Source organism: Rhizobium sp. SRDI969 (assembly GCF_025152725.1).
Lineage (GTDB): Bacteria > Pseudomonadota > Alphaproteobacteria > Rhizobiales > Rhizobiaceae > Rhizobium > Rhizobium leguminosarum_I.
This window is the reverse complement of record NZ_CP104035.1, coordinates 169025-225899: the sequence shown is the minus strand read 5'-3', so window position 1 is coordinate 225899 and position 56875 is coordinate 169025. Positions and strand designations below refer to the sequence as shown.

Sequence of the window (56875 nt, the reverse complement as noted above, 5' to 3'; positions counted from 1 at the left end):
AAGCGCGGTTTCCGGCATCAGGCGTTCCATGAAGAAGCGGGCGGTGACCAGCTTGTTCTTCAGGTAATCCTCGCGGGCGGCATCGCCGGATGCAAGGCCGTCCTCGGCGGCTTTGGCCATCTTTGCCCACATATAGCCGAGAATGACGAGGCCGAAGAGGTGCATGTAGTCGGTCGAGCCGGCACCGGCATTGTCGGGCTTGGCCATGGCGTTCTGCATGAACCACATGGTCGCGCCCTGGACGTCGTTCAAGCCCTTCTTCAGATGCTTGGTGAAGAAGGAGAGCTTTTCGTTGCTGCGGTTCTCCTCGCAGAAATCACCGATCTCCTTGAAGAGGGCCATGGCGGCGCGGCCGCCGTTCAGCGCCAGCTTGCGGCCGACGAGATCGAGCGCCTGAATGCCGTTGGCGCCTTCATAGATCATGGCGATGCGGGCGTCGCGCACATACTGGCTCATGCCGTGTTCTTCGATATAGCCGTGGCCGCCGAAGACCTGCTGAGCCATGACGGCATGATCGAAGCCCTTGTCGGTCATCACGCCCTTGAGGATCGGGGTGACGAGGCTAAGAATATCGTCGGCCGTCTGGCGCTCCTTGTCGTCGCTAGCGCGGTGGGCGATATCGGACTTCAGCGCGGTCCAGAGCAGGAAGGCGCGGCCGGCCTCGTTGAAGGCGCGGATGGTCATCAGCGTGCGGCGAATATCCGGATGGACGATGATCGGATCGGCCTTCTTGTCCGGCGCCTTGGGGCCGGACAGCGAACGGCCCTGGATGCGGTCGCGGGCATAGCTGGCGGCGTTCTGATAGGCGATCTCGGAAATGGCGATGCCCTGCAGGCCGACCATGAGGCGGGCCTCGTTCATCATCACGAACATGGCGTTGAGGCCGCGGTTTTCGGCGCCGATCAGGAAGCCCGTCGCCTCGTCGTAATTCATGACGCAGGTGGCGTTGGCGTGGATGCCCATCTTGTGCTCGATGGCACCGCAGGAGACGGCGTTGCGGGTGCCCGGTGCGCCGTCCTTGCCGACGAGGAATTTCGGGACGATGAAGAGCGAGATGCCCTTGGTGCCCTCGGGCGCACCCTCGATGCGGGCCAGCACCAGATGGATGATATTGTCGGTCAGGTCGTGCTCGCCGGCGGAGATGAAGATCTTCTGGCCTGATATTTTGTAGCTGCCGTCAGCCTGCGGCACCGCCTTGGTGCGCAGCATGCCGAGATCGGTGCCGCAATGCGGCTCGGTCAGGTTCATGGTGCCGGACCAGGTACCGTCCACCATCTTCGGCAGATAGGTGGCCTTCTGTTCGTCGGAACCGTGGACGAGGAGTGCCGCGATCGCGCCCTGCGTCAGGCCTGGATACATCATCAGCGACATGTTGGCGGCCGACGTATATTCGCCGACGGCGGTATGCAGCGTATAGGGAAGCCCCTGGCCGCCGAATTCCTCCGGCACCGCAAGGCCGATCCAGCCGCCTTCGCGATAGGCTTTATAGGCTTCCTTGAAACCCTTCGGCGTCGAGACGCTGGCATCGTCGTGGCGCGTGCAGCCTTCCTGGTCGCCGGAATAATTCAGTGGAAAGAGAGCTTCCTCGGCAACCCTTCCGGCCTCGCCGAGGATCGCTTCGATCATATCGGGGGTCGCGTCGGCAAAACCCGGCAGATTGTTGTAGCGTTCGAGACCCAGCACGTCGTTCAGGACGAAGAGCGTATCGTTCACCGGGGCCTTGTAGACTGGCATCTCTCAAATTCCTCCCATTCGACTGACCGGATTGCTCCAGCCTCGGGCACTGTCTTACAAAATATTGACGTTTGCGTAAACGTCAAATTTTGCAACCTTGGCCGTCTTTTCATGAAAAAATTCGAACGCGCGAATCCGTTGGGCGATGAAAGTGCGACGCGTAATGCATCACGCGTGGGAAGGAACAGACGCCATCTCATCTTCCTTGTCCATCGCAGAACGGCGTATAAACGGAAGCGTCGTTCAAGCCGCAATCGGGAAATGTTTGAGGAGGGCCGCATGATCAGTTTCGAGGCGATAAGGCAGCGTGCGGAGGAGCGAAAGGGCGGGGCCGCCGCGTTGCAGGCCTTGCTGGAGAATCACCGACCGGATCACGAGCGGCTGCGCGCCATGCCCGACGATCGCATCCTGGCAGACATGACCCGGCGCATCTTCTACAGCGGTTTCGTCCAGAAGGTGATCGACAGCAAGTGGCCAGGTTTCGAGTCAGCGTTTTCCGGTTTTGATCCGGCGATGCTGAATATCGCGCCCGACGACTATTGGCATGCCCTCACTTCGGATGAGCGGATCATCCGCAACGGCGCCAAGATCATGTCGGTTCGGGCCAATGCCGCCTTCATCAGGGAATTGGCAAAGGAATATGGCAGCGCCGGCGTCTTCTTCGCCGACTGGCCTGGGGATGACCAGATCGGCCTTCTCGACCTGCTGAGCAAACGCGGCAACCGGCTCGGCGGCATGACCGGACAATATTTCCTGCGCGGCATCGGCCGCGACAGCTTCATCGCCACGATCGACGTGCTCGCCTGCCTCCGATCGGCCGGCGTACCGCTCTCCTCCTCCGGCACGACCAAGAAGGACCAGCAGTTGATCCAGCAGGCCTTCAATGACTGGGCGGAGGAAACGGGCCTTTCCTTCATCCATCTCTCGCGCATCAGCGCCTATTCGATCGATTCAGCGCACTGAAATTCCGGTCGCGTGGTGGCGCCGGCCGTTCGGACTTCCTACGTCTTTGCCACGATCCATCGAGGAAGACATTATGACCGACTTTCCCTATGAGAGCGCACTGATCGTCGGCGCGGGCTCCGGCATCAGCGCATCGCTTGCCCGGCAATTGTCGGCGCAGGGCGTCAAGGTCGGGCTTGCCGCCCGCAATATCGAGAAACTGCAGGGGCTGATCGAGGAGACCGGCGCCAGCGCCTTTACAACGGATGTCTCGCAACCGGCGAGCGTCGCAGCACTCTTCGAAGCGGCTGCCGCTGCGATCGGCGGGCCTGACGTGGTGATCTTCAATGCCAGCGCCCGTCAGCGCGGCCCGCTTGCCGAACTCGATCCCGCCGATGTCGAGAAGGCGATTGCGACCACCGCTTTCGGCGGTTTCCTTGTGGTGCAGCAGGCGGCGCGGCGGATGATCCCGCGCGGCCGCGGCGCCATCCTGATCACCGGCGCGTCGGCAAGCGTGAAGGGCTTTGCGCAATCGGCACCCTTTGCGATGGGCAAGTTCGCGCTGCGTGGCCTTGCCCAGAGTGCCGCCCGCGAACTCGGGCCGATGGGCATCCATGTCGCCCATTTCGTCATCGACGGCGCGGTGCGGTCGCAGACCCGGCCGGACCGGGTGGAGAAGCCGGATGGCACGCTCTCGCCGGATGCGATCGCCCAGACCTATATCGACGTGCTTCGCCAGCACCGCAGCGCATGGTCGCTGGAGGTGGAAGTCCGGCCCTGGACGGAGAGCTTCTAGGTCTCACGCCCTGGCCGCGGCCTGCCGCCGCAGGGGAAGCAACTTTCGCGACACTCTCAGACGGGTTAGGCTTTGCCGTCAAGGCTAGAACAGGATGATTTTAGGCCTGTTCGGCCTAACATCTGAATCCTGTTCTCAATTAAAGAGTTAGAGCATGATGTCGTCCGAAAACCGCTCACACTTTTCGGCATCATGCTCTAGCTGGGAGGATACCGATGCCACGTCTGGACCATGTCACCATCGAGACCCGCGATGCGCCCGGGATGATCGGCTTCCTGGAGACCGTGCTCGGCGTCAGCGAGGGCTATCGGCCGCCCTTCGCCTCGCCCGGCCACTGGCTCTATCTGGACGAACGCCCGGTCATCCATCTCAACCTGACATCGCGCAGCACCGATTTTCCGCCCGGCATCTTCAACCATGTCGCCTTCAGCCTCTATGAATTCGGGCCGGCGCTGGAACGCATCAAGGCGGGCGGCTATCGCCACGAATATTACGATATTCCCGACACAGAACTCGGCCAGATCTTCGTCTACGGCCCTGAAGGCGTGAAGATCGAGCTGCAATATCCGCGTCCGGCGTGATCGCGCGAGCGGCGATTTGATCTGACGAATTGAACGGCAGTTGCCGTCAGAAACGGCGTTTTGAACACAAACGTTAAAAAATTCCCATCGGCATTAACGGCTTGTTTACCACGTTTCGTGAAAGGTGCGGATTGAGCAGTAGCGATCCGCATTCCTTTTCCCAGTCTCGCGTTCCCTTAGGATGCCGCTACATCGTTCAGCTTGAGGAAAGTCTAATTGACTATCGTCTTATGAATGGTGCGCTCCGGTCCGCGTAAAGAGGCGGGCAGCAGACGGAAAAGCCAAAGATCGAGCTCTGACGAGAGGTCGAGCAGTCGAAGCGAGCAAGAACATGAACGGATCGCGATTAAATCCTTCCCGACAGTCCGACAGGACCTCGCTCGATGCGCTGAACCGCACGATCGAAGGGCTGGAGGCGCGCATCGAAGGGCTGATGGGCAGCGGGCGCGAGCAGCGGCCGCGCACGGCAACGGCCGAGCGCGATCCTTATGCCGGCTCCCATGCTCCCCGGCCCGCAAAGGTCCCGCCCGAGCCGCGGCCCGATCCGCTCGCCGAAATCCGTCAACGCCAGCGCGCGCTCGAAGCCAGCCGCGAACGGCCCTACGCACGCCAACAGGCCCCGCAGCTTCGCGAACCTGTGCCGCGCGCCGCCGCTCCAGCGCCGGCGCCGGCCTTGCGCGCCGGCGACGATACGATGACGGAGATTGCCCAGGCCCTCGTCAACCTGCGGCAGGACCTGAAGCGCGACATTTCCGAGGGCGTCACCCGTGAGATGAACGCGCTGCGCGCCGAGCTGCGCGAGATCAAGACAAATGCTGGCGACGGCCGTTTCGCCGACGACATGCGCGCCGACATGGGCCGCCTTGCCCAGAGCATCACGCAGCTGACCGGCCGCTCCGCCGCGCCGGAGGCCACAGGCCTTCGCGAGGATTTTGAAGAGCTGCGCTCGCTGATCGACGGGCTGGCGCGCGAGGATTCGCTGCGCCATATGGAAAACCGCTGGGACGGTTTCGAAAACCGGCTTGCGGCGCTCGATACCGAAGGGCTGCAGGAAGAGCTCGTTTCGCTTGCCTATCGGCTCGACGACATCAAGCGCCATATCGGCGGCATGGGCGAAAGCCCCGCGGTTCGGGCGCTGGAAGACAAGCTCATCTCGATCGCCACGGCGATGGAGCATTTCGGCAACATGATCCAGCCGCACGACCGGGTAATGTCCGAACAGTTCGCCGCCATGGACATGCGGCTCGACGAGATCAGCCGGGCGATCGCGGCAAGCGGGCGCACGGCCACCACGAATGATCCGGGCCTGATGCAGCGGCTGGAAAACCGGCTGGAGGCGCTGGCCGATCAGATCGAACTGATGAGCCATGATGTGGCCAGCCGCGTGAACCCGGCCGATGAGCTGGCGATGCGGCTGGAGGCGCTGACGGGACGCGTCGAGGAGATGACGAAGGCGGAAGCGACGTCGCGGCTCGATGAACGGCTGGAACATCTTTCCTATCTGCTGGAGCGCACGCAGGAGACGGCGCCGCAGGCCGACCTCACCGGCACGCTTTCCGACATTTCCCGCAAGATCGACGCGCTTGAGAATGGCGCCGTCAACGACGTGCTGGCGCAGCGGCTCGACCATCTCGCCCGGCGCATCGACGAGATGGCCTATCAGCAGCAGGCGCCGGCCGCTGTGGCCGACGACAGCGCCTTCCTGCGTCTCGAAGGACGGCTGAGCGACATTGCCGCCCGGCTCGAAGAGAGCACATCGGCAGCGCCGACCGATCCGCACGCGCTGAAGAACCTCGAAGACCAGATTGCCAATCTGTCGGCGCTGATGAGCGCGCCGCGCGAAAGCGCCGTAATACCCCCCGAACTCGACCAGCGCATGGGCGCGATCGAAGACTATATGGCGACGAGCGACGAATATATCATCGAGGCGGCACGCCAGGCGGCAGAGGCCGTCGTCGAAGCCTATTCGCGCCATGGCGGTCCACAGGGTGTCATGCCCGCCGCCGACATGTCGGCGCTGACGGCGCTGGCCGAGGATCTGCGCCACCTCGAGGATCTCAGCCGTGACAGCGAGGAACGCACGCACAAGACTTTCCAGGCGCTGCACGAGACGCTGGTGCATATCGCCGACCGCCTCGACGGCATGGAGGATCGCGGCCGGCCGCTCGCCCAGATGCCGGTTGCCGACGTCGATTTCGATGTCGATCCCTATGCGCTGATGGTGGCCGAAGCCGAGATGAACAGGATGCCGGCCGCTGCCCCGACAGCGACGGCTTCCCCTGTTATCCGCACGGCCGAGGTCGCAGCCGAAGCTGCCGCCCCGGCACAAGCCGCCGCCATGAGCGGAACGAGCGCGATCGCCATCGAAGCCGCGAGCCGGACCGCGGAGGTTGCGACAGCGACACGGACACAGACCCCGGCGAAGGCCAGCCTGCTCGCCAGTCTCGGCAAGCGGCTGCTGCCCGGCAAGAAAGCCGAGAGCCGGGCGACCGAACGTCCGATGATCGATCCCGCGCCGTCGATCGATCCCACCGACGTGGTGCCGACGGATGCGGCAAACGAACTGCTCGAGCCGGGCTCGGGCGCACCTGACGTGAAGAAGATTCTTGAACGGGTTCGCGCCAGCCAGAGCGCGGCGCGCGGCAAACCTGCCGGCGAAACCGATCGCGCCGATTATATTGCTGCTGCGCGCCGGGCGGCGCAGGCGGCCGCGATGGAAGTGGACGCCAATCCGAAGCAGGCGGCCGTCAAGGCCGAGAAGAAGGGCGCGACTGCCGACAAAGCCGGCAAGGCTTCTGACAAAACGGGCAAGACCAGTGCCTTTTCGCGCTACCGGCGGCCGATCTTGCTGGCGGTCGGCGCCGTGCTGCTCGCCATCATGGCCTTTCCGCTTGCCCGAACGCTGACGAGCGGCGAGCGCGCGCCGCAGCCGCCAGCGGAAGTCTCGGCGCTGACGGGTGCTGCGGAAAACCCGGCGCCGGCCTTGCCCGAAGCGACACCTGCCCAGCCGGATGCCGCCGCTCTCGAAACGACCGCTCCGGCAGCAACTGTACCGCCCGTCGCCGAACCGGCGCAGCCGGAGGCAACCCCGCCGGTCGGCGGCGACCATCTGACCGATATGACGCCGCTTGACGGCGAAGGGGCGGCGATGCTTGCCGCTCCCGGTCCGTCCGGCGCGGCACAGGAGACATCGAGCTTCGTTCCCGCACCCGCGCCGCAGGCGACTATTACCATTCCCGACACCGTCCAGCCGAAATCGCTTGCCGATGCGGCGAGCGGCGGCGATGCGCTGGCGCTGTTCGAGATCGGCGCGCGTTATTCCGACGGCCGCAACGGCATGACAGCCGATCAGAAGCAGGCGGCGAACTGGTACCAGCTTGCGGCCGACAAGGGCTTTGCGCCTGCGCAATACCGGCTCGGCAGCATGTACGAGAAGGGCAACGGCGTCGAACGCGACATCGCCAAGGCGAAGGGCTTCTACGAGCAGGCGGCAAACCAGGGCAATGCCAGCGCCATGCACAATCTCGCCGTCCTCTACGCCTCCGGCGCGCTGGGCCAGCAGGACTATACCACGGCCGCCTCGTGGTTCACCAAGGCTGCGAACCTCGGCATCACCGACAGCCAGTTCAACCTGGCGATCCTCTGCGCTAGGGGCAACGGGGTTCCGGCTGATCTCGAAGAGTCGTACAAATGGTTTGCGATCGCCGCCAAGGCCGGCGACAAGGATGCGGCGCAGAAGCGCGACGAAGTCGCCAAAGCCATGAAGCCCGACCAGCTCGAACGGGCGCGCGCCAAGGCCGATCTCTGGAAGCCGGAGCCGGTCGACCACCGTACGAACGCCATCGACATTCCCGACGAATGGGCCGGCACTGGCGCGAAGACGGCGACCGTCGACATGAAGAAGGCCGTCCGCAACATCCAGGCGATCCTCAACAATAACGGCTTCGACGCCGGAGTGCCGGACGGCGAAATGGGTGCGAAGACCGTGACCGCGATCAAAAACTTCCAGAAGTCCGTCGGCCAGGAGCCGGACGGAAAGGTGACCGACGCGACCGTGAAGGCGCTGCTCGAACGCAACAAGCAGGGCAGCAAGGCGATCTGAGGCGCGTCGTCATCTTCGTCCGGGAGATCGCCGACAGCGGCCCCTTGTATCTGCATGTTAGATTTTATGTGCGATGGAAGCGATTGAGCCTCTGGCTGGGTGGCCACCCAGCCAGAGGCGTGACGAAGTCGCCCGTTTCCCCCTCCGGTTACAACCGTGGATGAGCCTGGGATCTTCGTCATCGTCACGTACGACCGAATAGTCGCTTGGCTTCAACCGCACGCACAAGGCAGGTTACCGTGAACAGAGTTATATGTGGAGTGGATGTTTCGAAGGACTGGCTGGATGCGTTTATCCGCCCGTCCGGGGTTTTTGAGCGTTTCAGCAACGATGCGGCCGGCATCGGCGCGCTGGCTGCGCTCTGCCGGGAGCAGGGTGTCGAGCTCGTCGTCATGGAGGCGTCGGGCGGCTACGAGCGTTCGGCCTTCCTGCTGTTGTGGGAGTTGGGGATCGCCTGCGCGCTTGCCAATCCGCGCCATGTGCGCCGCTTTGCCGAGGCCATGGGCTTTCTGGAAAAGACCGACCGGATCGATGCGGCGATGATCGCCGATTATGCCGAGGCCAGGCGGCTGTCTGCCCTGCCGCCGCCGAAAGCCGCGCAGCTGCGGCTGTCGGCGCTGATGACGCGGCTGTCTCAGGTCACCAGCGATCTGACCGTCCAGAGGCAGCGCCGCAGTGCTGCCCGCGATCAGCAGAGTGTGGCAAGCCTCGACGAAGTGATCGCGCTTCTGGTGCGCCAGAGCCAGAGCCGCACCCTTGAGGGCGAGATTGCCTCGATGATCGACGACGATCCGCTCTGGGCCTGCCTCAACCAAGCCTTTCGCTCGATCAAGGGGGTGGCGGACCGTACCGTTGCCCGGCTGATGGCCGAATTGCCCGAAATCGGCCGAATCTCCAACAAGGCGATCGTCAAACTGGCCGGCCTGGCGCCGATTGCCAACGATAGCGGCAAACGCAGCGGACCCCGGCCGGTGCGCCGCGGGCGCTCCGGACCGCGTGGCATCCTGTTCCTGGTCGCCGCCACCGCGGCCAGGTACGATCCGCATTTGGCTGCCTTCAGGCAAAGGTTGCAGAGCGCTGGCAAGCCAAAAATGGTTATCCGCATTGCGCTCGCCCGAAAACTGCTGGTCATTCTCAATGCAAAAGCACGGGATGCGCGAAGAGAATTCGAATGCGCAACTTGACAACCCAGATAGTCGCTCATCCGCCTGCCGGCACCTTCTCCCCGCTCGCGGGGCGAAGGGGGATCGCCGCAACCTCTCCGTTCCTCGCTCCTTCTCGTAGGGCACGTCCCCCCGCCCCGTTTACGGGGAGAGGGTTAGGGTGAGGGGCAGTCGTCGGCGCGAACTGAACGAGTCGGCCGATTTTGTCGGCAATCCGGCCTGGCGGCACTATGCCGCAAGGCTTTTTCCAATTTTGCCGCAGCCTGTCACAAAACCTGAAAAAAGCCGGATTATGCCCGGACATATCGATCCGCGCATCCGGCGAATCCTGTGCCACCGATCTCTCCGTCAATCTCTATGGCTAATCACGGGGCCGATCGAAAGCCTCTGGCAATGATTTCACAGTATGGTGCGCATTCGAACGGGGACGTGACAAGAAACCGCCCGGCAGGAGCGGTCATCATTCGGGGTCGGCTGTGACAATCTATCTGCCCATCGCAGAATTGTCGGTGAACATTTTCATCATTCTCGGCATGGGGGCGGCCGTCGGATTCCTGTCTGGAATGTTCGGCGTCGGCGGCGGCTTTCTGATCACGCCGCTATTGATCTTCTACAACATCCCGCCCGTCGTCGCGGTCGCGACCGGCGCCAACCAGGTTGTGGCGTCGTCGATATCGGGCGCGATCACGCATTTCCGGCGCGGCTCGCTCGACGTCAAGCTCGGCACGGTGCTGCTGGTCGGCGGTCTTACCGGTGCGACGGTCGGCATCTGGATCTTCTCGCTGCTGCGCGCCATCGGCCAGCTCGATCTCATCATCTCACTGATGTATGTCGTCTTCCTCGGCACCGTCGGCGGACTGATGCTGCTCGAAAGCATCAACGCCATGCGGCGGGCAGCGCGCAACGAGCCGCCCGCACCGCGCAAGCCCGGCCACCAGCACTGGGTGCACAAGCTGCCGCTGAAGGTGCGTTTCAAGAAATCGAAAATCTATCTCAGCGTCATTCCGATCGTCGCGCTCGGCTTTGCGATCGGCATCCTTACCTCGATCATGGGTGTCGGCGGCGGCTTCATCATGGTGCCGGCGATGATCTACCTGCTGCGCATCCCGACCAATGTCGTCGTCGGCACCTCGCTGTTCCAGATCATCTTCGTGACCGCCTATACGACGATCGTGCAGGCGGCGACGAACTTCTCCGTCGACATCGTGCTCGCCTTCATCCTGATGGTGGCGGGTGTCATCGGCGCGCAATATGGCGTGCGCGTCGGCCAGAAGCTGCGCGGCGAGCAGCTGCGCGCCCTGCTCGGCCTGCTGGTGCTCGCCGTCGGCCTGCGTCTGGCGATCGCGCTGGTGGTGGCGCCGGCCGACGTCTATTCGGTGGTGATGGGAGCGGGCAACTGATGCGCTTGGCTGTTTTCGTCATCGCGTTGCTTTGCCTGCTGCCGGCCTCTGCCGGAGCGCAATGGCTGCCAGGGCAGGCAACGGAGGCGGTGCGTGAAGGGTTGGAAATCGGCACGTCGACCAGTGAAATCGCCATCACCTCGGATTTCCACGGTGCGGATCTGACCATTTTCGGGGCGCTCTCGAACACCGACCAGTTGCTGCTCGCCGTCGGCCAATATGACGTGGTCGTGGTGCTGGAGGGGCCGCGCGAGGATGCGACGGTTCGCAAGAAGGAACGCGTCTTCGGCATCTGGGTGAACACTCGCTCGATGACCTTCGAAGCGGTGCCGCATTCCTATTCGATGTCGAGTTCACGGATGATCGACGACATCGTGACGCCGCTCGACCTGACCGACCAGGAGATCGGCATCGATCACATTCCGCTGACTCCGGTCGGCTTCGTCGGCGACGGCAGCAATCTCGGCGAGTTCCGTGACGCCTTCCGGCGGCTGCAGCAGGGCGGCGGGCTCTACGACCGCAACCCAAGCGGCGTGCGGTTCGTTTCCTCCAACCTCTTCAAGGCGAGCCTGCGCCTGCCGGCAAACATTCCGAACGGCGTGCACAGCGTGCGCGCCTATCTGTTCAAGAGCGGTCTTTTCGTCGCCGAGAAGTCGCTGCCGCTGCGGGTCATCAAGACCGGCATCGAGCAGACGATCACCGATGCGGCGCATGATCAGCCGATCCTCTACGGCTGCGCGGCCGTGGCTCTAGCCGTGATCACTGGCTGGGGTGCCAGCCTGATCTTCCGCAAGGACTGATCTGCCGCCAAGGTGCGACGCTCCATTTCCTCTCGATTTCTTCTATCGATTTGGGCCTGGCGTCGAGCCCGCTGTACTGGAGCTGCTGCGCGGATGTTTTGGCGGCAGCTCATCCATGCCTCAAAAAACCGCTTGCAATATGCTATCAGTTTATCTAGCTTCTAACCAGTTGCTATACGCAATCGGTTTAACCTTGGTTGGCAATTCAGAAGGAGGAAGGAAATGAGAAAGCTTGTTGTCTGGAACCTGATGACGCTCGATGGTTATTTCGAAGGCACGAAGCCGTGGGATATCGACTTCCACAATCTCGCCTGGGGGCCTGAATTGCAGCGCTATGCCGAACAGTTCGGCAGGGAAGGCGACCTGCTGGTCTTCGGCCGCAAGACCTATGAGGGCATGGCCTCCTACTGGCCGACAGCCGAGGGCGAAGGTGAGATCAAAGCCTATATGAACGGCATCGCCAAGATCGCCGTGTCGCGGACGATCACCGAGCCCGCTTGGAACAATGCCCGCGTCGTCAGCGATCCGATCCCCGAATTGACGCGGCTGAAGCAGGAGGACGGCAAGACGATCTTCATCTTCGGCAGCGCCGAGCTTGCCGACAGCCTGCTGAAAGCGGGGCTTATCGACGAAATCAGGATCTGCCTGGTGCCGGTCATCCTCGGCGGCGGCAATCCGCTTTTCAAACGGGCAGAGGGCCAGGTGCCGCTGAAGCTCCTCGAATCCTCGACGACGGAAGGCGGCGCGGTGATCCTGCGCTACGAGCCCGTCAAGGCTTAGCTGGCTGGACTAGTGATGAACCGGCGGTCGTTTGTGATGGCTGCCCCTCACCCTAACCTGCCGGGGTCGAGCCACTCGTCTCGACCCGTCCTTCGGACCCCCGTAAAAAAACGGGGAGAGGGGACGTGCCCTGCGAGAGGCTAGCGGGGAACGGAGAGGGTGCGGCATATCCCCTTCGCCCCGTTTACGGGGAGAAGGTGCCGGCAGGCGGATGAGCGACTATCTGGGTTGTCAAGTTGCGCATTCGAATTCTCTTCGCGCATCCCGTGCTTTTGCATTGAGAATGACCAGCAGTTTTCGGGCGAGCGCAATGCGGATAACCATTTTTGGCTTGCCAGCGCTCTGCAACCTTTGCCTGAAGGCAGCCAAATGCGGATCGTACCTGGCCGCGGTGGCGGCGACCAGGAACAGGATGCCACGCGGTCCGGAGCGCCCGCCGCGCACCGGCCGGGGTCCGCTGCGTTTGCCGCTATCGTTGGCAATCGGCGCCAGGCCGGCCAGTTTGACGATCGCCTTGTTGGAGATTCGGCCGATTTCGGGCAGTTCGGCCATCAGCCGGGCAACGGTACGGTCCGCCACCCCCTTGATCGAGCGAAAGGCTTGGTTGAGGCAGGCCCAGAGCGGATCGTCGTCGATCATCGAGGCAATCTCGCCCTCAAGGGTGCGGCTCTGGCGCACCAGAAGCGCGATCACTTCGTCGAGGCTTGCCACACTCTGCTGATCGCGGGCAGCACTGCGGCGCTGCCTCTGGACGGTCAGATCGCTGGTGACCTGAGACAGCCGCGTCATCAGCGCCGACAGCCGCAGCTGCGCGGCTTTCGGCGGCGGCAGGGCAGACAGCCGCCTGGCCTCGGCATAATGGGCGATCATCGCCGCATCGATCCGGTCGGTCTTTTCCAGAAAGCCCATGGCCTCGGCAAAGCGGCGCACATGGCGCGGATTGGCAAGCGCGCAGGCGATCCCCAACTCCCACAACAGCAGGAAGGCCGAACGCTCGTAGCCGCCCGACGCCTCCATGACGACGAGCTCGACACCCTGCTCCCGGCAGAGCGCAGCCAGCGCGCCGATGCCGGCCGCATCGTTGCTGAAACGCTCAAAAACCCCGGACGGGCGGATAAACGCATCCAGCCAGTCCTTCGAAACATCCACTCCACATATAACTCTGTTCACGGTAACCTGCCTTGTGCGTGCGGTTGAAGCCAAGCGACTATTCGGTCGTACGTGACGATGACGAAGATCCCAGGCTCATCCACGGTTGTAACCGGAGGGGGAAACGGGCGACTTCGTCACGCCTCTGGCTGGGTGGCCACCCAGCCAGAGGCTCAATCGCTTCCATCGCACATAAAATCTAACATGCAGATACAAGGGGCTGGTGCCGGCTAGAAGGAAGTTCGCATTCGACTAAAAACCGGTTTTTAACATTTACGAGTTAGTAATCTCTCGGAAACGAGAGGTTTTGTCATGCGTACTCGTATCGTTCTGACGGCCGTGGGTCTCGCGCTGCTTGCCGGCTGCGCGACGGCGCCGAAGCAGACGAGGAACATCTGTGCCGTCTTCGACGAGCGCGACGGGCTCTTCTCCAGCTGGCAGAGCGCCGCCGAACGAACGGAGAAAAAGTACGGCGTGCCGGTGCCGATCCTGATGGCGACGATGTATACCGAATCCGGCTTCCAGCCCTATGCGCGGCCGCCGCGCACCAAGCTGTTCGGCTTCATTCCCTGGACCCGGCCGTCGACGGCCTACGGCTATTCGCAGGCGCTCGACGGGACCTGGGATCACTATCAGTCGCAGACCGGGAACTGGACGGCGCGGCGGGCGAACTTCGCCGACGCGATCGATTTCATCGGTTGGTATCATTACCAGAACAGCGTGGAGACCGGCATTCCGCTGAACGATGCCTATAATCTCTATCTCGCCTATTATTCCGGGCCGACGGGATACAAACGCGGCGACTGGCGCTCGAACGGGCAATTGCAGCAGACAGCGCAGAAGTTTGCGCGGATGGCCGGGACGTATCAGCGGCAACTGCAGGAGTGTGATTGAGTTTAGGTGGTGCCGTGCCAGCCCCCTCTGCCCTGCCGGGCATCTCCCCCACAGGTGGGGAGATTGGCTGGGCACACGGGCTTCCCCAAACAACGAACGTCCAGCACGGCGAAACGGTAGATGGGCAGGAAGTTCAAGCCACTAGTGATCTCCCCACCTGTGGGGGAGATGCCCGGCAGGGCAGAGGGGGCTGAAGCCCGCCGACCTGGAATATAAGGCGCTACCCCCTCAAATTCCCATACCGCACCGAATAAATCCGATCTCGCCCCAACAGATGCGCCACCAGCGAAGCCTTGTCGAACAGGCCCTTCATCGCCTGGTGCCCGAGATCCAGACCGCCGCTCATGACGCCGAAGGCCGGCATCAGCAGGCGGGCGCCGTCGGTGGCAAAGCAGGGGCGGCGGACGGATTTTTCGCGGCGGCGGACAGTCGCCGACGGGTGCAGGTGGCCGGCGATTTCGCCGCTCTGCAAGCCGTTCTTCGGCTCGTGCCGAAAGGTCAGGCCGGCATAATGCATCTCGTCGGCAGATGTGCCCGGCAGATCGACGATGCCATCCGGATCATGGTTGCCATTGATCCAGATCCATTCGCGACCGCGCGCCATCTCGACGATCAGGGCGCGAAAATTCTCCGGCAGGTGCTTGGAACCGATGCGGTCGTGGAAATTATCGCCGAGCGAGATGACGAGCTTCGGATCATAACGCGATATGACGGCGGCAAGGACGGTCAGCGTCGCCAGCGTATCGTAAGGCGGCAGCATCATGCCGCGGCGCGCAAAGGCTGCGCCCTTTTCCAGATGCAGGTCGGAGACGACGAGCAGGCCGGTATCCGGCAGATAGAGGGCGCCGAGCGGATCGCAGAAGGCGGCAATGCCATGGACCGATGTCTCGATGCCCGGCATCACGGTCAGTCCTGATATGTCGCGCGCCAGCGCCAGGCGGTTCATCACGGTCGTCATTCCCAAATCGTCGTCAGGCCTAAATCATCGGACCCTAATTCTCACCAGATCCAATTCTCGTTAAGCGAGTGCTTCGGCGATCAGATCGTCCGCCGCTTCGGCGAGCAACGTGTCATGGGCCTCGCCCGGCACCGCCTCGCGTCCGATTTCCAGCATCACCGGCACGGCGAGTGGGGAAATATGGTCGAGGGCGCGGTGGGTGATGTGGCCCCTGATTCGTCTCAGCATATCGCCAAGACGGCCAATGTCCAAAAGTCCCGTCGCCGCATCCTGTCGCGTCGCCTGCAGGAGGATGTGATCCGGCTCGTGGCTGCGCAGCACGTCGTAGATCAGATCGGCGGAGACGGTGATCTGGCGGCCGCTCTTTTCCTTGCCCGGATGGCGGCGCTCGATCAAGCCTGCAATCACGGCGCAATTGCGGAAGGTGCGCTTCAACAGGAAGGATTCGTCCAGCCAGGCTTCGAGATCGTCTCCGAGCATGTCCTCGTCGAAAAGGTCGGAGAGATTGAGCCGGCCATTGCCGATCATCAGCCCCATATCCTCGAGGCCCCAGATGGCTAGGGAATAGTCGGTGGCGACGAAACCGAGCGGCTTGGCGCCGATCCGCTCCAGCCTGCGGGTCAGCAGCATGCCGAGCGTCTGGTGGGCGAGACGGCCTTCGAAGGGATAGGCGACCATATAGCCGCGGCTGCCGCGCGGGAAGGTTTCGATCAGAAACTCGTCGCGCTTCGGCAGCATCGACTTGTCGTTCTGCAGCGACAACCAGTCGCGCACCTGATCCGGCAGGCGGCGCCAGCGATCGGGATCGGCGATCATCGCCCGCACCTGCTCGGCGAGATAAGTCGATAGCGGAAACTTGCCGCCATTATAGGAGGGGATCTTCGGATCGAGCGAGAAGGCCTGCGACGCCAAGCATTCGTTTTCGCGGATGCCTTCGAAGCGCAGCACCTTGCCGGAAAAGAGGAAAGTATCGCCGGGCGACAATTGCTCGAGGAAATATTCCTCGACCTTCCCCAACGTGGCGCCGCCGCGGCCGATCCTGCCGCCCTCACCGCGCTTGACCATGCGGATATTCAGCATCGGGCTTTCGACGATGGTGCCGAGGTTGAGGCGATATTGCTGGGCGACCGCCGGATTGGAGACGCGCCAGCGGCCCTCCGCGGTCTTGCGGATGCGGGCATAACGCTCGTAGGTCCGGAGCGCATAACCGCCGGTCGCGACGAAATCGACGATGCGCTCGAAGGTCTCCCAGCTCAGATCGGCATAGGGAGAGGCGCTGATGATTTCATCGTAAAGTTCCAGCATGTCGAAGGGTTCGGCGCAGGCCATGCCGAGCACATGCTGGGCGAGCACGTCGAGCGCGCCGCGGCCGACCGGCGGGGTGTCCTGCGCGCCGATATAATTGGCGTCGAGAGCTGCCTGGCATTCCATGACCTCGAAGCGGTTGGCCGGCACCAGGATCGCCTTCGACGGCTCGTCCATGCGGTGGTTGGCACGACCGATGCGCTGGGCAAGACGCGAGGCGCCCTTCGGCGCGCCGACATGGATGACGAGATCGACATCGCCCCAGTCGATGCCGAGATCGAGGGTGGAGGTGGCAACGACGGCGCGCAGCCGGTTTTCGGCCATCGCCGCCTCGACCTTGCGGCGCTGGCCGACATCGAGGGAGCCGTGATGAAGGGCGATCGGCAGGTTGTCGTCATTGATCGTCCAGAGTGCCTGGAAAAGCATTTCGGCCTGGCTGCGGGTGTTGACGAAGAGCAGCGTCGTGCGATGTTCGACAAGCTTGTTGTAGACATCCGGAATTGCATATCGGGCGGAATGGCCGGCCCAGGGAATGTGCTCTTCGGTCGACAGGATCGAGATATCGGGTTTGGCGCCGCCTTCGACGACGACGAGCCCGGCATGATGCTCCCGGCCCTCTTCCTGGCCGACCAGCCATTTCTGCAGATCCATGGGCTCGGCGACGGTGGCCGACAGGCCGATCGTCTGGAGACCGGGGGCAAGCCGGCGCAGGCGGGCAAGGCCGAGCGAAAGCATATGGCCGCGCTTGGAGGTAACGAGCGAATGCAGCTCGTCGAGGACGACATATTTCAGGTCTTTGAAGAAGCGCTCGGCTTCCCGGTTTGCCAGAAGCAGGGCGACCTGTTCCGGCGTGGTCAGCAGAATATCCGGCGGGTTGAGCTTCTGGCGCTGGCGCTTGGCATTCGGCGTGTCGCCGGTGCGGTTTTCTATCGTGACCGGCAGGCCCATCTCCTCGACCGGCTTCATCAGATTGCGCTCGATATCGATGGCAAGCGCCTTCAGCGGTGAGACATAGAGGGTGTGGATGCCGGTGAAGGCGGAGCCGGGCGGGATCTTGCCGCGACGGGTGAGATCGGTGAGCGAGGGCAGGAAACCGGCAAGCGTCTTGCCGGCGCCAGTCGGCGCAATCAGCAGCGTGCTTTCGCCGGCCTCGGCGCGGGCAAGCAGTTCCAGCTGATGGGCGCGTGGCCGCCAGCCCTTTTCCGCAAACCAGCGGGTAAAGGCAGCGGGAAGCAGGGCACGGGCTTCGGAATCGATCTGGTCCACGCCTGGAAGGTAGTGAAATGCGGGGGAAAAAGAAGAGCGATTGACAAAAGCAATAATCATGGATATTTTTTATCCATGAATTGAGGAGGCCACTTGATGAAGATGGGCGACGGGGTCGAGCAGGCCATTCACAGCGTTGCGATGCTTTCCGGGCTCTCCGAAGGCGGCGTGCTTTCGGCGGCCGCTCTGGCGGAATTCCACGGCGTTTCGACGAGCTACCTGCTGAAGCATCTGCAGGCGCTGTCGGGCGCCGGCATCCTCGATACCGTACCGGGGCCGAAGGGCGGATATCGGCTGGCAAAGGCGGCGAAGGAAATTTCGCTGCTCGACATCGTGATCGCGGTCGAAGGGCCGGCGCCCGCCTTCCGCTGCGCCGAAATCCGCCAGCGCGGACCGAACCCGGTCTCCGATCGCTTCTTTGCCAAGCCCTGTAACATCAGCGCGGCGATGCTGAGAGCCGAACGGCTCTATCGGGCCGAACTTGCCAAGACGAGCATTGCGGATCTCGGCATCGAACTGAACGCTCTCGACGACGGATCGATCGCAGCTAGAGGCTGCGCTTTCCTTGAAATCCATGAACGCAAGACGGCTCGCTGAGCCACCAACAAAGGAGAAACACCATGCAACCACGTTTCAACTTCGCCAAAGCCGCTCCCGATGCCTACAAGGCGGTCGCCGCGCTCGAGCAATATGTCCAGTCCTCCGGGCTGGAGCGCCGCTTCATCCACCTGATCAAGCTGCGCGCCTCGCAGATCAATGGCTGTGCCTATTGCGTCGACATGCATGTGAAGGAAGCCCGCCTTGATGGGCTCTCCGAACAATGGATCAACCTGATGTGCGTCTGGCGGGAATCGCCGGTCTATGACGCCCGCGAACGGGCGCTGCTCGGCTGGGTTGACGCAGTGACCAATATCGCCAAAACAGGCGCGCCTGATGCCGACTACGAGACGCTGAAGGCGCATTTTTCCGAAGAGGAAATGACAAAGATTACGGTGGCGATCGGCGCCATCAACATCTGGAACCGGCTTGCCGTCGGCTTCCGCTCACAGCATCCGATTGATGCGGTAACGAAGGCCGCCTGATCGATATCAGCTTACAGGGAATTCATCCTGGCAACCGACCCGAAAATCTCGGGTCGGTCGAATATCGGATCACTCGTGATCCCGAGTGACGCGTACGGCAACGGCGTCAAACCGATTGCCCGAGAGGTCCATGCTGTTGAATATGTCTCGGACGACTTTCGCAATTTCTTCTGCGGAAGCGCCCTTGGCGCGTTCTTCCTGCATACGGCGTCTCACAAGCTTTTCCAAATCTGACATAGTTCACCTCATCAAATCCGGCGCGAGCAGAGTTTGGCGCCGAGACCGATCACAGGCAAGTTACGTTTTGTTTAGAATGGCTTACCGATTTGTAACGTTAGAGCATGTCGCGCAAAAGTGTGCGGCGGTTTTGCGACAACGACATGCTAAAACTAAAGCGCGATGTAACGGTCGGCGCGGTGGTTGATGGCGACGAAGAGGTTGAGGACGACGGCGCCGAGCACCGAATAGAAGACGACAGGCGGCGTGGTGACGAAGAAGGCGGCGGCGAGCACGCACATGTCGATGGCGAGCTGAACGAGGCCGGCGCGGATGCCGAAACGCTCCTGCAGGTAGATGCCGAGAATGCCGACACCGCCGAGGCTGGCGCGGTGGCGATAGAGCGCCAGCAGGCCGAAGCCGAGCAGCAAGCCGCCGAGAAGGGCCGCCCAGGCCGGATGGATGCTCGAAATGGAGAAGAAGCGCGACTGCACATCGGCAATCACCGAGGTCAGGCCGATGGCGATGAAGGTCTTGATGGTGAAGGCCATGCCGAGGCGCTTCCAGGAGAGATAGAAGAATGGCAGGTTGAGCAGGAAGAAGGCGAGGCCGAAATTGACGCCGAAGGCATAATGCAGGAGGAAGGCCACCCCGGCCGTGCTTCCGGTGAGAAGGCCGGCGCTGGCGAGCACGTAGAGGCCGAGTGCGGCAACGAGGCTGCCGGAGAATATGCCCTGCACGTCTTCGATCGGCGTGTGGCGCGTCGCAGTCGTATTCCAGAAGCCAAGGGCATTGATGAGCTGTGTCATGTCGCCAGTCTCCACGGCAGACGAGTTCAAGAACGCGCTTGGGAAAACCTGGGCGCGACAGAATTTTGGATCATGAAAGGAGCCCGAGCGCCTTGGCGTTCATTGCCGGGCTCTCTGCCGATGCGGTGCAGTATCGGGTTTTTCGGTCGTTCGATCAAGCGAAATAGGTAAGCAATGCTGACCTATTAGAAAATCGCAAGAAATGTTCGCTCACGCGAGCTTGCGCGCAAGGAACAGAATGCCGAAAACCGGTTTTCCGCCATCTTTGCGAATGACCGATTTGACGATCTTGAGGATTTCCAGCCCGTGACGGGCAAGAAGCATCCTGACATAGCTTTCCGAATGGGCGTAGCGCAGCGACGGGGCGAGATGAAAGCCCTCGCCGTCCCCTGCATCCTCGACGGAAAAGGCGATATCGGCGCCTGGTGCAGCGAGCTCTCCAACGATGGCAAAGACGCTTTCGAGATTGCCGAGATACATCAGCACATCGGCTGCCGTCACCAGGTCGGCGCGATGGCGCGCGGCATCCACGAAGAGGCCGGAAAGATCGGACGCAAGCGAGAGATCGGCCTGGGCGAGACTGTCATAGACCCGTTTCTCGCCGGCCTTCGCCAGCATGTTCTGCGAAAGATCGAAGCCTTCGAGGCGACCGGCACGGCTACGGATCTCCGGACCGAGCAGGCCTGTGCCGCAGCCGAGATCGACGGCCAGTTCGTAGCGCCTGCCGGTGGAGGCGATGAGCGCGGCCAGTTGCTGCGGGACGTTGTAGTCGAGTTTATCGACAAGTGCTGATTCGAACCGGTCGGCATAGTCGTCGAAGAGGCGCTCGACATAGCGGCTCGGCGGCAGGTCGGGCGTGGCCGCATCGCCGAGAAGGGCGAGCTTGAGGGCGGCGCCGAAAATGTCTTCAGGATCGAGGGCAAGCGTCCTGCGATAGGCCTCGATCGCGGCTTCACCCCTGCCCGCCTTTTCCAGATAGGTGGCCAGGCGATACCAGCCAGCCGCCCAGGCGGGCACGAGTTCGAGGGCCTGCTCCATCAGCTCGGCAGCCGCTTCCGGCTCGCTGCCTTCCTCGAGCATCCTGGCATAATCGGCGCGGCGGTCGGCAATGACATCGCCGGAGGAAAGCTGGTGGGGCTGCATCAATGGACCTTATTGGCTACAGCATCCTTTGCGCGTCTTTTCAGAGACGCAAAGAATGCTGTAGCTCTTTGTTTTATGCATGTCGTTTTCCCGGAACCGCTGCACACTTCCGGGCGACATGCACCGGCCCGCATTTGGCGGCGGCCACAAAAAAACTCAAGTCCTATTTCAGAGGCGGAGGCGGCCAATTCCGGAAAGGACTTGCGGGCAACGCGCCGCGACCTTATTCCAAGGGCAAACAGGAGATGGCTTATGTCCGATCAGGCGAACAGGTTCCTCGGCGATTCAATCGGCCGCACATTGATAAAGCTTATCGTGGTGTCGCTGATCGTCGGTTTCGTCATGACCGTCTTCGGCCTGACGCCATGGGGCATCATCTACGGTATACGCGATTTCATCCTGGAGATCTGGTATCGGGGCTTCTCGGCCCTCGGGCGCGTTGGCGACTATCTCATCCTCGGCGCAACGATTGTCATCCCGCTCTTCATCATCCTTCGTCTTTTCAACTACCGCCGGTAACATGACATCCATCGATCTTTCCAGACGCAGCCTGTTGCGCCTTTCCGGACTTGCGCTCGCCGCCGGCATCGCCGGCTGCACCACGACCCCGCGAATCGCTGGGACGCCTTCCGACGGCGAGGACGAGACGGCGAGCGTGCTGCCGCTCGTCAACCAGCTCAGGGCCAGAAACGGCCTGCCGCCGCTTACCGTCGATCCGGCGGCGAGCACTGCAGCCTTGTTCCAGGCGAAACGCATGGCGAGCGCCGGCAAGATGGCGCATCTGATGGGCATGACCGACAGCTTCGGTGCGCGCGTCAAGGCGAGCGGCGTGCGGCTGCCGGCGGCTGAGAATATCGCCGCCGGCCAGCAAAGCGTCGATGCCGTGTTGACGGCCTGGATCAACTCGCCGCATCACCTGGAAAACATGCTCGGTCGTTATGACGGTCTTGGCGTTGCCGTCGCCCATAATACATCTTCCAGGAACCTGCCCTATTGGGCCATGGTGCTTTCCAGCTGAGGTGATTCCGCCTGCAGCAGTTCAAGTGATGCAGCGTCTGTTGCGCGTCTGAAACGACGCGTGGCGCTGCCGCGACGAGGCCGGCATGGATACACGCAGCAATCACAACGCGCTTGCGTTCGACGTGACGCACCGGCTGGTGCTGTCGATCGCCATTCCGATGACGCTGGGGTTCATGACGACGCCGCTGCTCGGGCTGACGAACACCGCCGTCGTCGGCCGCATGGGCAATGCGGAGGCGCTGGCAGGGCTGGCGATCGGCGCGATGCTCTTCGATCTGATCCTCGGCAGCTTCAACTTCCTGCGCGCGTCGACGACCGGGCTGACGGCGCAGGCCTATGGCCGGCGCGACCAGCACGGGCAGCAGGCAGTGTTCTCCCGGGCGATAATTTCGGCGCTCGGCTGTGGACTGGCGCTGCTCGGTCTTTCGCCGCTGCTGATGGCGGCGGGGTTGAGGCTGATGGGGGCGGAAGGCGCGATCGCCGAGGCGACCAGCACCTATTTTTCGATCCGCATGCTGGCAGCACCGGCGGCGCTGGCGAATTATGCCATCCTGGGGTTCGTGCTCGGGCGCGGACAGGGCAATATCGGACTGCTGCTGCAGGCTGTTATCAACGGCATCAACATCCTGCTTTCCATCTATCTTGGCCTGACGCTCGACTGGGGCGTGGCGGGGGTTGCCTGGGGCACGATGGCCGGCGAAACGGTCGGCGCGCTCGCCGGGCTAGCCATTGTGCTGCGAGGCTTCGGCAAGGCAGCGCGGCCGGCATGGCCGGAGATCTTTTCCCGGCACCGGCTGGCCGAGCTTTTCGCGCTCAACCGCGACATCCTGATCCGCACCTTCGTGCTGATCGGCGCCTTCACCATCATGACGCGGATCGGCACCAGCTTCGGCGCGGTGACGCTTGCCGCCAATGCCGTGGTGATGAATTTCTTTCTGCTGTCGGGCTATTATCTCGACGGGCTTGCCAATGCCGCCGAACAGATCATCGGCCGGGCGATCGGCGCGCATTACCGGCCGGCCTTCGACCGTGGGCTGAAGCTCACGATCTTGTGGTCCTTCGGGCTGGCGGCTGTTGGCTCCGCCTTCTTCTTCCTCGCCGGTCCCTGGCTGATCTCGGTGCTGACGACCTCACCGGAGGTGCGGCAGGCGGCTGAAATCTATCTGCCCTGGGCGGCGGTGACGGGACTGACCGGAGCGCTCGCCTTCCTGATGGACGGGGTCTTCATCGGCGCCACGTGGTCGGTCGACATGCGCAACCGGATGCTGATCTCTTTTGCCGGCTATCTCGTGATGCTCGCGGTCTTCGTGCCGCTCTTCGGCAACCACGGCCTGTGGCTGGCGATGAACGCCTTCCTGCTCTTCCGCGGGTTCTTCCTGGCGACGCTGGTGAAGCGGCGGGCCGATCAGACCTTTCGCGCCGCCCAATAATCCAGCCGGGTGTCGCGCAAGTCGCGGATCGAGGCGGCCTTCTCGCGGTCCAGGAGTTTCGAGAGGCCGCGGACGATATCGCCGGCCAAGCCGGGGCCTTCATACACCATGCAGGAGTAGAGCTGGACCAGATCGGCACCCGCCCTGATCTTCTCGAGCGCGGTTTCGGCCGAGGAGACGCCGCCGACGCCGATGATCGGCAGATCAGGGCCGACACGCTTGCGCATCCTGGCGAGCACCGCCGTCGACTTTTCGAACAGCGGTACGCCGGAAAGGCCGCCCGCCTCCTTCGCCTGGCGCTGATCCTTGAGGCCGTCGCGCGACAGCGTGGTGTTGGAAACGATCAGGCCATCCAGCGCATGCGAGAGCGCCTCGGCAGCGATATCGTCCATACCTTCCTCGGTCAGATCAGGGGCGATCTTCAGAAAGACCGGGATCTTCCGGCCGGAAGTCGCTGCCATCTCGTCGCGCGCCGCAAGCACTGATGATAACAGCACCGCCAGGCTTTCGCGCCCCTGCAGGTCGCGCAGGCCGGGCGTGTTCGGCGATGAGATGTTGGCGGTGAAATAGCGCGCGACGGAATAAAAACGGCGGATGCCGGCGACATAGTCGGCGATGCGGTCCTCGCTATCCTTGTTGGCGCCGATATTGACGCCGATCATGCCACCGCCCCCTAGCGCGGCGAGGCGCCCGAAGGCGGCATCATGGCCTTCATTGTTGAAGCCGAGACGGTTGATGACGCCTTCATCCTCCACCAGGCGGAAGATGCGCGGCCGCGGATTGCCGGATTGCGGCTTCGGCGTCACCGTGCCGATCTCGGTAAAGCCGAAACCGAGCTTCAACAGCGCCTCCGGCACTTCGGCATTCTTGTCGTAGCCGGCGGCCATGCCGAGCGGATTTTCGAAGGTAAGGCCGGCAACGGTCTGGCGCAGGCGCGGATCGGGCGTCAGCTGGCAAGCGGGCACGAGGCCGGATTTCAAGGCGGCGATCGACATGCCGTGCGCCGTTTCCGGATCGAACAGGAAGAGACCCTTGCGGGCGAGACGCTTGAGGGGATCGATCATGACTGCAGCTCCGGAAAGACATGGGCGCCGGCTTCGTCGAGCGGCAGCGGCGCCTCCCAGAGCACGGCCGCAAGCGGCAGATCGGCGTAGAGATGCGGGAAGAGATCGCCGCCGCGCGAGGGTTCGAAGACCAGCTTGTCACCGAGGCCGCTGCCATCGACGGCAATCAGCAGCAGGCCGGACTGGCCGGCAAAATGCAAGGCGGCAGTTTGCTTCACCTGCTCCGCTGTCGAGAAATGGATGAAGCCATCCTTGAGATCAATGCCGGCGCCATGAAAAGTGCCGGTTTGTCTGGCTTGCTGCCAGAGCGTTTCCGTCACGATCTTGTAAAGGGTCGGTGTCAGGGTCATCATGGCCTCGCGATTGCTGGTCCTTGGTCACGAGGGCTTTGCCGGAAAGAGGCGGCGATGTCCACGCCCCGGCGCCGAAAAACGGGACCGCCACTGGCAAAATCCGGAGGATAAGAAGATGAAGGCATTCGTTATCACGCTTGGCGTTTTTCTGATGCCATTGGCGGCCGCGGCCGTCGAAACCGATGCGGGCCGCTTCCAGCTGGAGAAGAGCGGTGACCATTTCGTCCGGCTCGACCGGCAGACCGGGGCCATGTCGATCTGCCAGGACAAGGACGGCGCCCTCGTCTGCCGGATGGCCGCCGACGAGCGGGCGGCCTATGAGGACGAACTCGACCGGCTGTCAAAGCGGGTGACGGCACTCGAACAGGGCGGTGTGATCCAGCGTGCGCTGCCGAGCGATGCCGAGGTCGACCGTTCGATCAGCATCATGGAGCGGATGATGAAGAGTTTCATGGGGATGGTGAAGGAGTTCCAGGCCGAGGAAAACACCAATCCCCTTCCGCAGAAGACCTGATCTGATATAGTCGGTATGAGCAAGCCGGCATGCAACGCGGAGGGATGGCGTCGCATGCAAGGCATGATCGGGCTCTTGGGAGGGAGTTTTCGATGCAGGAACACACCATCATCATTGCGGACGATCACCCGCTTTTCCGTGACGCGCTGCGCCAGGCGGTGATCGGCATGGAAGGCCGGCAATCGATCGTCGAGGCCGGCGATTTCGCCGCCGCGCGCCGGGCCGCCGGCGCCCATGCGGATGCCGACCTGATGCTACTCGACCTCGCCATGCCCGGGGTCAGCGGCTTTTCCGGCCTGATGGCGCTGCGCTCCGAATTCGCCAGCCTGCCGATCGTCATCGTCTCGGCGACCGACGACGCGACGACCATCCGCCGGGCGCTGGAACTCGGTGCTTCTGGCTTCATTTCGAAATCCTCCGGCATCGACGACATCCGCCGCAGCATCCAGACGGTGCTTGCCGGCGACATTGCCACGCCCGAGAGCTATCGCGACGGCCAAGAGCAAGATCCCGATGTCGCCGACCTGATCCACCGCCTGCATACGCTGACGCCGCAGCAGAGCCGGGTGCTGACCATGCTCGGCGAAGGGCTGCTGAACAAGCAGATCGCCTACGAACTCGGCGTCTCCGAGGCGACGATCAAGGCGCATGTCTCGGCGATCCTGTTGAAACTCGATGTCGACAGCCGGACGCAGGCGGTCATCCAGCTCGGCAAGATCAATATGGCGATGGTCGCCTGAGCGATACATTTCCCTTTGGAAACAGGATTTTATTCCTCTTTCATCTTTACTCAGGCGGCACGGTCGATTAATATTCCGCCGGGTTGAAGCGCGGCGTTGAATGAGCCGCGACGGAATCGCGCATGCTGTCACACAACCAGATCTGGGAAGCGCTCGACAGGCTTGCCGAACGGCACGAGCTGACGCCATCCGGACTTGCGCGGCGCGCGGGGCTCGACCCGACCTCCTTCAACAAATCGAAACGCCTTTCCGCCGATGGACGGCTGCGCTGGCCCTCGACGGAATCGATCGCCAAGGTGCTCGACGCCACAGGCGCGAGCATGGAGCAGTTTCTGGCCTTCATGCGGCCGGACGGTGCTTTCGGACGGCAGGAAGGCGCATTTCCCCAGCGAGGCAACTCCATTCCGCTGCTCGGCTTCGCTCAAGCCGGCGCCGGCGGCTTCTTCGACGATGGCGGCTTTCCAGCCGGCCAGGGCTGGGACGTGGTGGAATTTCCGGCAGCCCCGGCACGGAAGGCCGGTGTCTATGCGCTGGAGGTGCAGGGCGAAAGCATGATGCCGCTCTACCGCGACGGCGACGTGCTGATCGTCGAACCGGGGGCACAGGTGCGCCGCAACGACCGCGTCGTCGTGCGCACAAACGAGGGCGAGGTGATGGCCAAGGTGCTGCTGCGCCAGAGCCCGCGGTCGATCGAGTTGATGTCGCTCAATCCCGAACATCCCAACCGCACCTTCGAGCTTTCCGACGTCGACTGGATCGCCCGCATCATCTGGGCCAGTCAATAGGAAGATATTCCATGCGCCCTGCCGCCTTCATCACAGGTATCACCGGGATGCTAGTGGTGGTCGGCCTGCTGATGGCGGGCGAAGCAAGGCTTGGCGGCGGCACTGCCGGCGACGCAAGGGCGTCCGCAGAGGCGACGGCGACCGCACCGGCGGATGCGGCCCCCGAAGCCGGCGAACCCGCGGCGATGTCGGACGAGCGTGCCGAAATGATTGCTCGCTCAGCAGAACCGGCCGCCCCACCCGCTTCGAGACCAAGCGAAAGCGCGGCAGCCAAATCCGCCGATGTCACTCAGCAAGCGCAGACCGCCACCCAGCAAGCGGCAAGTCCTGCCGCGAAAAAGGCGATGGAGCTGGCGCGGCCGGCGGTCGACAATGCAGGCATGCTTTCCTTTGGCGAGCGCAGGCTTCAGCTTGCCGGCATCGTGCCGACGCCGGTCGACAGGATATGCGGGCCGGCGGGCCGGCAATGGCCCTGCGGCATGATGGCGAAGACGGCGCTGCGCCTGCTGTTGCGCAACCGCAGCGTCACCTGCGATCTCGACACCGCGGAATGGAAGGAAATAGTAACGGCTGCCTGCCGGCTCGGCACAGAAGATGTCGGCGCATGGCTCGCCGAAAACGGCTGGGCGGAAGCCGCAGTGGGTTCGCCGCTTGCGGCTGCCGCCGAAAAGGCCCGGCAGGCAGGAAAAGGCCTTTACGGCGACGATCCACGACGCAAATAAACCGGCAGCCTTGGCGAGCGTTCGAACAGCCCGGATCGGGCCGATCCCTTGTAATGGCTGTCGCCAATTCCTAATCTGGGCTGATCGAAAAAGGAATCAGAGATGAACAAGCCGCTTTCTGCTCATGACGCACTGATCTACGTTATGGTGATGGCGTCCGCCGTCGACAGCACGATGAACGACAGGGAGCTGGAGAGGATCGGCCAACTGATCGGATTCCTGCCTGTTTTCCGGGATTTCGATGACGACAAGCTGATTGCGGTGGCGCGCGACTGCGCCGCGCTGCTCGCTGGGCCGGAAGGTCTCGACGTCGTGCTCGAAACCGTGCGCGACACCCTGCCCGCGAAACTCTACGACACTGCCTATGCGCTGGCCGTCGAGGTGGCATCCGCCGATCTCTCGGTCAAGGCGGAGGAATTGCGGCTGCTCAGCCTGCTGCGCGACCGGCTCGGTCTCGACAAGCTCACCTGCGCGGCGATCGAGCGGAGCGCCATTGCCCGCTTCCGCAAGGGCTGAGCGTGAGCAATTTGGACTGCGGCTTCAATAGAGCCCGTAGGGAAAATACCGCAGATAGATTTCCTGGAGGCGGCCGTTGCGCGACAGAGTGGCGAGCGCGTGATCGATGGCGGATGTCAGCACGCTGTCCTTCTGCCGCAGCATGATCGTCATGCCCTCGCCGAGGAAATGCTCGGAGAGGTAGGGGCCGTCGAATAGCGCGCAGCATTTGGCTGAGGCCGGCGAGGAAACCCAGAAGGAAAGCTGCAGCGCGTCGGCAAAGGCGGCATCGACCTTGCGGTCCTTGAGCGCCGCAAGCAGGGCGTCCTTGGTATCGAACGGCTCGGCCTTGAGCGTGGGGAAAAAGGCTGCCAGCATCGCTTCATGCACCGTCCCCCTGACGACGCCGACCGGATGGCTGGAAAGCGCGGCAGCGGTCTTTCCGTCGAGCGGCACGGCGAGATTGCGCACGAAGCGCGCCGGCAACATCAGATAAGGTCTGGAGAAGACGAATTGCTGACGCAGCTCCGGGGTCACGGCAAGACCGGCGATGATGGCATCGCCCTGTGAGGCGGCGAGCGCATCCCTGAGGTCGGCAAAGGGGAGCGCCTGGATCTGGCACTTGTCTGAAATCTCCAACTCGCTGCAGATTTCGCGGGCGAGGTCGACATTGAAGCCGGAGAGCTTGCCGTTCTGATCGGTGAAATTGAAGGGCGGGAAATCGACCGAGGTCAGGAAGCGCAATCGCACCAGCGAGGAGAGATCGGGCCTCGCAAGACGTTCGCGCGCGTCGAAGAGCAGCGGCAGCGAGGGCGCCGCCTGCTGGGCCGATGCGGCAAAACTTGAAAAAAGCACGCCCAGAAACAGCCCGAGCGCGAAAAAACCCTTCAGAGTCAGGGATGCCAGCTTGGATTGCATCATCGTGATCTTGGTCTCTGGGTTAAGCGCGAAACGTGCGGCGTCGTTGAGATGTATCAGAGTCATGCGCGGCGGGGAATATGTGTGGGAGTGAGGGGAGCAGATGGGGGTCGCGAACTCACCAACATCGTAGCAGCGCGGCACCCTCTGACGCCCCTCATCCTTGTACGTTGCTGTTGCTGTATAAGGGGGCTGCGCGACGGGGATGCGTGTCATCCTTGGGTCTTGAACTCGTACCTCAGCAAGCATCTCCGTCGCCATGCCTTTATACAGCAACAGCAACGTACAAGGATGAGGCTCTCTGCCGGCCATGGCAGCGCACCCGAGACGACAATTCAGCCCCTAAAAATCACAGTCATCCGCCGCACTCTGTTAGCGCGGAATTAAAGAATATCGCCTCTTATTTGTTGCGACGACATCGGACCCGCCAGCCGATCGCATGATGCAAGCGTCAGCCCAAACCTAATCCCTAAACCGCGATATTGAAGCAGCGTTTTCTGCAACAATTGATTTCACATCACCGGGCACGCGAGCACGCCCCGTCAATCAGGTGACATTTCCATGCTGAAGCATCTGAAAATCCGCACAAAAATCATCTCGGTCGTGGCGCTCATGGGGCTGATCACGATGACCGGGCTAATCTATGTCATTTCCGAGTTCCGCCATGCGGACGCCGCCTACAGCGCCTTCATCGACCATGAGGCGCAGGCCTCGATGCTGAGCGCGCGCGCCAGCGCATCGGCGGTGGCCTCGGTGCTGCAGGTCACCCTGCTTGCCGACATAAAGCCCGATACGCCGGAATTCCAGACGGCGCTCGCCACACCGAGCAAGCTGCCGCAGGCGCGGGACCGCATGAAGCAGGCGCTGGCGCTGGTGCCCAGCCGCAAGCCGGCGATCGATGAAATTCAGGCGGGCATCGATGAGATCGAAACACTGGCGAACAAGATCATCGAACAGAGCAAAGCCAAGGACAGCGCCGGCGCCCAGGCGAATGTTGCCCTGATCAATGCCAAGCTCAATGCGCTGACGCCGAAGATGATCGCCAACAATGATGCGATGATGGCGATGCTCAATGATGGTGGCGACGCACTCTCGGCTTCCGTCAACGGGCGGATCGTCTTCTGTTTCATTCTGATCGGCATAGCGGTTCTCGCCGCCGTCGGTTTCAGCGTGGTCGTCGCCCAGATGGGCATCGCCGGCCCGATGACGCAGCTGCGCCAGCGCATGAGCCGGCTTGCCGAGGGCGATACAACAAGCGATGTCAGCGGGCTCGACCGCGGCGACGAAGTCGGCCAGATGGCGAAGGCCGTTTCGGTCTTCCGCGACAACGCGATCGAGCGTGGCCGGATTGAGGCGCGCGCAGAAGCCGACCGCAATGTCAGCGACAGCGAGCGCCGCGAACGCGAGGCGCAGAAGGTCCGCGAAGCATCCGAACTAGAACGCGCCGTCACTGCACTCGGCGACGGCCTGCGCCGCCTTGCCGCCGGCGATCTTGCCTCGCATATCGCCGAACCCTTCGTCGCGCATCTCGATGCGCTGCGTGAGGATTTCAACAACTCGGTCGAGAAGCTCAACGAAACCCTGCATACGGTCGGCGCCAATGCCCGGGCGATCGGCGCTGGCGCCAATGAAATCCGCTCTTCCGCAGACCAGCTTTCCCAGCGGACGGAACAACAATCGGCCTCCGTCGAAGAGACGGCAGCGGCGCTGGAGGAGATCACCACGACGGTGCGCGACGCCGCCAAGCGGGCCGAGGAGGCGAGCCAGCTCGTCGCCCGTACCCGCCTCGGCGCTGAAAAATCCGGCGAAGTCGTCCGCAAGGCGGTCTCCGCCATGCAGCAGATCGAGAAGTCGTCGGGTGAAATCTCCAACATCATCGGCGTCATCGACGACATCGCCTTCCAGACCAACCTGCTCGCTCTGAACGCAGGCGTCGAAGCGGCCCGCGCCGGCGATGCCGGCAAGGGCTTTGCGGTCGTCGCCCAGGAAGTGCGCGAGCTTGCCCAACGCTCGGCGAAGGCCGCCAAGGAGATCAAGGCGCTGATCAGCACCTCCGGCACGCATGTGCAGACCGGCGTCTCGCTGGTCGGCGAGACCGGCAAGGCGCTCGACGCCATCGTCCAGGAGGTGCAGGAGATCAACCAGCACGTCCACGCGATCGCCGAGGCCTCCCGCGAACAGTCGATCGGCCTGCAGGAGATCAACACCGCGGTTAACACCATGGACCAGGGCACGCAGCAGAATGCGGCGATGGTCGAGGAATCCACCGCCGCCAGCCACAACCTGGCAACGGAAGCGGCAGCGCTCAACAACCTGCTCGGCCAATTCAGGCTGACCGGCACCGGCGGCTTCGTCGGCAGCGCCCCAATCGCCACAGCAGCACCTCGCGCTGCCGCCCGCCCGGCAGCCAGGGCAGCCCCGATCCGCGTCGCCCGCGAAGGTGCTGCCCGCCCGGCCGCCTCGCCGGCCCGTGCTCTCGGCCAGAAAATCGCCAACGCCTTCGGCGCCGGCAGCAGCACGTCGCCGAGCCAGGATCCCGACTGGACGGAATTCTGAGCCGACCTCGGCACGAGGCACGGCTGTCCGGTTCGCGGCGATGGCTCACCCAGCCTGCGAGAGGTCGGCAAGGAATGGAGAGCTCGCGGCGTACCCTCTTCTCCCCTCGGGGAGAAGGTGCCGGCAGGCGGATGAGGGGGCCACACGGCACATCCTTCACGTAAAATCTATTCCGGTACTCCGGCGGCAACGCCAGTTCCCAGCGCCCTGAATACGGTCGAGACGAGGTCATCGCGGCCGAAACCTGCATGGGCTTTGTTGAATAGACCGGCTTCGCCGGCCCCCTTGTATCTGCATGTTAGATTTTATGTGCGATGGAAGCGATTGAGCCTCTGGCTGGGTGGCCACCCAGCCAGAGGCGTGACGAAGTCGCCCGTTTCCCCCTCCGGTTACAACCGTGGATGAGCCTGGGATCTTCGTCATCGTCACGTACGACCGAATAGTCGCTTGGCTTCAACCGCACGCACAAGGCAGGTTACCGTGAACAGAGTTATATGTGGAGTGGATGTTTCGAAGGACTGGCTGGATGCGTTTATCCGCCCGTCCGGGGTTTTTGAGCGTTTCAGCAACGATGCGGCCGGCATCGGCGCGCTGGCTGCGCTCTGCCGGGAGCAGGGTGTCGAGCTCGTCGTCATGGAGGCGTCGGGCGGCTACGAGCGTTCGGCCTTCCTGCTGTTGTGGGAGTTGGGGATCGCCTGCGCGCTTGCCAATCCGCGCCATGTGCGCCGCTTTGCCGAGGCCATGGGCTTTCTGGAAAAGACCGACCGGATCGATGCGGCGATGATCGCCGATTATGCCGAGGCCAGGCGGCTGTCTGCCCTGCCGCCGCCGAAAGCCGCGCAGCTGCGGCTGTCGGCGCTGATGACGCGGCTGTCTCAGGTCACCAGCGATCTGACCGTCCAGAGGCAGCGCCGCAGTGCTGCCCGCGATCAGCAGAGTGTGGCAAGCCTCGACGAAGTGATCGCGCTTCTGGTGCGCCAGAGCCGCACCCTTGAGGGCGAGATTGCCTCGATGATCGACGACGATCCGCTCTGGGCCTGCCTCAACCAAGCCTTTCGCTCGATCAAGGGGGTGGCGGACCGTACCGTTGCCCGGCTGATGGCCGAACTGCCCGAAATCGGCCGAATCTCCAACAAGGCGATCGTCAAACTGGCCGGCCTGGCGCCGATTGCCAACGATAGCGGCAAACGCAGCGGACCCCGGCCGGTGCGCCGCGGGCGCTCCGGACCGCGTGGCATCCTGTTCCTGGTCGCCGCCACCGCGGCCAGGTACGATCCGCATTTGGCTGCCTTCAGGCAAAGGTTGCAGAGCGCTGGCAAGCCAAAAATGGTTATCCGCATTGCGCTCGCCCGAAAACTGCTGGTCATTCTCAATGCAAAAGCACGGGATGCGCGAAGAGAATTCGAATGCGCAACTTGACAACCCAGATAGTCGCTCATCCGCCCTACGGGCACCTTCTCCCCGCTGGGGAGAAGAGGGAATCGAGACGTTGCGGCATACCCCTTCGCCCCGTATACGGGGAGAAGGTGGCGGCAGCCGGATGAGGGGCGGACGGCGGCGGCCGTCCTTTCCTTTTGGGGTGTCGTCTAACCCGGCCGCCAGCCGATCTCGACGAGGATGTTTCCTGGCGCCGTGCAATAAAACAGCCAGCCGCCGCGCATGGCGGCCGGCGGACCGGACAGGTCAGCACCGGCAGCCGCGAGCCCGGCATGGACCGCATCGACATCCGCCCTTTCGGGCAGAATGAAGCCGATGTGATAGGTCTGGCGCCCGATCTCCACCTGATCGGCGGTGCCGAATTTTGCGATTGCGTGGCTGAGGACGATTTCAAGGCCGGCATCGTCTTCGAGGATCGCCAGGCCATTCTGGCCGCGCATATCCTTCAGTCTCAGGCCGAAATGGCGGATGAAGAAATCCGCCGTGACAGCGATATCGGGTACGTGGAAATCGAGGTGGTTCAAGTGCATGACAGTCTCCGTTCGGAAAAATCCCGGGACTGCCTTTTTGCCGTCTCCGCACGCCGCCGGGATCCCGCATCTTGATGCGGATCACGTCGCGGGTTCTCGTGCCATGGCACGGAGCAGAGCTTCGCCAGAGCGCTTAACGCTCCAATGGAAGGGATCGGGCTTACCTCAACCGATCCTGCCTTTTTCGACGATGCCGATCTAGCAGACGGCACCGGTTTCGGCAATGGATGGGTCGGCGCGACTGGTGGAACGGGATTTTCACCCTCATATCAGCAGGTGGATGTCGTCCCGCCAGCCGCTCGATCACGGCGTCCCCGGCGACGCCCGAAGGATTGAAGCATGGCATGGGCATTCGTGTCGTGAACTCTATCCGGCGAGGTGTAGAGTGATATTATCCACGGCATTGGGAGGGATGGACATGAAAGCTGCAACTATCGGCCTCGTCGGCACGCTCGTTCTCGCGGGCTGCAACACCGTCAGCTACGGCGGACCGGGCCTCGAACCTATCCCCGGCAGCATTACCTATAGCGGCCAACCGCGCACTAAACTCACCAAATCACCTGTTGGTTCCGCCTTCCCGCATGATTTCATTGACCAATACGGCCGGCAGGTGGAGGAGACCTACATCATCCAGCCCGACCGGAGCCTGATCATCGGCCATCGGCAATACAAGCCGATCCGGTTCTTCGGGGATTAGGCTTGGTCGGCGTGGTTTGCGGGAGATGGAGCGGTGAAGGGCAACCTTGCGCTATGAGCGATCATTGCTGGCATCGCAAAACTGACTATTCTGCGACGCTGCATATCGCCCGGTCATTGGCGCGGCCGGCCAGGTGACGTGGGGGACAGCACGGGTGGTGTGCCCCAAGTGGAACAGCTTGCCATTACCGTGCCGGTGATCTTGAGGTTGTTGTCCTTTTGCATCTGGCTCAGCGCCGCGCGCGTGTCCGTCGACGACGCCAGTCAGGAAGCCAGCGTAATGACGTACGCAGTCAACCCCGACAGCACGTGGATGACGATCCGCCTGAGACCTGTTAGATCAACGCGACAGGGCCAGCCAATCACCGATCGTTTTTCCGTAACGCCGCGTGGAGCGGATGGCCGGAGCCGGCCGCTGTTGGGTTGCCGCCGTCCTTCGGATCTCACGCGGGCTCAGCCCGAATTCGTGGATGAAGGCGCGCGTAAAATTGGCGGCGACCTCGAAACCGGCGGCTTCTGCGATTTCCGCAATCGGCCTGTGGTCGGCCGAATTGTTGAGATCCGCATAGGCCTGCAGCAATCGCCGCTTGCGAATATAATTGAGCACGCCTCCGCTCGCCTCAAACAGCTGGTAAAGCCGCGTCCGCGAAATCCCCAACGCGCGGCACATCATGTCCGGTGTCAGGTTTTCCGAATGGAGATTGACGTGAATGTAGCGGTGCGCCCGCTCCATCAGTCCCATGTTGGTCTGGTTTTGACCGGTGTCAGTCGTTGTGGACGATGCGGCGCCCGCAACGACCATATCGCCGATGGTTTGGATGATCCGGGGCACTTCCTCTATCGTCAGATTGCCGAGGTTCGTTTCGAGGCCCGTGAGATAACCCGTGAGCAACTCGGCGTGGCTGCCGGAAAGAACCGTGTTGCCGGCGCTCTGGAGAAGGCTCGCATCGCGAGCCAGCAGCTCATACGGCAGGAACACTAGCAAGGCTTCGGTATCGGTCATCCGTCCGCGATACGGGCTGCCGACAGACATGAAAAGTATCTCGCCGGCACTGGTCTCGGTGACACGACGGTTGACCTCGGTCCAGGCTTGGCCGCTGCGCTGCAGGGCGACGTTCCAATGGTCGATGGGGCTCGATCGAAGCATGGCCTGATCGCGGACATATCTGTGGGCCTGCGCGCGTTGCTGGACGATGAGGATATCGCCGAGGTGCCAGCCGATCTGCTCCGCGAGGAACCCGTCTTCCGGTGATTTTCCCTCCGGCAGATGAACATCCACGAGCGGCGCCATATGTGCCCGCCAGGCCTGGAATTGTTCTGCCGGTGGCAGGTTCTGCGTCGAGAATCGCAGCGGCTCAAGTGCAGGGGAGGCATGGGGTGGGCGTTCCTTGCGCAAGGCCGGTTCACGCGGCCAGCGCCGCCGCTCCATATGCGCCGGCCGTTCCTGTTCCGCGGCAGCATCATCGTCGGAATCAGACCCTGTAGTCATCCAATTCCTCCAGCGCATAACCCGACCCGAGCCATGGAAATTGAGAAAAGCAATTGTTTTTGCGGCTGAAATCTCCGCAGAACTCCGTCTGAAAAAGCGGAAGTGCTCGACGAGTCACCTCCATGAGTTGCTTATCATATTCCTTTTCGCTCCGAAATGTACGGAGCGATAATTTCCAGGACGTGAGGATAACGACAATAGCCTTTCTTAGCTGTATCTAAATAAACATCGGTTCGTTCCAAAAGAAAAACCGGACGAACAAAATATTCGCATGATTGAACGACTTAATTTCGCTGTATAGCGAAGTACATACCGAATATCCCATAGCAAAACCTGAAACACGGGAGGTAGTCGTGAACTATCTTGGTAAGATTCGTGCGCGCTCTGTGCAAACTTCGGCTGGTGATGCAAATAATCCATCCGGAATATCTCGTGCTCCCAAGAGAGTTCTTGTCACCGGCGGCGCAGGCTTCCTCGGATCACATCTGTGCGAGACGCTTTTGGCCGCCGGACACCAGGTGATCTGCCTCGACAACTTTTCCACCGGCATGCGGCGCAATATCGTCCATCTGAAGCGAGTCGATCGCTTCAATGTCGTCGCCCACGATATCGTCCAGCCGCTCGATCTGGAAGTCGACGAGATCTATAATCTCGCCTGCCCGGCATCGCCCCCGCATTATCAGGCCGATCCGATCCATACGACAAAGACCTGCGTGCTGGGCTCCCTCAACCTTCTGGAGCTGGCCGCGCGCACCGGCGCACGCATCCTTCAGGCATCCACCTCCGAAGTCTACGGCGACCCGAACGTCCACCCTCAAGTCGAAAGCTACTGGGGCAACGTCAATTCGTTCGGGCCGCGCTCCTGCTACGACGAGGGCAAGCGGTGCGCAGAGACGCTGTTCTTCGACTTCCACAAGACGCACGGCGTCGAGGTCAAGATCATCCGCATCTTCAACACCTATGGCCCGCGGATGCGTCCGGACGACGGCCGCGTCGTCTCGAATTTCATCGTTCAGGCCCTGACGGGGCAGGACATCACGATATATGGCGACGGTTCGCAGACCCGCTCGTTCTGTTTCGTCGATGATCTCATCGGCGGCATGGTCCGCATGATGGCCTCACCGTCGTCGCTGACGGGGCCTGTCAATCTCGGCAATCCGGGCGAATTCACGATCCGGGAGCTGGCCGAGCAGGTGATCGGATTGACCGGCTCGCGGTCGCAAATCATCCACCGCGCTCTGCCGGTTGACGACCCCCGTCAGCGTCGCCCCGATATTTCGCTTGCCATGCAGGAACTCGACTGGCGGCCGAAGATCGACTTGTCGAGCGGCCTTCGTCAGACGATCGACTATTTCGATGGCCTTCTCACCCGTCCGGCACGCGAACTGGAGGCGGTCTGATGGATGCGCCCCGGGTCCTTGTCACGGGTGGTGCCGGCTATATCGGCAGCCACACCGCCAAGCTCCTCCGCTCGGAGGGGATTGAGCCTGTCGTCTACGACAATCTCACGACCGGAAACCGTTCGTCCGTGCGCTGGGGGCCCTTCGTCGAAGGTGACGTCCTCGACTCGTCATGCCTGATCGAGGTCATCGAGAAATATGCTCCCGATGCCGTTATCCACTTTGCCGCCTCGGCCTACGTGGGCGAGTCCGTGGAAAACCCAGCGAAATATTACAACAACAATGTCTGCGGTGCATTGTCGCTTATCGATGCCTGCCGGCAGACGGGGCTTCAGAACGTCATCTTCTCATCGAGCTGTGCCGTCTACGGCGTCCCCTACGTGCTGCCGATCGATGAGACGTTGCCGAAGGCTCCGATCAATCCCTACGGCAAGACCAAGCTGATGTTCGAGCATATGCTCGCCGATTATGCGGCGGCCTACGGCCTGCGGTATGTTGCCCTGCGTTACTTCAATGCCTGTGGAGCCGATCCGGACGGCGAGCTTGGCGAATGGCACGTTCCGGAAACCCATCTCATTCCGCGGGCGCTGCTCGCCGCGGCCGGCCGGATTCCGCACCTGGAGATATTCGGCGATGATTACGATACCCCTGACGGCACCTGCATAAGGGACTATATCCACGTCGCCGATCTCGCGCGCGCCCATGTTCAGGCCTTCACTCATCTCGCCAAAGGCGGAGCAAACCTCACTGTCAACCTCGGCACCGGGCGGGGTTTTTCCATCAGGGACGTCCTGCGCGTGATCGAGGAAACGACCGGGTGCGAAGTCCCGGTCGTCATCCATCCACGCCGGCCGGGCGATCCGGCCAGCCTCTACGCCGACGCCAGCCTGGCCCGCGAGACGCTCTGCTTCCAGCCTCGATATTCCGACCTCGAAACCATCGTGCGGACGGCGGCTCCGTTCTTCGGACTGGAGGCGCGCGCGTGACCGAACTTGCGATTAGCCAAACAACGCATGCTCCGGAACCCTCGCACGAGCCGTTTCTTGTCCCGGTTCTCACAGGACATCGGCGGGCCGAATATCTGTTCTTGACGGCCGTATGGGCCTGCGCCTTCGCCTATTTCTGGATCTGGTGGCTGGAGCCGCGCCATCACGTCGATCTCTTCGGCACAATTACGGTGAGCCTGGTTCTTGCCTGGGTTACCGCTCTGCCGGCCTATTTCATCGTCGTCTTCTATCGGGCGGCAAGACCGAACGGTCCCTTGCGCCTGCCGGCGGGCAGTCGAGTGGCCATGGTCGTGACCAAGGCGCCGGCGGAACCCTTCGCGGTCGTCCGTGAAACCCTGCTGGCAATGCTTGCCCAGGAGGTGGAACACGACACCTGGCTTGCCGACGAAGACCCTTCCCCCGAGACTCTCGACTGGTGCTCCGGGCACGGGGTCTTCGTCTCGACCCGCAAGGGGCGATCCGATTATCATCGGACATCGTGGCCCCGGCGCACGCGGTGCAAGGAAGGCAATCTCGCCTTTTTCTACGACCACTACGGCTACAGCCGTTACGATTTCGTGGCGCAACTCGATGCGGATCATGTTCCCGCGCCCGACTATCTCTTCCACATGCTGCGTCCGTTCGCCGATCCAAAGGTCGGCTATGTCTCGGCCCCCAGCATTTGCGACAAGAACGCTTCCGAAAGCTGGTCGGCACGTGGAAGGCTTTATGCCGAAGCCAGCATGCATGGCTCGCTCCAAGCCGGTTACAATGGCGGCCTGGCGCCGCTGTGCATAGGGTCGCATTACGCGGTACGCACCGTCGCCCTCCAACAGATCGGCGGCCTCGGTCCGGAGTTGGCTGAAGACCATTCGACGACATTGATGATGAATGCCGGCGGCTGGCGGGGTGTGCATGCGCTGGATGCCATCGCCCATGGTGACGGCCCCAGAACCTTCAGCGATCTCGTGACGCAGGAATTCCAGTGGTCGCGCAGCCTGGTCATGGTGCTGTTGCGGTACACGCCGAGCCTCGTCGGCCGGCTGCCGCCCCGACTCAGGTTCCAGTTCCTCTTTTCGCAACTCTGGTATCCGCTTTTTGCGTTCTTCATGTTGCTCATGTTTGCGTTGCCGATCATCGCGCTCGTGCGCGGCCAGAACTTCGTGACGGTGACCTACCCCGATTTCCTGGCGCATTTCGCACCGCTTTCTATCGCTCTCGTGGTGATGGCTTATCGCTGGCGCGCCAGCAGCTCGTTCCGCCCCTACGACGCCAAGATCCTGAGCTGGGAATGCATGCTCTTTCTCTTTGCGCGCTGGCCCTGGGCGCTGGCCGGCACGCTGGCTGCGGTGCACGATTTCGTGACAGGCTCCTTCGTCGATTTCCGCGTCACGCCGAAAGGGCGGTCCGAAGTCGATCTGCTGCCGGTGCGTGTCCTGGCGCCCTACGCTTTACTGGCGCTCATCGCCGTATTGCCCGCCCTGGCAATCGGCCATGCCGGTGCCTCCAAGGGGGGTTACTTCTTCACCATCCTGAACGCGGCAATCTACTGCGCGCTGCTGTTGGTCATCGTCGGGCGCCATTCGAAGGAAAATACCGTTGCGGCGGCCCCGCGTTTCTACCGTCCCGCGATGGCGACCGCGCTGCTTGCGCTCGTCGCGCTGCCGGGGCTTGCAACCATCATGCGCGGAAAGGATGCGGCCGAGGCACTCGCCTGGGGCAGCGGCCGCCTTCAGCTGTTCGAAGAGCGCTATGCCGTCTCCGGTGCGGGCCTGGGCGGGACCGCCCTGCGCACGATCTTCTTCAAACCACGATGGATTTCCGATCCGGAGGAGATCCAACTGAGAACGGATGCCGCTCAACCGGAGTTGCGGCCGAGCGTGGAGGAATTACACAATGCATAGCCCATCCAAAATAGCCCTATTGTCGTTAACCGGCCTGCTGCTGTCGGGAGTCGCGGTCCTGCCGCCCGCCCTGGGCAGCTTTGCCGAAGGGCAGCCGCTTGCAATGACGACATCGTCCATTGCGCCGCCGACCAAAATGCCGGTTGTCACGAACGAGTCGATCACGTTCGGCGCCTATGACCCGCACGGAGATTTAGGCGCCTCGTCCGATTCGAAGATCGAACACCTCTTCCTGCCCTGGGAAGATGTCGACCTGCGCACCCTCGCCCTCGCCGACGATTATGCGCAAGCGCGTGGCCGCACCCTGCTGATCTCGGTCGAGCCCTGGACCTGGTCGACCGATTGGCGCCAAACCCCGCAGGAACTGCTGCACAGCATCCTCAACGGTTCGCGCGACGCGAACATGGCCGCCGTCTGCTCGACTGCTGCCAAGCTGAAAAGTCCGGTCATCATTCGCTGGGGACAGGAAATGGACGAAACCGACAGCCAGTTCTCCTGGTCGCATTGGCAGGGCGCCGATTATGCCAAGGCCTATCGCCGGATGGTGGAGGTCTGCAAGGTCCACCTGAAGACGGCCAAATATATGTGGTCCCCGAAGGGCAATGAGGGGCTTCAAGCCTTTTATCCCGGCAACGATGTCGTCGATCTCATCGGGCTCTCGGTCTTTGGCCTGGAGCGATACGACAGGGACAAGACTGGCCGTGACCAGACATTTGCCGAGCACCTTGCGCCCGGATACGCCCGTGTCGCCGGTTACGGCAAGCCCATCATGGTTGCCGAACTCGGCTACGAAGGCAGCGATTCCTACGTGCGAAACTGGGCCGAGAGCGTAACGAAACGCTATCCTCAGTTCCCGGCGCTCAGCGCCGTTATCTACTTCAACGACCGCGAAGTCTATCCGTGGCCGGACGGCTATGGCCGCCCCGACTGGCGGGTCGTCCGCGAAAGTATCAATTGAACAAGAAGGAACCTGACCATGTCCATGCTTCAAAAAATGCTCCTGGCCGTGGCTCTGACCAGCGGTATCGCCACGGCCGCGTCCGCTGCCGGAACCAATGAGCCTAAGGGCATAGAGACCGCAAAGCCGATGAGCAGCGCGGAAATCTATCGGCTCTACAACCAGAATTCCTGGATGTGGAAAGCCGGCGCCGGCTACTTCTCTACAAAGGCGCGTCGCTTTACCGCCTGGTCTCGGGAAAATGGCTCGCCGTCCTTCGGCACGGGCCGCTGGTTCATCACGGAACCGGGTAAACTCTGCTTCAACGCCGACTGGCACGCCAAGACCGGAACGGCGACGGCAATCACCTGCTTCAGCCACCGCAAGAAGGGCGGCCTGATCTATCAGAAACGCGAACCGGACGGTCAATGGTACGTTTTCAAGAGCGCACCGGCACAAGCCACCGACGAATTCGCAAAGCTTCGCCATGGCGACTACGTGAGTTCTCAATTTGGGGGAATTGAGATGAGCGTCAGTAAGACCAGATAAAGGCGAAGTTAGGGGTTGCGCGCGGCCGAGGCGCCATCTGTTTCCTTGTAGGCGCCGATGCCTGCGCGCAACCCTTTTCATAAAAGATCGCGAAGTGCCTTGAAAAGGCGGCGAACGGGCTGAGGGTAAATGGAGCGGGTGAAGGGAATCGAACCCTCGTATTCAGCTTGGGAAGCTGCTGCTCTACCATTGAGCTACACCCGCGATGAAGCGAGATTTCCAACAGATAGGGGCCGCTGTCAAGTCGCGCCTGACGCAACGCTTCAGATGCGGAAGTGCTTCGAGAGTTTGAGGCCCTGGGCCTGGTAGTTGGAGCCGAGGCCGGAGCCGTAGAGGCTTGCGGGCTTTTCCTGCATGTGTTCGTAGACGAGGCGGCCGACGATCTGGCCGTCTTCGAGGATGAAGGGCACTTCGTGGCTGCGGACTTCGAGCACGGCGCGGCTGCCGCGTCCGCCGGCAGGCGCGTGGCCGAAGCCCGGATCGAAGAAGCCGGCATAATGGACGCGGAATTCGCCGACCAGCGGATCGAACGGAGTCATCTCGGCGGCATAATCCGGCGGCACGTGCACGGCCTCGCGCGAGACGAGGATATAGAACTCGTCGGGATCGAGGATCAGCTCGTTGCGGCCGCGGCTGTGGAGCGGTTCCCAGAAATCGAAGAGGTCGTGCTCGGCCTTCTTGTCGACATCGACGACGGCGGTGTGATGTTTGCCGCGATAGCCGATCAGGCCGTCCTTGTCCCCGGCGAGGTCGATCGACAGGGCGATGCCGCCGCCTGATACGTTGGGCAGCTTGCTGGCCACCAGCGTCTCGCTTTCATGCAGCTTCAACAGTTCGGGCTCGCCGAGCAGGGCCTGACCGACGCGGAAACGGATCTGCGACAGGCGCGAGCCGCGGCGCACGACGATCGGGAAGGTGCGCGGGCTGATTTCGAGATAGAGCGGGCCGGAATAGCCTGCCGGGATCTTGTCGAATTCCTGGGCGTAATCGGTGATGACGCGGGTGAAGATATCGAGGCGCCCGGTCGAGCTCTTCGGATTGGCCGAGGCCGACATGTCGGCCGGCAGGGCCAGGCTCTCCATCAGCGGCACGATATAGACGCAGCCGGTTTCGAGCACCGCCCCCTCGGAGAGGTCGATCACATGCAGGCTCAGCCGGTCGAGCTTGTCGGCAACCAGGTGCGAGGGGCCGGGCATGAAGCTGGCGCGCACGCGAAAAGCCTTGGCGCCCAAGCGCAGGTCGAGGCTTGCCGGCTGGATCTGGTCGCGGTCCAGCTCCCGTTCGGAGATCAGACGCCCCGTTTCGAACAGCGCGGAGATCGCGCGATCCGCCAGAATTCCCGTTTCGCGAGCCATCATGCCTCATCCATCATTTGCCGCCGACAAAACCAAACTCGGGGAATTGACGCAAGCAGCTAACAGCAGTATTGCAGAATTATCCCGTGGTGATTTGGCCGGTCGGCTTGCAGCCACGTTAAACAAGTGGCTAAAAAGACCGGGTTGAAACCGGTCTGCTTTTGCGACCGGTTTTTTTGTTATGTGAAGGTGATGGCATGAGCAAGACCTGGCGCCCGGCAACCCAACTCGTCCACGGTGGCACGCTGCGTTCGCAATATGGCGAGACGTCCGAGGCAATCTATCTCACCCAAGGCTTCGTTTACGAGACATCGGAGGCGGCCGAAGCCCGCTTCAAAGGCGAGACGGAGGGCTTCATCTACGCCCGCTACGGCAGCCCGACCAACGACATGTTCGAAAAGCGCATGTGCATGCTCGAAGGCGCCGAAGACGCCCGCGCCACCGCTTCCGGCATGGCCGCCGTCACCGCGGCAATCCTCTGCCAGCTGAAATCAGGCGATCATATCGTCGCCGCCCGCGCCCTCTTCGGTTCGTGCCGCTGGGTCGTCGAGACGTTGGCGCCGAAATACGGCATCGACTGCACGCTGATCGACGGCCGGGATCTGGCGAACTGGGAAAAGGCGATCACGCCAAAGACCAAGGTGTTCTTCCTGGAAAGCCCGACCAACCCGACGCTCGAAGTGATCGATATCGCAGGCGTCGCCAAGCTCGCCAACCAGATCGGCGCCAAGGTCGTCGTCGACAACGTCTTTGCGACGCCGCTCTTCCAGAAGCCGCTGGAACTCGGCGCCCATATCGTCGTCTATTCCGCCACCAAGCATATTGACGGCCAGGGCCGCTGCCTCGGCGGCGTCGTGCTTTCCGACAAGGAATGGATCGACGAGAACCTACACGACTATTTCCGCCATACCGGCCCGGCGATGTCGCCTTTCAATGCCTGGACGCTGTTGAAGGGCATCGAGACGCTGCCGCTGCGCGTGCGCCAGCAGACCGAGAATGCGGCGAAGATCGCCGATTTCCTGGCCGAGCAAGGCAAGGTCGCCAAGGTGATCTATCCCGGCCGCAAGGACCATCCGCAGGCCGATATCATCGCCAAGCAGATGACCGGCGGCTCGACGCTGGTCGCCTTCGAGCTGAAGGGCGGCAAGGATGCGGCCTTTGCGCTGCAGAATGCGCTCGAGATCGTCAAGATTTCCAACAATCTCGGCGACAGCAAGAGCCTGATCACCCATCCGGCGACGACGACGCACAAGAACCTGACGGAAGAGGCGCGCGCCGAACTCGGTATCTCGCCTGGAACGGTCCGCCTTTCGGCCGGTATCGAGGATACCGACGACTTGATCGAGGATTTCGCGCGGGCGCTTGCCAAGGTCTCGGCCTGATCGGCAGTCATAACGGCCGGATATCACGCGGGGTCCGGCCGGTCCTCACCAAGGTGAGGCCAGATCTCACCAAGGTGAGACCGGGGGGAACAAGTTCGTCCGCCGCGGCGTTCCGAAGCGGAATTAACACTGGCGATTAGGCTTAACGATCGAAAACCTTTCGGATCACAGCCGTTTCAGCGATGATAACTGTTCCGTTTCTTGACGGACAAAGCCTCTTATAAGATACGGGTAACATATCTTGATTAAGGTGCAAGGCATGTATCGCGCCCTCACAAGAGAGATCGAAGTCGTCGTCGAGCCGTTCTATCTGGAGGAGCAATCCGATCCGGAAGACGATCGCTATGTCTGGGGTTACCGGATCGTCATCAGCAACAATTCCAACATAGCCGTTCGGCTGGTCAACCGTTACTGGAACATCACCGACCAGAACGGCCAGGTGGACGAGGTGACCGGTCCCGGCGTTGTCGGCGAACAGCCGCGGCTCGGCCCCGGCGACACCTACGAATATTCTTCCGGCTGCCCGCTCGATACGCCCTCAGGGCTGATGTTCGGCCATTACCAGATGGAAACGGACGAAGGAGAGATGTTCGATGTCAACATCCCCGCCTTCTCGCTGGATTCGCCTGGGCTGCTGCGCGTGCTTAACTGAGGCGCAACAATTGAGAGGTCATTTTCCGTCAGCGCCACGTTTCTGAGACGTCTTCGACGCCCGGCTTCTGGGAGATTGCTGAGACCTGCCCCTCATCCGCCTGCCGACACCTTCTCCCCGCTCTTGCGGGGCGAAGGGGACGTGTCGCGACCTCTCCGTTTCCCACCAACCTTTCGTATGGCACGTCCCCTCGCCCCGTTTTTACGGGGAGAGGGTTAGGGTGAGGGGCACCATTCGCGCGAACCAGCCTATTCGGCCGGCTGAAGCTCGGCCGGCTCGAAGCGGTAGGTGGTCGAGCAGAATTCGCAGGTTACGGCGATTTCGCCGTTTTCCTGGCTGGCTTCGATCTCCTCGGCCGAAAAGCCCTTCAGCACGCCCTTGATCTTGTCGCGCGAGCAGCTGCAGCGGTCGAAGACGGCGCGCGGTTCGTAGACGCGGACGCCACGCTCGTGGAACAGGCGAAACAGCAGCCGCTCGGTACCGACAAGCGGATCGGTGAGTTCATCGGCATCGATGGTCTCGACCAGCGAACGCGCTTCGAGCCAGGCGTCGTCCTCGCCGTGCGGGCGGCTGCCGGTGTCGCCGTCGCCGCCGTGGAGATCCGGCTGGCGCATCCGCTCCGGCGCTTCCGGCAGGAATTGGGCGACGAGGCCGCCTGCCCGCCAGCGATGGCGCGGCTTGCCGGCATCGTCACGATCGAAGAGCTCGGCCGCGGCAAGGCGGACGCGCGTCGGGATCTGCTCCGACTGGCGGAAATAGACGCCGGCAATTTCTTCAAGCGTCGTGCCGTCGAGCGGAACGATGCCCTGGTAGGGCTGGCTGAACTTGCCCTGGTCGATGGTAAAGGCGAGCACGCCCCTGCCGAGCAATTGCTCCGGCTCGGTTTCGCCTGACTCGATCGCCTTGTTGAGCAGCGCCCGATCGAAACGGGCATAGGCGCGGACATTTTCCGGCGTCGAGAAATCGGCGACGAGAAGATCGACCGGGCCGTCGCCCTTGGTCTGCACCGTGAACTTACCGTCGAACTTCAGCGAGGTGCCGAGCAGCACCGTCAGCACGACGACTTCGGCAAGCAGCCGAGCAACGGGTGCGGGATAATGATGGCGCTCGAGGATCGCATCGAGCATCGGGCCGAGCTGGACGGCGCGACCACGCACATCCAGCCCCTCCACCTGGAAGGGGACGACATGGTCATCGCCGGCGAAATCGAACTGGCCGAGGGCGGCTGCAGCTTCTGCCATGGCTTTTCACTCCTACTTTCCAGAGCGATGGGCCAGCGTGCCCGCCGCTCGCGCGGTCGCGAGTTTGTGACTCGCGACGTCCGATTATGGTTCAGATCGCGCCCAGGCACCAAGCAAGAATCGACTTCTGCGCATGAAGACGGTTTTCCGCCTCATCGAAGACCACGGATTGCGGACCGTCGATCACTTCGTCCGTCACTTCCTCACCGCGATGGGCGGGCAGGCAATGCATGAACAATGCATCATTGCCGGCTTTGGCCATCAAGGCCGCGTTGACCTGATAAGGCTGGAAGACATTGTGACCCCGGGCCCGATGTTCCTGATTCATGGAGACCCAGGTATCGGTCACCACGCAATCGACGCCGGCGACCGCACGGTCGGCATCATGGCAAAGCATGATTTCGGCGCCCTCATTGCGGGCCCAGTTCAGATAGTGATCCTTTGGCTCCGAGCCAAGGGGTACGGCCATGTTCATGCGGTAGCCGAAGCGCGCGGCACCCTCGACCAGCGAATGCAGCACATTGTTGCCGTCGCCGGTCCAGGCGATGGTCTTGCCCTTGATCGGGCCGCGGTGCTCTTCGAAGGTCATGATATCGGCCATGATCTGGCAGGGATGGGTGTCATCCGTCAGCGCATTGATCACAGGCACGGTCGCGTGCTCGGCGAGCTCGACCAGCCGCGAATGCTCGGTGGTGCGGATCATGATCGCATCGACATAGCGCGACAGCACCTTGGCGGTGTCGCCGATCGTCTCGGCGCGGCCAAGCTGCATCTCGGTGCCGGACAGAAAGAGTGTTTCGCCGCCGAGCTGGCGCATGCCGACGTCGAAGGAGACGCGGGTGCGCGTCGACGGCTTCTCGAAGATCATCGCCAGCATCTTGCCGGCGAGCGGCTTATCACCCTGGCCTGCCTTAAACGCCTGCTTGCGGGAAAGCGCATCGTTCATGATGGTTCTGAGATCGGCTGATGTGACCGCCGAAAGATCTAGGAAATGTTTAGGGCTCATGTCTTCTTACCTGTGCTGCGCCCGAAGGCGGCAATCTCTTCAAGCCGTCTTCTTGACCTTGGAGGCGCGAATGCTCTCGGCGGCGCGCTCGACGCGGGCCAGACCCTCGCGGGCTTCCTCGGCAGTGACCACGAGCGGCGGAAGAAGGCGGATGACGTTGTCGCCGGCAGGCACGCTGAGCAGATGGGCGGCGCGGATCGCCTGCAGCAGTTCGGCTGAGGGAACGGCGGCCTTGATGCCGAGCAAAAGGCCCTCGCCTCTGATATCCTCGATCACATCGGGATAACGATCCTTCAGCGAAGCGAGGCCCTGGCGGAAGACAAGCGCTACGTCGCGCACATGCTGGAGGAAGCCATCGGCAAGGATGATGTCGAGCACGGCGCTGCCGACGGCCATGGCAAGCGGATTGCCGCCATAGGTCGAGCCATGCGTGCCGGCCTTCATGCCGGAGGCGGCCTCCGACGTGGCAAGGCAGGCGCCGAGCGGGAACCCGCCGCCGATGCCCTTGGCGACAGCCATGATATCGGGCGTGATACCCGACCATTCATGGGCGAAGAGCTTGCCGGTGCGGCCGACGCCGGTCTGGACCTCGTCGAGGATCAACAGCAGGCCGTTCTCGTCGCAGAGCTGGCGAAGCGCCTTCATGAACTCGTTGGTGGCAGGGCGCACGCCGCCCTCGCCCTGCACCGGCTCGATGAGGATGGCGGCCGTAGCATCGGTGATCGCGGCGCGAACCGCTTCGATGTCGCCGAAAGCAACCTGATCGAAACCCGGCGCCTTCGGGCCGAAGCCTTCCAGATATTTTTCCTGGCCGCCGGCGGCGATCGTCGCCAGCGTCCGTCCGTGGAAGGCGCCTTCGAACGTGATGATATGGAAGCGCTCGGGATGACCCTTGGAAAACTGATAGCGGCGCGCCGTCTTGATCGCGCATTCGAGCGCCTCGGCGCCCGAATTGGTGAAGAACACCTTGTCGGCGAAGGTGGCGTCCGTCAGCCGTTTTGCCAGACGCTCCTGGCCGGGGATCTCATAGATGTTCGACAGGTGCCACACCTTGTCGGCCTGCTCCTTCAGTGCGCCCACAACATGCGGATTGCTGTGGCCGACGGAGGTGACGGCGACGCCGGCGCCGAAATCGAGATATCGCTCGCCGCTTTCGGTGATCAGCCATACGCCCTCGCCTCGCTCGAACCGCAGCGGGGCACGAGAATAGGTGTCATAAAGCGGCGCGGCTTCAGCCATGGCGCGATCTCCATCAAGTTGCCGGGCAATGACTCCGGCTAAGGAAACCAGGCCCGAAAAATCAAAAATGCCGCCTTGCGGCGGCGAGTGGCACTATTTCCTTTTCGCGCTGCAATGTCAACAAAACGGCGCCCTTAGCGTATGCAGCAAGAGTGTACAGCGGCATTTCCAGTCATCAACAGGCATTATTGCAGAAATGACACGCAGGGGCAGCAAGTTGGGGAAAACTACGAATTCGATTCATCCGGATTCATGCGACTCTTGTCACGGAGTCAGGCTCACACTAGGTTAAAGATCAATTACTAGACTGCATGCGGCGGAACTAGTCACCAAAATTGATCAAGCGTTTCTTGTTTCGGAGCTCCCGGGACAACGGTGAGGGATTCTGCCATCACCAACGCAGAAGGTGGAGACAGGGCATGAACTGGACAGACGAGCGGGTCGAGAAACTCAAGAAACTTTGGGCCGAAGGACTGAGCGCCAGCCAGATCGCTGCGCAGCTTGGCGGGGTCAGCAGAAACGCGGTCATCGGCAAAGTGCATCGGCTGTGCCTCCCCGGCCGTGCCAAGGCCGGCGGCACCAACACCGCGGCGCGAACGCCGAAGCGCAATACCTCGGCGCCGCGCGCGCCGAACTACGCCTCACGGGTCACGACCCGCACCGTTACCCGCCAGCAGGGCGCGACCATGCTGAAGGAAGAGATCGAGATCGAAACGATCGAGGAAATGGAATATGTGCCGAGAGGCAATGTGGTGGTGCCGATTTCCCGACGCCTCGGCCTGACGGAGCTGACCGAACGCACCTGCAAGTGGCCGGTCGGCGATCCGCTGAAGGACGACTTCCATTTCTGCGGCTGCGAGTCCCCCGACAATTCGCCTTATTGCGGCTATCACCAGAAGCTTGCCTACCAGCCGGTCAACGAACGCCGCCGGGCGGCAGCCCGGGCCAGCTGAACGGGTGATCATTGCTAGAATGACGAAACGGGCCGAGTGGCCCGTTTTTTATGCAATTTTGGTCCGTGCGGATGGCTGCCCCTCATCCGCCTGCCGGCACCTTCTCCCCGCTTGCGGGGCGAAGGGACATGCCGCACCCTCTCCATCCCCACCAACCTTTCGCGGGGCACGTCCCCTCGCCCCGCTTACGGGGAGAGGGTTAGGGTGAGGGGCAGACGTTAGCACGAGCCCTTGTCAGTAACCAGAACGGAAGCCCTCAGGCTTCCATCGAATAGCCGGCGCCGCGGACGGTGCGGATAACGTCCTGCATGTTGGAGAAATTCAGCGCCTTGCGCAGGCGGCCGACATGGACGTCGACGGTGCGCTCGTCGACATAGATATCGTGGCCCCAGACGCCATCCAACAGCTGCGAGCGGGAGAAGACCCGGCCCGGCGACGACATCAGGAATTCCAGCAGGCGGAATTCGGTGGGGCCGAGGCGGACTTCACGGGTCTTGCGATGGACGCGATGGGTCTCGCGGTCGAGCTCGATGTCACCGCATTTCAGCACCGTCGACAGCACCTCGGGACGGGCGCGGCGCAGCATCGCCTTGACGCGGGCAACGAGCTCGGGGGTCGAGAAGGGCTTGACGACGTAATCGTCGGCGCCCGTCGACAATCCGCGGACGCGCTCGCTCTCTTCGCCGCGCGCCGTCAGCATGATGATCGGCAGGCGCTCGGTTTCCGGCCGCATGCGCAGCCGCCGGCAGAGCTCGATGCCCGAGACGCCGGGCAGCATCCAATCGAGGATGAGAAGATCGGGAGTGCGCTCCTGAAGCCGCATTTCGGCTTCGTCGCCACGAAGAATGGTATCGACCTCGAAGCCTTCCGCTTCGAGATTGTAGCGAAGAAGCACGCTGAGGGCTTCCTCGTCTTCAACAACTGCAACTCTCGGGATCATGCGTATCGGTCTCCTCGCGCATGATCCTTAAACCGGGGGTGATTTAAGCAATGCATCCTGCGCAAACTCAGAAATTGGCTGCGACCTCTTTGCGCGCCCGGACGGGCGCGCACGCAATTGACTGGTCCGGGCGACTGGCCCGGACGGTTATTCCGTGACCGCGCCGACGGTGTTGGCGCTGTCGTCCTTCGGACGGTCGCCTTCCGGCTGCGCGCCTGTCGTCATGTAAAAGATCGTTTCGGCGATGTTGGTGGCGTGGTCGCCGATGCGCTCGATGTTCTTGGCGCAGAAGAGAAGATGCGTGCAGCTGGTGATGTTGCGCGGATCTTCCATCATGTAGGTCAGGAGCTCGCGGAACAGCGAGGTGTACATGGCGTCGATCTCGTTGTCGCGTTCGCGGATCGCATTCGCCTTGTCGGCGGAACGATTGGTGTAGACGTCGAGCACTTCCTTGAGCTGGACGAGCGCCAGCTCGGACAGATGCTCAAGGCCGCGGGCGAGCTTGCGGGGAACGCCGGTGCTTTGGACGGCGATGACGCGCTTGGCGGTGTTCTTGCCGAGGTCGCCGACGCGTTCGAGATCGGCGGCGATGCGGATCGAACCCATGATTTCGCGCAGGTCCGCAGCCATCGGCTGACGGCGGGCAATGGTGACGATCGCCTTGTCGCCGATTTCGCGTTCGGCATGATCGAGGATCACGTCGTCGGAGATGACCTTCTGCGCCAGCGCGGTATCGCCATTGACGAGCGCCCGGACGGATTCGGCGACCATCTGCTCGGCCAGACCGCCCATTTCGGAAATCCGCCTGGACAGGAACTTCAAATCATCATCATAGGCAGAATAAATATGTGTCGATGCCATGGGGCTTTATCCTCGAATAACGGGAAGGCTTGGTGTCGCCAAAATCAGCCGAAACGACCCATGATGTAGTCCTGGGTGCGCGGGTCGTCGGGATTGGTGAACATCTTGTCGGTGTCGTTTTCCTCGACAAGATTGCCAAGGTGGAACATGGCGGTGCGCTGCGAGACACGCGCGGCCTGCTGCATGGAGTGGGTGACGATGACGATCGTGTAGTTCTCGCGCAGCTCGTGGATCAGTTCCTCGACCTTGGCGGTGGCGATCGGGTCGAGCGCCGAGCAGGGCTCGTCCATGAGGATGACCTCAGGGCTGACGGCAACGGCACGGGCAATGCAGAGGCGCTGCTGCTGACCGCCGGACAGGCCGGTGCCGGATTCATGCACGCGGTCCTTGACTTCGTTCCAGAGACCGGCGCGCTGCAGGCTGGTCTCGACGATCTGGTCGAGGTCGGCCTTCGACTTGGCAAGGCCATGGATGCGCGGGCCGTAGGAGACGTTTTCGTAGATCGTCTTCGGGAACGGGTTCGGCTTCTGGAAGACCATGCCGACGCGGGCGCGAAGTTCGACGACGTCGATATCGGGATCATAGATATCGTCGGTATCAAGCGTGATCTTGCCGGTGACGCGGCAGCCGTCGATCGTGTCGTTCATGCGGTTGAGGCACCGCAGGAAGGTCGACTTGCCGCAGCCGGACGGGCCGATCAGGGCGGTTACGGTGTTTTCGCGGACGTTCAGGTTCACATCGAAAAGCGCGCGCTTCTCGCCATAGTAAACCGAGACTTCCTTTCCGATCATCTTATACGGGACGTTGCTCATCTTGCGATCCAGCGCCTTTTCAACTGCAGCTTCCGTCAACATGTTCATGATGTTTAACTCCGTTTACCAGCGGCGCTCGAAGCGACGACGCAAGAGGATGGCGCCCATGTTCATGACGATCAGGAACAGGAGCAGGACGATGATGGCACCCGAAGTACGCTCAACGAAGGCACGTTCGGCCTCGTTGGCCCACATATAGACCTGTACGGGCAGAGCCGTCGAGGGATCGAGCGGTGTCGTCGGCGCGTTGGCGACGAAGGCGACCATGCCAATCAGGAGCAGCGGCGCGGTTTCGCCGAGCGCGTGCGCCAGGCCGATGATCGTGCCGGTGAGGATGCCTGGCATGGCGAGCGGTAGAACATGGTGAAACACCATCTGCATCTTCGACGCGCCGAGGCCGAGCGCTGCGGCGCGGATCGACGGCGGCACGGCGCGCAGAGCCGCACGCGTGGCGATGATGATCGTCGGCAGGGTCATCAGCGTCAGCACCAGGCCGCCAACCAGCGAAGCCGAGCGCGGCAGGCCGATGAAGTTGATGAAGACGGAAAGACCGAGCAGGCCGTAGACGATGGAAGGAACCGCGGCGAGGTTGTTGATATTGACCTCGATCAGGTCCGTCAGCTTGTTCTTCGGCGCGAACTCCTCGAGATAGATCGAGGCGGCGACGCCGATCGGCAGAGCGAGCACGAGGACGATCAGCATCAGGTAGAGCGAGCCGATCAGGGCGACGCCCAGGCCTGCGGCCTCCGGACGGCTGGAATTGCCGTTGACGAAAAGGCCGGTGTTGAACTGCTTGTGGAGAGCGCCGCTCGCCTTCAGCTCGTTCATCCATGCAACCTGCTTGTCGTTGACCTTGCGGTTCTTCTCATCGACGGAGAGATCGATCTGGCCCTTGCTGGCGCTGTCGACATTGGCGTCGGCGAGCAGAGTGACGTCGACCGTCTTGCCGATGATCGACGGATCGGCGATCACCATATCGCGCAGCTGGATCGGCGCACTCTTCGACAGCATGGCGGATGCATCGCGCACGTCGGGACGGCTCGAGGCATTGATGTTCAGCTGCTTGACGATCGCGTCACGCAGGAGAACCGGATAGTTGGCGGCGATCAGCACCGAAGGGTCGGTCGCACGCTTGTTGTTCGGGTCGATCGTCTTCTCGGAAAACTCGATCGGCAGGGTGATCGCCGTCTGCTGGAAGGCGGTATAGCCTTTGCCGATCACCGTCCACAGCAGGATGAAGAGGAAGACGAGACCGAAGGTGATGGCGGCGATGCCATAGGCCTGGAACCGGCGCTCGGCGGCATAGCGGCGCTTGATGCCGATATCGCGGCGCGCGGGCGCCGTGGAAACGGTGACGCCTGATGTGGGAGAAACAATATCCGTCATTCGTACTGCTCCCGGTATTTGCGCACGATGTAGAGCGCATAGATATTGAGGCAAAGCGTGATGCAGAACAGCGTGATGCCAAGGGCAAAGGCAACCAGCGTCTGCGGCGAGGTGAACTCAAGGTCGCCGGTCAACTGATTGACGATCTTGACGGTCACCGTCGTCATCGGCTCGAAGGGATTGATCTGAATGCGGGCGGCGACACCAGCGGCCAGCACGACGATCATGGTTTCGCCGATGGCCCGCGAGGCCGTCATCAGCAGTGCGCCGACGATGCCGGGAAGGGCTGCCGGCAAGACCACTTTCTTGATGGTTTCGGAGCGTGTGGCACCAAGACCGAGCGAACCGTCACGCAGCGATCGGGGCACGGCGGTGATAATGTCGTCCGACAGCGAAGACACGTAGGGGATCAGCATGATGCCCATGACGATGCCGGCCGTCAGAACGCTCTGCGCCTGGATGAAATTGCTGTAATTGCCGGACAGAAGGCCGCTGATCTCAGCGGAGAAATCGCGCAGGAACGGGCCGACGGTGACGAGCGCGAAGAAGCCGTAGACGATCGTCGGAATGCCGGCGAGCACTTCAAGCAGCGGCTTGGCGACCCCGCGCAGCTTCGGCGAGGCGTATTCGGCCATGTAGATGGCGGCGAAGAGGCCGACCGGCACGGCGACCAGCATGGCGACCAGGCCGATATAGATCGTTCCGAGCAGCAGCGGGATTAGGCCGAACTGACCGAAGGACGAGCTGCCGGCGCCGGCAAAGCGCGGATCCCAGACGGTGCCGAAGAAGAAGTCCATGGCGGGGACGGCGGCAAAGAAGCGGGCGGCTTCCGATAGCATGGAGAACACGATGCCGATCGTCGTCAGAATGGCGATCGAGGAGGCGAGCAGCAGGCCCCAGAGCATGACGCGCTCGACCCGGTTGCGGGCGCGGAAGCGCGGAGCAATGGAGCGCAGCGCATAGAAGGCGCCAGCAATGGCGAGAGCGAAGACAACAGCCGTCATGGCGATGCGGCTCGTCATGCTCAGGGCATTGAGCTTTTTGGCGGCGTCGAGCATGTAAGGCAGCGGCTGGCTGGCAAGCGGCACACCCTTTTCGAGGAGCTTGGCCTGCAGGGCAGCCGGATCGTTGCCGACCGCAGCAGTTTCATCCGAGGTCAGCATCGTCAGGCCGCGGGCGACCGTCGCCACCGTCGAATAGCCAAGATCCTGCTCGACCGAGACTTGCGCCTTGATGTCGTCAGGGAAAGCACCGCGAACCGAGGACTGGATGATGCCGGGGCTGATGGAGAGCCAGAGGCAGAGGACGATGAGGGCGGGAAGAACCGCCCAGATCGCCGCATAGGCGCCGTAATAGGCTGGCCGTGAATGCAAAGCGGAGGATCGGCCTCCGGCAAGCGCCGTGGCCCGGCTGCGCGCGACCAGATAGGCGGCGGCGCCGATCACCCCAAGGCACAAAAGTATGATGGATGTGCTCATTCGATACGTCCCCAGGCCCATAGCCCCAAAAAGCCCGGCAGCTTCATCAGCCTGCCTTCGGCTTCAATCACGGAGAAGGAATTCCAACCCTGCAGCTCCAGAACCGCCGGCGCGCAGGGACATAGACAATGCCGGCGCGGGCTGAAAGGCGCTGCGCCGGCAAAGTGATTACATGGACTTGCCGGCTTCGACGTCCTTGCGGATGGCGTCGCGTTCAGCATCCGGAGCGGCAACGAGGCCGTATTCGGCGAGCGGACCGTCAGGGCCGATCATCTGGTCGGATACGAAGAAGTTGACGTATTCCTTCAGGCCAGGAACGGCGCCGAGATGTGCCTTCTTGACGTAGAAGAACAGCGGGCGGGAAACCGGGTAGGTGCCGTTCGCGATCGTTTCGGTGGACGGAACGATACCGCTCATGCTCGCAACCTTGAGCTTGTCGGCATTGTTTTCGTAGAAGGAAAGGCCGAATACGCCGACGCCGGTCTTGTTGGCGGCGATGCGTGCGAGGGTTTCCGGATAGTCGCCGTCGATGTCGACTGCAACGCCGTCCTTACGGACTGCGACGCAGGCCTTGCCCTGGGCAGCCTTGTCGGCGATTTCCTTGGCGATGACGTCGATTGCGCCAGAGGCCTTGCAGCCGGCGGCGAGCACGTTCTGTTCGAAGACTTCGCGGGTGCCGTGCTTTTCGCCCGGGATGTAGACGGCGATATCAACAGCCGGAAGCTTCGGGTTGACTTCCGACCACTTCTTGTACGGATTAGCGACAAGCTTGCCGTCAACGACGACCTGGGCTGCGAGGGCCTTGTAGATGTCGGCAGGAACATAAGCGACGTCAGGGTTGGAAGCGTCGGTTGCGAAGACGATGCCGTCGTAGCCGATCTTGACTTCCTGGATGTCGGTTACGCCGGCGGCCTTGCAGGCTTCGGCTTCGTTCTTGTTGATCGGACGCGAAGCGTTCGCAATATCGATAGTGTCTTCACCAACACCCTTGCAGAATTCCTTCAGACCAGCGCCCGTGCCGCCGGATTCAACGACCGGCGTCTTGAAGTTGGTGAAGGTTTCGCCGAAGGACTCGGCAACGATCTTTGCGTAAGGCAGGACGGTGGACGAACCAGCGATCTGAATCTGGTCGCGGGCGACGGCAGCGCCAGCGAAAGCAGCAGTTGCAGCGAGCGCGGCAACGGTGAGCTTGAAGGTGTTCATGTAAATCTCCCGGTATTTGGGCTTGTGTGAGTGCGGCCTTAGAGAGGCCCTCGCATGCCTTTTTTCATCGGCGAGACTCTCTTAGCGCTTTATGCACCGTCCTTTTATGTCAAAGCCGTGAAACATTTGTGACAGATTAAGCTCCTGATTTATAAAGTAATATTTTGAATCGGCCGATCGATCATGTCGAGCAACCAGCAAAGTTCGGCGTTCAATCCACCTCGCGTTGTACAAACTGGCTGCACATCAGAAACGGCAGTGAGGCGGCGGCTTTCCGCTTCCGCCGTTTCATTAACGTTGTTCCGCGGTGATTTGGGGCCCAGGTACATGGCGGGGGCATCTCGATTCCCTCTTCTCCCCAGCGGGGAGAAGGTGCCCGTAGGGCGGATGAGGGGGCCGGCGAAGCCGGTCTTTCCAATAACCCGTGAACCGCCTCGACCATCGTCAAGGCCCTTGGGCAGGCGTGGCGGGATAGGTGAATTGCGTGAGAGGTCAGCCGTGCGGCCCCCTCATCCGCCTGCCGGCACCTTCTCCCCGAGGGAAGAAGAGGACATGCCGCGACCTCTCCGTTCCCCGCCCGGTTCTCATAGAGCATTGCGTCAGAAACGCACCGTAAAATTGGTGCCCTTGCCGACTTCCGACTTGACGATCAGCCGTGCCCGGTGGCGGGTGAGGATGTGTTTGACGATGGCAAGGCCGAGGCCGGTGCCCTTTTTCGAGCG

52 protein-coding genes, 1 tRNA gene and 1 riboswitch (2 of these 54 cut by a window edge) are annotated in these 56875 nt (G+C 62.3%); of the genes, 30 read left to right on the top strand and 23 right to left on the bottom strand.

Translation table 11 applies throughout. The features are described from left to right. Window positions 1-1734, bottom strand: the 5' portion of a protein-coding gene (locus N2A41_RS01115) for an acyl-CoA dehydrogenase C-terminal domain-containing protein (protein WP_260110020.1). Its footprint begins 63 nt before the window's first position; the window shows 1734 of its 1797 coding nt (coding positions 1-1734); the start codon lies at window positions 1732-1734; the stop codon falls past the left edge of the window. A gap of 279 nt (window positions 1735-2013) precedes the next feature. Here N2A41_RS01115 and N2A41_RS01110 point away from each other — a divergent pair, with 279 nt between their 5' ends. From N2A41_RS01110 to N2A41_RS01075, 8 genes are all read left to right on the top strand, one after another. Continuing rightward, a complete protein-coding gene (locus N2A41_RS01110) occupies window positions 2014-2697 on the top strand; it encodes a DNA-3-methyladenine glycosylase I (RefSeq protein WP_260110019.1) in 684 nt (227 codons plus the stop codon). A 73-nt stretch (window positions 2698-2770) separates the two neighbouring features. After that, complete coding sequence (locus N2A41_RS01105) at window positions 2771-3472, top strand: SDR family NAD(P)-dependent oxidoreductase (RefSeq protein ID WP_222296395.1); 702 nt, start codon at window positions 2771-2773, stop codon at window positions 3470-3472. 215 nt (window positions 3473-3687) lie between these two features. Beyond that, window positions 3688-4053, top strand: coding sequence for a VOC family protein (locus N2A41_RS01100; protein WP_260110018.1), 366 nt, complete (start codon window positions 3688-3690; stop codon window positions 4051-4053). Window positions 4054-4384: 331 nt separating this feature from the next. Next, window positions 4385-8155: a peptidoglycan-binding protein gene (locus tag N2A41_RS01095; protein WP_260110017.1), complete on the top strand. Its 3771-nt coding sequence runs from the start codon at window positions 4385-4387 to the stop codon at window positions 8153-8155. Window positions 8156-8394: 239 nt separating this feature from the next. Further along, window positions 8395-9339 carry an IS110 family transposase gene (locus tag N2A41_RS01090; protein ID WP_260110016.1) on the top strand — a complete coding sequence of 315 codons (945 nt, stop codon included), beginning with the start codon at window positions 8395-8397 and terminating at the stop codon, window positions 9337-9339. Between the two features lie 455 nt (window positions 9340-9794). Next, entirely contained in the window at window positions 9795-10718 is a 924-nt protein-coding gene (locus tag N2A41_RS01085; RefSeq protein WP_017966911.1) for a sulfite exporter TauE/SafE family protein, read from the top strand. Beyond that, window positions 10718-11518 (top strand): TIGR02186 family protein, encoded by an 801-nt coding sequence (locus N2A41_RS01080; protein ID WP_260110015.1) that lies wholly within the window; start codon window positions 10718-10720, stop codon window positions 11516-11518. The genes N2A41_RS01085 and N2A41_RS01080 overlap by 1 nt, the downstream gene beginning before the upstream one ends. 222 nt (window positions 11519-11740) lie before the next feature. Continuing rightward, window positions 11741-12298 carry a dihydrofolate reductase family protein gene (locus N2A41_RS01075; RefSeq protein WP_260110014.1) on the top strand — a complete coding sequence of 186 codons (558 nt, stop codon included), beginning with the start codon at window positions 11741-11743 and terminating at the stop codon, window positions 12296-12298. A 231-nt stretch (window positions 12299-12529) separates the two neighbouring features. Here the strand turns inward: N2A41_RS01075 and N2A41_RS01070 are convergent, their stop codons facing one another. Continuing rightward, window positions 12530-13468, bottom strand: a complete 939-nt coding sequence (locus N2A41_RS01070) for an IS110 family transposase (RefSeq protein ID WP_260109994.1) — start codon at window positions 13466-13468, stop codon at window positions 12530-12532. A 291-nt stretch (window positions 13469-13759) separates the two neighbouring features. Here N2A41_RS01070 and N2A41_RS01065 point away from each other — a divergent pair, with 291 nt between their 5' ends. Then, a complete protein-coding gene (locus N2A41_RS01065) occupies window positions 13760-14341 on the top strand; it encodes a transglycosylase SLT domain-containing protein (RefSeq protein ID WP_003545252.1) in 582 nt (193 codons plus the stop codon). A 220-nt stretch (window positions 14342-14561) separates the two neighbouring features. Here N2A41_RS01065 and pdeM read toward each other — a convergent pair whose 3' ends face one another. Together pdeM and N2A41_RS01055 are read right to left on the bottom strand one after the other, a co-directional pair. Then, entirely contained in the window at window positions 14562-15287 is a 726-nt protein-coding gene (gene pdeM, locus N2A41_RS01060) for a ligase-associated DNA damage response endonuclease PdeM (protein ID WP_311202883.1), read from the bottom strand. Between the two features lie 72 nt (window positions 15288-15359). Then, window positions 15360-17870, bottom strand: a complete 2511-nt coding sequence (locus tag N2A41_RS01055) for a ligase-associated DNA damage response DEXH box helicase (protein WP_260111094.1) — start codon at window positions 17868-17870, stop codon at window positions 15360-15362. A 96-nt stretch (window positions 17871-17966) separates the two neighbouring features. Here N2A41_RS01055 and N2A41_RS01050 point away from each other — a divergent pair, with 96 nt between their 5' ends. Then, on the top strand, window positions 17967-18467 hold the full coding sequence (locus N2A41_RS01050; RefSeq protein WP_222386699.1) for an RrF2 family transcriptional regulator: 501 nt from the start codon (window positions 17967-17969) through the stop codon (window positions 18465-18467). Between the two features lie 23 nt (window positions 18468-18490). Next, window positions 18491-18952, top strand: coding sequence for a carboxymuconolactone decarboxylase family protein (locus N2A41_RS01045; protein WP_260110012.1), 462 nt, complete (start codon window positions 18491-18493; stop codon window positions 18950-18952). A 389-nt stretch (window positions 18953-19341) separates the two neighbouring features. Here N2A41_RS01045 and N2A41_RS01040 read toward each other — a convergent pair whose 3' ends face one another. Together N2A41_RS01040 and N2A41_RS01035 are read right to left on the bottom strand one after the other, a co-directional pair. After that, on the bottom strand, window positions 19342-19977 hold the full coding sequence (locus N2A41_RS01040; RefSeq protein WP_260110011.1) for a YitT family protein: 636 nt from the start codon (window positions 19975-19977) through the stop codon (window positions 19342-19344). A gap of 210 nt (window positions 19978-20187) precedes the next feature. After that, window positions 20188-21120, bottom strand: coding sequence for a class I SAM-dependent DNA methyltransferase (locus N2A41_RS01035; RefSeq protein ID WP_260110010.1), 933 nt, complete (start codon window positions 21118-21120; stop codon window positions 20188-20190). A gap of 252 nt (window positions 21121-21372) precedes the next feature. Between N2A41_RS01035 and N2A41_RS01030 the strand changes: the two genes are divergently transcribed. From N2A41_RS01030 to N2A41_RS01020, 3 genes are all read left to right on the top strand, one after another. Then, window positions 21373-21639 carry a DUF6460 domain-containing protein gene (locus tag N2A41_RS01030; protein ID WP_170263436.1) on the top strand — a complete coding sequence of 89 codons (267 nt, stop codon included), beginning with the start codon at window positions 21373-21375 and terminating at the stop codon, window positions 21637-21639. 1 nt (window position 21640) lies between these two features. Next, complete coding sequence (locus tag N2A41_RS01025) at window positions 21641-22138, top strand: CAP domain-containing protein (RefSeq protein ID WP_260110009.1); 498 nt, start codon at window positions 21641-21643, stop codon at window positions 22136-22138. 85 nt (window positions 22139-22223) lie between these two features. After that, complete coding sequence (locus N2A41_RS01020) at window positions 22224-23570, top strand: MATE family efflux transporter (protein WP_260110008.1); 1347 nt, start codon at window positions 22224-22226, stop codon at window positions 23568-23570. Here the strand turns inward: N2A41_RS01020 and N2A41_RS01015 are convergent. Beyond that, the gene (locus N2A41_RS01015) at window positions 23546-24634 is read right to left on the bottom strand and encodes a quinone-dependent dihydroorotate dehydrogenase (RefSeq protein WP_017966897.1); all 1089 of its coding nucleotides are present in this window, start codon (window positions 24632-24634) and stop codon (window positions 23546-23548) included. The two genes, N2A41_RS01020 and N2A41_RS01015, sit on opposite strands and share 25 nt — an antisense overlap. Next, entirely contained in the window at window positions 24631-24984 is a 354-nt protein-coding gene (locus N2A41_RS01010) for a DUF952 domain-containing protein (RefSeq protein ID WP_222296416.1), read from the bottom strand. The genes N2A41_RS01015 and N2A41_RS01010 overlap by 4 nt, the downstream gene beginning before the upstream one ends. A gap of 118 nt (window positions 24985-25102) precedes the next feature. On the opposite strand from N2A41_RS01010, the gene N2A41_RS01005 reads away from it, so the two are divergent. The 5 genes from N2A41_RS01005 to N2A41_RS00985 all read left to right on the top strand — a co-directional run bounded on the left by N2A41_RS01005 (window position 25103) and on the right by N2A41_RS00985 (window position 28264). Further along, a complete protein-coding gene (locus N2A41_RS01005) occupies window positions 25103-25501 on the top strand; it encodes a hypothetical protein (protein ID WP_017966895.1) in 399 nt (132 codons plus the stop codon). Window positions 25502-25593: 92 nt separating this feature from the next. Next, window positions 25594-26241, top strand: coding sequence for a response regulator (locus tag N2A41_RS01000; protein WP_018072437.1), 648 nt, complete (start codon window positions 25594-25596; stop codon window positions 26239-26241). A gap of 122 nt (window positions 26242-26363) precedes the next feature. Continuing rightward, window positions 26364-27026, top strand: coding sequence for a S24 family peptidase (locus tag N2A41_RS00995; protein ID WP_170279293.1), 663 nt, complete (start codon window positions 26364-26366; stop codon window positions 27024-27026). An 11-nt stretch (window positions 27027-27037) separates the two neighbouring features. Next, on the top strand, window positions 27038-27748 hold the full coding sequence (locus tag N2A41_RS00990) for a thermonuclease family protein (protein ID WP_260110007.1): 711 nt from the start codon (window positions 27038-27040) through the stop codon (window positions 27746-27748). 102 nt (window positions 27749-27850) lie between these two features. Next, window positions 27851-28264 (top strand): tellurite resistance TerB family protein, encoded by a 414-nt coding sequence (locus tag N2A41_RS00985; protein WP_017966891.1) that lies wholly within the window; start codon window positions 27851-27853, stop codon window positions 28262-28264. A gap of 24 nt (window positions 28265-28288) precedes the next feature. Here N2A41_RS00985 and N2A41_RS00980 read toward each other — a convergent pair whose 3' ends face one another. Beyond that, entirely contained in the window at window positions 28289-29164 is an 876-nt protein-coding gene (locus N2A41_RS00980) for a transporter substrate-binding domain-containing protein (protein WP_260110006.1), read from the bottom strand. Window positions 29165-29722: 558 nt separating this feature from the next. Here N2A41_RS00980 and N2A41_RS00975 point away from each other — a divergent pair. Together N2A41_RS00975 and N2A41_RS00970 are read left to right on the top strand one after the other, a co-directional pair. Then, on the top strand, window positions 29723-31717 hold the full coding sequence (locus N2A41_RS00975; RefSeq protein ID WP_260110005.1) for a methyl-accepting chemotaxis protein: 1995 nt from the start codon (window positions 29723-29725) through the stop codon (window positions 31715-31717). A gap of 480 nt (window positions 31718-32197) precedes the next feature. Continuing rightward, on the top strand, window positions 32198-33136 hold the full coding sequence (locus N2A41_RS00970) for an IS110 family transposase (protein ID WP_260110004.1): 939 nt from the start codon (window positions 32198-32200) through the stop codon (window positions 33134-33136). A 167-nt stretch (window positions 33137-33303) separates the two neighbouring features. Here N2A41_RS00970 and N2A41_RS00965 read toward each other — a convergent pair whose 3' ends face one another. Beyond that, window positions 33304-33684, bottom strand: a complete 381-nt coding sequence (locus tag N2A41_RS00965; RefSeq protein ID WP_260110003.1) for a VOC family protein — start codon at window positions 33682-33684, stop codon at window positions 33304-33306. A gap of 418 nt (window positions 33685-34102) precedes the next feature. Between N2A41_RS00965 and N2A41_RS00960 the strand changes: the two genes are divergently transcribed. Continuing rightward, a complete protein-coding gene (locus N2A41_RS00960) occupies window positions 34103-34381 on the top strand; it encodes a hypothetical protein (protein WP_170279281.1) in 279 nt (92 codons plus the stop codon). 339 nt (window positions 34382-34720) lie between these two features. Here N2A41_RS00960 and N2A41_RS00955 read toward each other — a convergent pair whose 3' ends face one another. After that, window positions 34721-35869, bottom strand: coding sequence for a helix-turn-helix domain-containing protein (locus tag N2A41_RS00955; RefSeq protein ID WP_170279280.1), 1149 nt, complete (start codon window positions 35867-35869; stop codon window positions 34721-34723). Between the two features lie 353 nt (window positions 35870-36222). Between N2A41_RS00955 and N2A41_RS00950 the strand changes: the two genes are divergently transcribed. The 5 genes from N2A41_RS00950 to N2A41_RS00930 are packed head-to-tail and all read left to right on the top strand — an operon-like array spanning window position 36223 to window position 41645. Beyond that, entirely contained in the window at window positions 36223-37269 is a 1047-nt protein-coding gene (locus N2A41_RS00950; protein ID WP_170279279.1) for a UDP-glucuronic acid decarboxylase family protein, read from the top strand. Next, entirely contained in the window at window positions 37269-38255 is a 987-nt protein-coding gene (gene galE, locus N2A41_RS00945) for a UDP-glucose 4-epimerase GalE (RefSeq protein WP_260110002.1), read from the top strand. The genes N2A41_RS00950 and galE overlap by 1 nt, the downstream gene beginning before the upstream one ends. Next, window positions 38252-40159, top strand: coding sequence for a glycosyltransferase family 2 protein (locus N2A41_RS00940; protein ID WP_260110001.1), 1908 nt, complete (start codon window positions 38252-38254; stop codon window positions 40157-40159). Before galE ends, N2A41_RS00940 begins: the two co-directional genes overlap by 4 nt. A 19-nt stretch (window positions 40160-40178) precedes the next feature. Then, on the top strand, window positions 40179-41117 hold the full coding sequence (locus N2A41_RS00935) for a glycoside hydrolase family 26 protein (RefSeq protein ID WP_260111093.1): 939 nt from the start codon (window positions 40179-40181) through the stop codon (window positions 41115-41117). 18 nt (window positions 41118-41135) lie between these two features. After that, window positions 41136-41645, top strand: a complete 510-nt coding sequence (locus N2A41_RS00930) for a DUF995 domain-containing protein (RefSeq protein ID WP_260110000.1) — start codon at window positions 41136-41138, stop codon at window positions 41643-41645. Between the two features lie 130 nt (window positions 41646-41775). Here N2A41_RS00930 and N2A41_RS00925 read toward each other — a convergent pair. Then, window positions 41776-41849, bottom strand: a tRNA-Gly gene (locus N2A41_RS00925). A gap of 59 nt (window positions 41850-41908) precedes the next feature. Then, on the bottom strand, window positions 41909-43003 hold the full coding sequence (locus tag N2A41_RS00920) for a 2'-deoxycytidine 5'-triphosphate deaminase (RefSeq protein ID WP_017966879.1): 1095 nt from the start codon (window positions 43001-43003) through the stop codon (window positions 41909-41911). 73 nt (window positions 43004-43076) lie between these two features. Next, window positions 43077-43155, top strand: a riboswitch (SAM riboswitch). A 42-nt stretch (window positions 43156-43197) separates the two neighbouring features. Between N2A41_RS00920 and N2A41_RS00915 the strand changes: the two genes are divergently transcribed. Together N2A41_RS00915 and apaG are read left to right on the top strand one after the other, a co-directional pair. After that, the gene (locus N2A41_RS00915) at window positions 43198-44382 is read left to right on the top strand and encodes an O-succinylhomoserine sulfhydrylase (protein WP_017966878.1); all 1185 of its coding nucleotides are present in this window, start codon (window positions 43198-43200) and stop codon (window positions 44380-44382) included. A 259-nt stretch (window positions 44383-44641) separates the two neighbouring features. Then, complete coding sequence (gene apaG / locus N2A41_RS00910; RefSeq protein ID WP_020486188.1) at window positions 44642-45034, top strand: Co2+/Mg2+ efflux protein ApaG; 393 nt, start codon at window positions 44642-44644, stop codon at window positions 45032-45034. Window positions 45035-45282: 248 nt separating this feature from the next. On the opposite strand, the gene N2A41_RS00905 is transcribed toward apaG, so the two are convergent. From N2A41_RS00905 to N2A41_RS00895, 3 genes are all read right to left on the bottom strand, one after another. Further along, the gene (locus N2A41_RS00905) at window positions 45283-46275 is read right to left on the bottom strand and encodes an Hsp33 family molecular chaperone (protein WP_017966876.1); all 993 of its coding nucleotides are present in this window, start codon (window positions 46273-46275) and stop codon (window positions 45283-45285) included. 91 nt (window positions 46276-46366) lie between these two features. Further along, window positions 46367-47281, bottom strand: a complete 915-nt coding sequence (argF, locus tag N2A41_RS00900) for an ornithine carbamoyltransferase (protein WP_017966875.1) — start codon at window positions 47279-47281, stop codon at window positions 46367-46369. A 39-nt stretch (window positions 47282-47320) separates the two neighbouring features. Then, on the bottom strand, window positions 47321-48520 hold the full coding sequence (locus N2A41_RS00895) for an aspartate aminotransferase family protein (RefSeq protein WP_260109999.1): 1200 nt from the start codon (window positions 48518-48520) through the stop codon (window positions 47321-47323). A 419-nt stretch (window positions 48521-48939) separates the two neighbouring features. Here N2A41_RS00895 and N2A41_RS00890 point away from each other — a divergent pair, with 419 nt between their 5' ends. Then, window positions 48940-49473 (top strand): GcrA family cell cycle regulator, encoded by a 534-nt coding sequence (locus N2A41_RS00890; protein ID WP_017966873.1) that lies wholly within the window; start codon window positions 48940-48942, stop codon window positions 49471-49473. A gap of 256 nt (window positions 49474-49729) precedes the next feature. On the opposite strand, the gene phoB is transcribed toward N2A41_RS00890, so the two are convergent. The 7 genes from phoB to phoR all read right to left on the bottom strand — a co-directional run. After that, entirely contained in the window at window positions 49730-50413 is a 684-nt protein-coding gene (phoB, locus tag N2A41_RS00885; RefSeq protein ID WP_003545181.1) for a phosphate regulon transcriptional regulator PhoB, read from the bottom strand. A gap of 147 nt (window positions 50414-50560) precedes the next feature. Then, window positions 50561-51274, bottom strand: a complete 714-nt coding sequence (gene phoU / locus N2A41_RS00880) for a phosphate signaling complex protein PhoU (protein ID WP_017966872.1) — start codon at window positions 51272-51274, stop codon at window positions 50561-50563. 44 nt (window positions 51275-51318) lie between these two features. After that, the gene (gene pstB, locus N2A41_RS00875) at window positions 51319-52134 is read right to left on the bottom strand and encodes a phosphate ABC transporter ATP-binding protein PstB (RefSeq protein WP_017966871.1); all 816 of its coding nucleotides are present in this window, start codon (window positions 52132-52134) and stop codon (window positions 51319-51321) included. 15 nt (window positions 52135-52149) lie between these two features. After that, window positions 52150-53472 (bottom strand): phosphate ABC transporter permease PstA, encoded by a 1323-nt coding sequence (pstA, locus tag N2A41_RS00870; RefSeq protein WP_170258932.1) that lies wholly within the window; start codon window positions 53470-53472, stop codon window positions 52150-52152. After that, window positions 53469-54950, bottom strand: a complete 1482-nt coding sequence (gene pstC, locus N2A41_RS00865) for a phosphate ABC transporter permease subunit PstC (protein ID WP_170262960.1) — start codon at window positions 54948-54950, stop codon at window positions 53469-53471. The genes pstA and pstC overlap by 4 nt, the downstream gene beginning before the upstream one ends. Window positions 54951-55118: 168 nt before the next feature. Continuing rightward, window positions 55119-56153, bottom strand: coding sequence for a substrate-binding domain-containing protein (locus tag N2A41_RS00860; RefSeq protein ID WP_017966868.1), 1035 nt, complete (start codon window positions 56151-56153; stop codon window positions 55119-55121). Between the two features lie 599 nt (window positions 56154-56752). Continuing rightward, window positions 56753-56875, bottom strand: the 3' end of a protein-coding gene (gene phoR, locus N2A41_RS00855) for a phosphate regulon sensor histidine kinase PhoR (protein ID WP_260109998.1). The gene runs 1101 nt beyond the window's last position; 123 of the gene's 1224 nt are visible here — the last part of the coding sequence; its start codon lies off the right edge, out of view; it ends in the stop codon at window positions 56753-56755.

Bases quoted from the DNA above. Each gene is read 5' to 3' on its own strand.
- N2A41_RS01110 (WP_260110019.1), top strand. From the start codon at position 2,014: ATGATCAGTTTCGAGGCGATAAGGCAGCGTGCGGAGGAGCGAAAGGGC.
- N2A41_RS01105 (WP_222296395.1), top strand. From the start codon at position 2,771: ATGACCGACTTTCCCTATGAGAGCGCACTGATCGTCGGCGCGGGCTCC.
- N2A41_RS01100 (WP_260110018.1), top strand. From the start codon at position 3,688: ATGCCACGTCTGGACCATGTCACCATCGAGACCCGCGATGCGCCCGGG.
- N2A41_RS01095 (WP_260110017.1), top strand. From the start codon at position 4,385: ATGAACGGATCGCGATTAAATCCTTCCCGACAGTCCGACAGGACCTCG.
- N2A41_RS01080 (WP_260110015.1), top strand. From the start codon at position 10,718: ATGCGCTTGGCTGTTTTCGTCATCGCGTTGCTTTGCCTGCTGCCGGCC.
- N2A41_RS01075 (WP_260110014.1), top strand. From the start codon at position 11,741: ATGAGAAAGCTTGTTGTCTGGAACCTGATGACGCTCGATGGTTATTTC.
- N2A41_RS01065 (WP_003545252.1), top strand. From the start codon at position 13,760: ATGCGTACTCGTATCGTTCTGACGGCCGTGGGTCTCGCGCTGCTTGCC.
- pdeM (WP_311202883.1), bottom strand. From the start codon at position 15,287: ATGAACCGCCTGGCGCTGGCGCGCGACATATCAGGACTGACCGTGATG.
- N2A41_RS01050 (WP_222386699.1), top strand. From the start codon at position 17,967: ATGAAGATGGGCGACGGGGTCGAGCAGGCCATTCACAGCGTTGCGATG.
- N2A41_RS01045 (WP_260110012.1), top strand. From the start codon at position 18,491: ATGCAACCACGTTTCAACTTCGCCAAAGCCGCTCCCGATGCCTACAAG.
- N2A41_RS01040 (WP_260110011.1), bottom strand. From the start codon at position 19,977: ATGACACAGCTCATCAATGCCCTTGGCTTCTGGAATACGACTGCGACG.
- N2A41_RS01035 (WP_260110010.1), bottom strand. From the start codon at position 21,120: ATGCAGCCCCACCAGCTTTCCTCCGGCGATGTCATTGCCGACCGCCGC.
- N2A41_RS01030 (WP_170263436.1), top strand. From the start codon at position 21,373: ATGTCCGATCAGGCGAACAGGTTCCTCGGCGATTCAATCGGCCGCACA.
- N2A41_RS01025 (WP_260110009.1), top strand. From the start codon at position 21,641: ATGACATCCATCGATCTTTCCAGACGCAGCCTGTTGCGCCTTTCCGGA.
- N2A41_RS01020 (WP_260110008.1), top strand. From the start codon at position 22,224: ATGGATACACGCAGCAATCACAACGCGCTTGCGTTCGACGTGACGCAC.
- N2A41_RS01015 (WP_017966897.1), bottom strand. From the start codon at position 24,634: ATGATCGATCCCCTCAAGCGTCTCGCCCGCAAGGGTCTCTTCCTGTTC.
- N2A41_RS01010 (WP_222296416.1), bottom strand. From the start codon at position 24,984: ATGACCCTGACACCGACCCTTTACAAGATCGTGACGGAAACGCTCTGG.
- N2A41_RS01005 (WP_017966895.1), top strand. From the start codon at position 25,103: ATGAAGGCATTCGTTATCACGCTTGGCGTTTTTCTGATGCCATTGGCG.
- N2A41_RS01000 (WP_018072437.1), top strand. From the start codon at position 25,594: ATGCAGGAACACACCATCATCATTGCGGACGATCACCCGCTTTTCCGT.
- N2A41_RS00995 (WP_170279293.1), top strand. From the start codon at position 26,364: ATGCTGTCACACAACCAGATCTGGGAAGCGCTCGACAGGCTTGCCGAA.
- N2A41_RS00990 (WP_260110007.1), top strand. From the start codon at position 27,038: ATGCGCCCTGCCGCCTTCATCACAGGTATCACCGGGATGCTAGTGGTG.
- N2A41_RS00985 (WP_017966891.1), top strand. From the start codon at position 27,851: ATGAACAAGCCGCTTTCTGCTCATGACGCACTGATCTACGTTATGGTG.
- N2A41_RS00980 (WP_260110006.1), bottom strand. From the start codon at position 29,164: ATGATGCAATCCAAGCTGGCATCCCTGACTCTGAAGGGTTTTTTCGCG.
- N2A41_RS00975 (WP_260110005.1), top strand. From the start codon at position 29,723: ATGCTGAAGCATCTGAAAATCCGCACAAAAATCATCTCGGTCGTGGCG.
- N2A41_RS00965 (WP_260110003.1), bottom strand. From the start codon at position 33,684: ATGCACTTGAACCACCTCGATTTCCACGTACCCGATATCGCTGTCACG.
- N2A41_RS00960 (WP_170279281.1), top strand. From the start codon at position 34,103: ATGAAAGCTGCAACTATCGGCCTCGTCGGCACGCTCGTTCTCGCGGGC.
- N2A41_RS00955 (WP_170279280.1), bottom strand. From the start codon at position 35,869: ATGACTACAGGGTCTGATTCCGACGATGATGCTGCCGCGGAACAGGAA.
- galE (WP_260110002.1), top strand. From the start codon at position 37,269: ATGGATGCGCCCCGGGTCCTTGTCACGGGTGGTGCCGGCTATATCGGC.
- N2A41_RS00930 (WP_260110000.1), top strand. From the start codon at position 41,136: ATGTCCATGCTTCAAAAAATGCTCCTGGCCGTGGCTCTGACCAGCGGT.
- N2A41_RS00920 (WP_017966879.1), bottom strand. From the start codon at position 43,003: ATGATGGCTCGCGAAACGGGAATTCTGGCGGATCGCGCGATCTCCGCG.
- N2A41_RS00915 (WP_017966878.1), top strand. From the start codon at position 43,198: ATGAGCAAGACCTGGCGCCCGGCAACCCAACTCGTCCACGGTGGCACG.
- apaG (WP_020486188.1), top strand. From the start codon at position 44,642: ATGTATCGCGCCCTCACAAGAGAGATCGAAGTCGTCGTCGAGCCGTTC.
- N2A41_RS00905 (WP_017966876.1), bottom strand. From the start codon at position 46,275: ATGGCAGAAGCTGCAGCCGCCCTCGGCCAGTTCGATTTCGCCGGCGAT.
- argF (WP_017966875.1), bottom strand. From the start codon at position 47,281: ATGAGCCCTAAACATTTCCTAGATCTTTCGGCGGTCACATCAGCCGAT.
- N2A41_RS00895 (WP_260109999.1), bottom strand. From the start codon at position 48,520: ATGGCTGAAGCCGCGCCGCTTTATGACACCTATTCTCGTGCCCCGCTG.
- N2A41_RS00890 (WP_017966873.1), top strand. From the start codon at position 48,940: ATGAACTGGACAGACGAGCGGGTCGAGAAACTCAAGAAACTTTGGGCC.
- phoB (WP_003545181.1), bottom strand. From the start codon at position 50,413: ATGATCCCGAGAGTTGCAGTTGTTGAAGACGAGGAAGCCCTCAGCGTG.
- phoU (WP_017966872.1), bottom strand. From the start codon at position 51,274: ATGGCATCGACACATATTTATTCTGCCTATGATGATGATTTGAAGTTC.
- pstB (WP_017966871.1), bottom strand. From the start codon at position 52,134: ATGAACATGTTGACGGAAGCTGCAGTTGAAAAGGCGCTGGATCGCAAG.
- pstA (WP_170258932.1), bottom strand. From the start codon at position 53,472: ATGACGGATATTGTTTCTCCCACATCAGGCGTCACCGTTTCCACGGCG.
- pstC (WP_170262960.1), bottom strand. From the start codon at position 54,950: ATGAGCACATCCATCATACTTTTGTGCCTTGGGGTGATCGGCGCCGCC.
- N2A41_RS00860 (WP_017966868.1), bottom strand. From the start codon at position 56,153: ATGAACACCTTCAAGCTCACCGTTGCCGCGCTCGCTGCAACTGCTGCT.